Raw genomic sequence first — 57,671 nt, forward strand, 5'->3', positions numbered from 1 at the left:
CATACAAACATGACGCAATATGACGATGTGCCGATGGTCCAAGACAATGCAAGGCAAGCTCTTCTAGTCGGCAAATTGCTCGGCGACGATTTCACTAAATCTGTCGAAAAACTTGGCCGAGAGCTTCTTCGCCGTACCCGCAATCAACCGACTGCCCAGCTGTGCAATTTTTCCGCCGATTTCAACCTTCGCTGTGTAAGACAACACCGTTTCTTCCCCATCCGGAGAGAGAGAAACATCTGCACCGCCTTTGGCAAAACCCGCTGCACCTCCTTTACCTTCACCAGTCAGAGAAAACTCATCTGGCGCTTTGGAATTATCCAATGTCACTTCCCCGCTGAAGCGTGCTTTGACGGGACCGATTTTCAATACGACCTTGGCCTCAAGATGCTCGGGAGAATGCTGTATCAATTCCTCACAACCGGGGATGCACTCCCGCAACACATCCGGATCGTTCAACGCGCGATACACGACATCTCGCGGAGCAGCGATGCGGATTTCGTCATTTAGTTCCATCTGAGGGTCCTTTTCTCAACAACATCTGGGATAAACGCGAAGCGCAGCTTCGGTCGCTTCTTCCGAGGTCATTTTGGGTTGCGCAGCCATGAAGGCGCGCAACCGATCACGCCATTTTTTCATCATGCGAAGTCTCCTTGGATTTGTCTGAATTTCGCCAGAGGATAATTTCCGCAAGGATCGACAGTGCGATCTCATGCGGATCGATGGCGCGGATATCGAGACCTGCCGGTGACTTTAGCCGTTTGGTTTTTTCAAGGGCCAACCCCTGTGCGACCAGTCTATCGCACAACACCTGAGCCTTACGGCGGCTTGCAACCATAGACACCCGGCGTGCCGGAGTTTCCAAGGCAGCTTTCAACGCAGCGCCATCCCCCTGCCCCTGCGAGGCGACAACAACGAAATCGCGCGGTTCGACGCCTAATGCGGTTACGTCGTCAGGATCAAAGCTGGCAAAATCCACCGCACTTTCAGAACCCTCAGGCAAACAAACGCGCAATCCGGTCAACGCCGCATGAGACGCGAGAGCATGGGCTATCGGAGATTCACCAAAAATAATCAGGCGCGGAGCGTGTTGATATGGCTCGATCAACAAATCCACTGTGCCACCTGATGGGCACCCGCTTTTGAAAGTCTGAACACCATCGGAATCTGCCATCGCCACCACCTTGTCCGAGGGTTTCACGCGGATCATTTTCGGAGTTCCACTCGCAAATGCTTCTTGCGCGGATGCACGAACGGCGCGCTGTACGCATGCTCCGCCCAGATGACCCAAAATCCGTCCATCTCGCGTGATCGCCGCCTTACCGCCAGCTTTGGCAGAGGTTGCATCGGCTGTACGAAGGACCGTTGCCACACAAAAGGCGTCACCTTTGCTGCGTAACTCCTCAATCGTGTCGAAAATATCGAAACCTGCCATGGCCATGTCCTTTCACAGTTTTCGGAATTCGGTTTCCAACGCCGCCAACGCTGCCAGCGTGTTGGCGGGCAGGTGCGCGTCTAAATAAGGCTCAGCCGCCTGCATCGCGGCCGCGATGGGTTGATAGTCGCGCCAGCCTTTCAGCGGGTTCAGCCAAACGATCCGTCGCGCTTTTCGTCGTATCCGGTACAAAACATCTCCCAAGGCCTGCGGGTCAGAACTGCAATACCCGTCTGACAAGATCAGTACGATGGTCCGTCCGTTCAAAGCTCGCGCGCCGTATCCGTTCAGAAAGTGCTCGAGACTGCCCGAAATGTCCGTGCCGCCTCCAAACCCTTCGGCCATAAGTGACAGCCGCCCTGCCGCGCGGAACGAGTCGTGGTCGCGCAACGCATCCGTGACGCGCATCAGGCGGGTATGGAAGAGGTAAGCATCCGCCTCTGTTCCGCTGCCGATCAGACCTTTGAGGAAGGCCAGAAAAACCCGCGAATAGACCGTCATCGATCCACTGACATCGCACAATGCCACGATCCGCATCGGACGAGGCGGTCGGGCGCGACGGTACAGGTCCATGGGTTCTCCGCCCCGCGCCAGGCTGGCCCGCTGTATGCGACGCATATCCAATGCGGGTCCTCTCAGCGCCTGTTTGCGCCGGCGCGAGCGGCGATCGCGGATAGCGCGCGCGATGGCCGTTGCGGCTTGTTCGGCCTGCCGCAACGCGTCTTCATCCATCAGTTCACGCAAATCCCGGCGCGACAGGTTGGCCGTACGGGTTGCGATAAGCTTCCCGTCTCTCCCCACGGCCTCCTCATCGCCGGTATCAGGTGCGGCGGCCTGATCCGTATTGGTCTCGGTATCCTGAGCATCCTGACTCTCTTGCTGCCAAATCATCGGCCTGGCGGATTGAACCCGTACATGAGCCGTTTGGGCGGTTCCCGTGCGTTGCTTCCCTGTATTGAACCAATAAGCTTCGAACAGCTCATCGAACCGCCGCCAATCGTCGGTGTCGCCAGCCAGCAACGCGCAAAGTGCCTGCTGGGCCTGTCTGACATCCGTCGCCTCAACCGCCGCCAGCGCGGCCAATGCGTCCCCCGTTTCAGCCGGCCCGACGCGCATTCCGTTCATGCGCAGATGCGCGATGAAGCCGGACATGCGATCCGACAAACCGGACGCGCGAGAGGGGAACCGGGTGACCCGCATCATGCCACCTTTCCGATCAGGCGATCCATCACTTCGGGCGGGGCAGCGTCATAGTCAGCTGCAGTTTTTATAAGACAAACAAGGGTTGCCTGAACCTCTTCGCGGGATTGCGCCAAGTCGTTCACACCCAGCCCTGAAAGGGCGGCCGCCCAGTCCAGCATCTCGGCAACGCCGGGGGTCTTTTCCAAGTCTTCTTTGCGCAACGCCTGCACAACGCCAATAATCTGGCGCGCCAGCATGCCTTCGACTTCAGGCATGCGAGTTTTCAGGATTGCCATTTCCGTTTCGCGCGAGGGGTAGTCAAGGAAACTATACAGGCACCTACGCCGCAGCGCGTCTGACAAGTCCCGAGTCCCATTCGCGGTCAGGATCACGATGGGCCGAGAACGCGCCTTGATGGTGCCGAGTTCAGGGATCGTTATCTGAAAGTCAGACAGAATTTCCAGCAGATAGGCTTCAAACTCCTCATCTGCCCGGTCGATTTCATCGATCAGCAGTACAGGCGGTTCTTCTTCGCTGATTGCTTCCAACAATGGTCGCTTCAGCAGATAGTCATCGGTGAACAACTGCGCTTCGCTGGTGCCGCCCTGCGCTTCGCTTGCACGGATGGCCAGCAACTGGCGTTGGTAGTTCCACTCATAAATCGCGTGGCTGGCATCCAGCCCTTCGTAGCACTGCAACCGGATCAACCGCGCCGCGCGCTGTGCTGCGAGCGCCTTGGCGACCTCGGTTTTGCCGACCCCAGCCGGCCCTTCCAGCAGCAATGGACGCCCAAGCGTCTGCGCCAGATGCAACGCCATAGCCAAACGGTCGTCGGCAACATAGCCCACCTCGGCGAGGCCTTGCTGTATGTCATGCAAGCTCATGCCATTCTCCCGGATTGCCGCCGCGCTGTATTTCGGCACGGCGGCTTTTCCTGTTAGCCGTGCATTCCCAGACCGTTGGCGATCTTCCAGATGCGCCAGTGGTCATGCGGCATGTGGCTCTGAACAAGGCCAAATGGGCGGAATGCATCATGCACCGCGTTCGAAAACGCAGGCACACCGCCGACATTCGGGCTCTCGCCCACGCCCTTGGCACCGATCGGGTGGTGCGGAGACGGCGTCACCGTGTGATCAGTGGTGTAGTTGGGCGTCTCCCATGCCGTGGGCAGGAAGAAGTCCATCAGAGTGCCAGTCTTTACGTTGCCCATCTCATCATAGGCGATTTCCTGACCCATCGCGATGGCCAGCGCCTCGGTCACGCCGCCATGGACCTGCCCTTCGATGATCATCGGGTTGATCCGGGTTCCACAGTCGTCCAGCGCATAGAACTGCCGGACGTCCCATTCGCCGGTATCCACGTCGATCTCCATGACACAGATATAGGCGCCGAACGGGTAGGTCATGTTTGGCGGATCATAGTAGCTGACGGCCTCAAGACCTGGCTCAAGACCCGGAATGGCTTGATTGTAGGCGGCAAAGGCGATTTCCTTCATGGTCTTGAACCGTTCGGGCGCGCCTTTGACTGAGAACCGATCCACGTCCCACTCGACGTCGTCATCGTGGACCTCAAGCAGGTAAGCCGCGATCATCTGCGCCTTGGCGCGGATCTTGCGCGCTGCCATGGCCGTTGCCGCACCGGCCACAGGTGTGGACCGAGACCCGTAGGTGCCCAGACCGTAAGGCGCGGTGTCCGTGTCGCCTTCTTCCAGCGTGATGTCATCGGCAGGCAGGCCAATCTCACTGGCGATGATCTGGGCAAAGGTCGTGGCATGGCCCTGACCCTGGCTGATCGTCCCCAGCCGCGCGATGGCGGAGCCGGTCGGGTGGATGCGGATTTCGCAGGAGTCGAACATACCCAGACCGAGGATATCGCAGTTCTTGACCGGTCCGGCCCCGACAATTTCGGTGAAATGCGTCAAGCCGATGCCCAGCAGTTTGCGGGTCTTTCCGGCCTTGAAATCCTCGATCCGCTGCGCCTGTTCCGCCCGCAGACCTTCATAATCCACGGCCTTCAACGCCTTATCCCACGCAGTGTGATAATCACCCGAGTCATACTCCCAACCCAGCGCGGACTGGTACGGGAACTGATCGGCCTTGATGAAGTTGATACGGCGCAACTCGGCCGCGTCCATGTTCAGCTTGATGGCCAGTACCTCGATCATCCGTTCGATGAAATAGGCAGCTTCGGTTACCCGGAACGAGCAACGATAGGCCACACCGCCCGGTGCCTTGTTGGTGTAGACACCATCCACAGCAAGATAAGCAGTCGGGATGTCATAGGACCCGGTGCAGATGTTCATGAACCCGGCCGGGAATTTGGTCGGGTCGGCGCAGGCGTCAAATCCACCATGATCCGCTGTCGTATGACACCAAAGACCGGTTATCTTCCCATCTTTGGTCGCGGCGATCTTGCCCTGCATCCAGTAGTCGCGGGCAAAGGCGGTGGACATCAGGTTTTCCATCCGGTTCTCAACCCATTTCACCGGCTGGCCGGTAACAATCGAGGCGACAACCGAGCAGACATAGCCCGCATAGGCACCAACTTTGTTACCAAAGCCGCCACCGATATCAGGGCTGATGACCCGGATATTGTGCTCGGCAAGGCCAGAGATCAGCGACACAACCGTCCGGATCGCGTGGGGGGCCTGAAAAGTGCCATAGAGCGTCAGCTTGCCGGTGACCTTATCCATCGAGGCAACACAGCCGCATGTCTCCAACGGGCATGGGTGGGTGCGATGGTAATAGACCATCTCTTCGGCCACGACATCGGCCTCACCTAGAACGGCTTCGGTGGCGTCCTTGTCGCCCTGTTCCCACGTGAAGATGTGATTGTGATGCTTGCGCGGCCCATGGGCTCCTTCGGTCTGACCCGCAAGGTCTTCACGCAGGACAACGTCCGATTTCAGAGCCTCAAAAGGATCGGTTAGAACAGGCAGTTCGTCGTACTCGACCTCGACCAGTTCAGCCGCATCTGCTGCGATGTATCGATTTTCGGCGACGACATAGGCGACTTCCTGGCCCTGGAACAGAACCTTACCATCGGCCAGCACCATCTGCTTGTCACCTGCCAGCGTTGGCATCCAATGCAAACCCAGCGGAGCCAGGTCCTCGGCTGTCAACACAGCAACAACGCCGGGCACGGCCATTGCGGCGTCTTTGTTCACACTGACAACGCGGGCATGAGCATAGGGCGAACGGACAAAGGCACCAAACAGCATCCCGTCCAGCTTGATGTCATCGACGTAGTTGCCTTTGCCTTGGGTGAAGCGCACATCCTCGACGCGTTTGCGCGAGCTTCCCATCCCTTTGAGATTGGCGGCGCGTTCTTCGGGGGTCATGGTTTGATCGTTCATTCCGCGGCCTCCTTCTGAGCGTTCAGCATGTCAGCCGAGGCCGAGATCGCCTTGACGATGTTCTGATAACCGGTGCATCGGCACAGGTTTCCGGCCATACCGAAGCGGATTTCTTCCTCGGTCGGGTTCGGGTTTTCCTGCAGCAGACGATGCGCACGGGTAATCATGCCCGGCGTACAGAAGCCGCATTGCAGCCCGTGATGTTCGCGGAACATCTCTTGCAGAACACCAAGGCTGCCGTCGTCATTGGTCAACCCTTCAACAGTGGTGACATCGGCTCCGTTCACCTGCGTCACGAATGTCGTGCAGGATTTGACCGACTTGCCATCGATATCCACGGTGCAGGCCCCGCAATGGCTAGTTTCGCATCCAATATGAGGACCGGTGATTTTAAGATCTTCCCGCAGGAAGTGGATCAACAGCGTGCGCGGCTCGGCCAGACCTTCGACCTGCTTGCCGTTCACGGTGAGTTTGACGTGCATCTTCGACATAAGTGTTCCTCCCCTCAGCCCGCGCGGCTTTGCGCTCGGTCGATGGCGCGGCGCAGCATTATGACGGCCACGTGTTTTTTGAATTCGACGGGACCGCGGTTGTCGGCCACCGGGTCGATCGCGGCGAGCATCGCAGCAACGCAACCGTCCACGTTGCCCCCGGCCAGCTGTGCGCTCGCTTCGTCGGACCAGATTGGCGTGTCGGCCAGGTTAGTCATCGCTACCGAAGCCTGGCCATTGCCGACCATCACCGCAGCCGCAGCCGTCGCGTAATCGCCGATCTTGCGCTTTTGCTTTTCATAGGCTTGGCCCACACCTGCACCCGGCACGGGGATCGAAATCCTGGTCAGGATTTCCTCGTCCTCACGCGCGGTGAAATAGGCGGCCTCGTAGAAATCCCGGGCGGCGACGCTGCGGGTGCCATCCGGACCGGACAGCTCAAACGTTGCGTTCAGGCACTGCATCAGCCCCGGCATGTCATTACCCGGATCACCGTTTGCAACATTGCCTCCAACAGTGCCCACATAGCGGACCTGAGGGTCAGCGATCTGCAGAGCCGCCTCACGGAGCAATGGAATGGCCGAAGCCAGACCGTCATGGGTGATCAGTTCGTGCTGGGTCACCATCGCGCCAAGCGTCACGGTATCAGAGCCGACCTCGATGCCCTTGAGTTCCTCAATGGCCTGCAGATCAACCAGATGGCCCATCTCGGCCATGCGAAGCTTCATCATCGGGATCAGGCTGTGCCCGCCCGCGATCACGCGCGCTTCGTCTCCATGTTCCTGTAAAATGCCTATGGCCGAGGCGATGTCGCCTGGCCGGTGATACTCAAAACCGGCTGGTATCATGTTTTTCCTCCCTGGGTCCGGACGAAATGCCTTGGGGGACCTAGGGTAAGAAAAAGACGACGGGATCAGCCGTTCCAGCAGGCGGAAACGGGGCGCGTCGCTTGTTTCACGAGTTGCGAATAAGCTGCACGAGTTGCGATCAGAGACCCAGTGCCTCTCGGACATCCGTTAGACGGGATCGGCTGACCGGAACCTTTGTCAACGCATCGACTCCGTCGAAATAGCAGGTGCCATTATCCTTGTGTCGCTCGAAACTTGACACATGTTTCGGGTTTACCAGATAACTCCGATGCGCCCGCAGGAAGCCATCCGGTTTCAGGCGACTTTCGGCTTCGGTAATCGACCAAGGGCAGAACAGCTTCTCGGACCCGATGTAAAGAACGGTATAGTGCCCCTCAGCGCGGATGGCCGCGATCTTGCCGGATTCACTAAAGAAGGTTTGCCCTTCTCGCTCGAATGGGACACCCGCACGCATCTGAACTGGCGCGTTGGGTTCCGGCTGAGCAGTGTCAGGTTGTGCTGCTACCTCTGTCTCAAATCCAAGGAAGCTAACACCTGTCAGAAGAAACGCCCCGCAGATCAGGAAAACCGCAATGGTGACGCCCATGGCCAGAACCTGGTTGTTCAGCGCAGGTCCGGCCCCACTGGCGTTATCACTGGCAACAAAATCAGTCAGACCGGTCGCCACAAAATGCATAGTAAACACGGCCAAACCAAAACAGACGGTTCCAAGCAGAATATTGCGCTGTGTCCGGTTGTCATAAGCAACCCAGATTGCAAGCACGGACAGCACTACAGAGGCGAGGGTCGCAATTACCACGTCGAGCGCATTGTAGACCGGTCGACAAAGCTCCATCCCCGCCATTCCGACATAGTGCATTACCACGATGCCCAATCCGACGATAATGCCGGCCCCCACAATGGTTGGCATGGTTCTGGGACGGAAATGTAATAGCAACAGCGCCAAACCAACCATCAGAATGGCAACCAAAGCTGAAATCAGGGTAACCAACGCGTCGTAGTAGAACAGGATCGGAAGCTGCAATCCCAGCATTGCAACAAAATGCATCGACCAGATGCCCCCGCCCAGAATGACGGCTGCAAGCGCAACAACGAACTTTCGCTTTTGGTTATCAAGTTTGGACGCGCCATGTGTCAGATAGAGGCCGGTAAACCCAGCCATCAGCGCCACGGCCAATGAGGCCGCCACGAGCCACGCGTTATGCGAATAGTCCAACATTATGGTATGCACGCCCTCCCCAGCGCGTGCATGAAGTTAGCAAACTGCAATTCATGGTACAATCTACTCTGATTGGACGGGATCAGTCTGTCGCTGGCTGATGATGACTACCAATCGGGCCGTTCCGATCATTATGTGTTCGGCCTCAAACCACTCAAAACCGATTGCGTGATGGAGGCCGTGCTGGCCACCCCACCTAAGTCTGGCGGCAGCAGCCCAGCTGACAAAACGTTATCCACTGCTCGCTCTATCGCACGCGCTGCGTGAAGATGCCCAAAGCCGTGCTCAAACATCATCGCCACAGACAGGATCGCGCCGATCGGGTTAGCGATCCCCCGTCCGGAGATATCCGGCGCGCTGCCATGGGTCGGCTCGTAGAGCCCTCCCTTGACCGGATGTCCAACCCGCGCAGCGGCAGGAAGTGTCGCCGAAGGCAACATCCCCAGCGATCCGGAAACCACAGCGATAAGATCCGAGATGAGATCCCCGAACAGATTGTCGGCCAGCAGTATGTCAAAGTCCCGAGGCGCGCGCGCCACAGCAAAGAGTGCGTAGTCCATCAACAAATGGTTGAGCTCGATATCGGGATATTCGTCGTGCCCGATCCGCGCCACCGTTTCACGCCAGAGCTTGCCGCTCTCCATCACGTTGGACTTGTCCAGAGAGGTCACATACCCTCGCCGTCCGCGCGCTGCCTCAAAGGCACAGCGGGCGATGCGTTCAATCTCGGCCGTGCGGTACTCACTGATCTCAAAAGCGCGGACTTGGCCGTCATTCAGCACCTCGCGCCCGCGAGGTTCACCATAGTAGATGCCGCCTGAATTTTCCCGAACAACCAGCAGATCAGCCCCCTCCACGACCTCTGGCCGATACGGTGTCTGCGGCAAGAGCGCCGACCAGGCACGCACAGGACGCAGGGCGTTGTACACGTCCAATTCGATCCGCAGGCGGGTCAGGCCATCGGTTTCGGTAATGGGTCTGTCAATCCTGATGTCGTCCCATTCCGGCCCGCCCACTGCGCCGACCAGAATAGCGTCCGCGGCCCGCGCCTTGGCGACGACCGCATCCGTGCAGAACGTTCCATGCACGTCCCAGGACGCACCGCCAAGAAGATCTTCGCCGATGTCGACCGCGACATCGAATTGATTGGCAGCCTGGCGCAACACCTCCAGCCCGCTGGCGACGACCTCGGGGCCAATGTGATCACCGCCAAGAGCGAGCACCTTGAAAGGGCCATTCATCCCGCCATCCCCTGCTGCAGCACCATATGCATGGCATCGGGGTCCAGGTCCCGCTGAAGCAGACGCAGGCTGGAATGAAAGTCGTCCAGATCGACCGATGATGTCAGGACTGCACGCGGCGGCGTTTCAGGCGTGAACCCGGTTCGACCGTGCAACAGCCGCTGATTGTCGAACAGCAGTCCTTCGCCCGCTTTCAGATCCAGTGTCAGGCGCAGGTCATTACTATACAGCAGATCAAAGAGTCTTTTTAAAGCGCGGTAGGCTGGCACCACCTGATCTGCGGGCACGTCCAACGGAGAGATCTGCCGCTCGTTCATCCGTACACCGCAAACCTCACCCTGATCATCCCGCTGAATGATCGGCAAACGGGATTTGTACCAGCGCATGTTGCCATGGCTGTTGTCACCGGGGTCAAAGCGCTGGCACGTCACCCGCATGTTGCAGAGCAGATCAAAGTCCTCGGGCCACTTCTCCTTCAGGCGCCGGACGGCTTCGAACCCGTCAACCAGCGTCGAAGCACCTCCGTTAGAACTGGGTCGCAGAACCTGAAACACGGTGATGCCAATCGCGGCATAGCGATACGGTTCGTCCACATGCGGATCCAACGGTCCGGTAGTGTCGCCAACATTGGTCACTGTCTTTTTCTTTTTCAGCGTATAGGTGCCATAGTGTGTCTGACGCTGCGCTCCGACCAGTTGAATCATCCGCTGGCTTTCCGCCTTGTCAGTGGGCGCTTCAACGATTTTGCAGAAACCGTAGTCCCGGACCGTTTCAAGGATTTTCAATCGGGCTGCCGGATCACCCTCGGCCTCAACCAACGATCCGACCGGAATATCCGCGTTGATCGATCTGTCCCAAAGAACAGGCCGCACACGCCTGCGGCTGCGTTCGGAGTCCGAGTAACAGTGATTACGCAGCCAGCGAGCCGCATATTCGGACCGGTGTCCGTCCGGCCAGATAACGAGAATGGTATCGCCTTCCACTCTGGCACTCTCGATACGGATTCCTTCATCGATGTGATGCAAGCGGATGCCGCGCACACCGGTCTCCGGAGTGCCGCAGTCCAGGCACCAACATTGATGCCGCAACCAGATGGGATGAAACCGGCTTTCGTGGCCGTCTTCCCAGACTACAAACATATGGCCATTTTCGGTGGCGGCGGAGCGAATGCTGTGGCGGGCGGTTGGCATTGGTCTGTTCCCTGTAGGTTTCCTGTCTGCAATAAGGTCCACTTCGATTTTGTTTGACAAATTCGAATTCAACACAGGAAGGTTGAGCTAAGCTCACTTATGGAATCCAAATGCTGGCCGATCCCAAAGACCCCTCTTATCTGGGTGCCTTAGTCTATTTTCATCATGCTGCCGAAAGCCTGAGCTTTTCCCGCGCGGCTCAAATCCTGAGCGTGACACCCTCGGCTGTCAGCCACCGCATTACGGCGCTTGAAAACGCCATTGGAAAACGGTTGTTCGAGCGTCGCGTGCGAGAAGTCAGACTCACTCAGGATGGCGCCGAGCTGGCGCGTGCTACCGCAGTGATCTGGAATGAAATCAATGAAATCACTGGTAAATTGACAACCCATGAGGTGCTGCGCGTTTCGGTTGGACCTTATCTGTCATCGCAGTGGCTGCTGCCGAGGATCGGCGCGTTCGAGGCCCAGCATCCCGGATTGCGAGTGGATTTGATCCATGTGATCGGGAAGCCGGATGCGCGTCTGGCAGATGTTTCGATCATCTGGGATCAACTGGACGATCCAGCAACCGGAACAACTCTGCTTTTCAACACCAAAGCTGTCCCTGTAGCAGCACCCGGTCTGAACGTCGGTGAAAATTTTTGGGAAGGTAAGCTACCACCAATTCACTACCGTGATCGCACCGCATGGCGCCACTGGCTTTCTGCTACAGGCGCTTCAACGGAATATGCTGAGCGCGGAGAAGTACTGGAAGAACCACACATCGTTCTCGAAGCTGCAGCATTTGGGCGGGGGATTGCGATCGGATTTTTACCGTTTGTTGACAAGTTTTTCGAACAAGGGCGGCTCGTTCAAGTAGGAACACAGTCTGTCCGCTCCAGCCGGGGCTACCGGCTTGAGGTTAACTCTGATGCTCAACCAATGGCCAACTTATTCGCCGATTGGGTAAGGAGCCGAGCAAAAGAGAAATTGAGTTAGACGGCATGATAGAATTCTTTTGTGGTAGCGGATTGTCTCTATCGGTGCCCCGCCATGTCTTGATGCTCCATCAACCGCGGTTATGCGAACATATTTCATATCAAACCTCAGCTACTAGGGGATGCATAGCAGCACGAATGGGAGCAAGCGCCACGGCCTCAAGCTACACCTTGATTGGCGCAGTGGGCCTGCCTGTACTTGTGCTTCTTTCTCCCTGCAGCTTGCCAATTGCCTTTTAGATCATCGGCCAGGGCAAAGGTTGGCTGGTTGTGTTCGGAAAGAATGCGGCAACGAATTCCAACCTGCTCGCCATGGTCTTTATCATGGTGCTGATTGCTTGAGTATTGGAAATACACAAAGTGAACATTGGCGCATCTAAGAGGATACGCTCATGGAAACCAGTGTACCAAATACCTTGACTTGGATTAACGTGTTTTTCGAAGCCCGTATTCACGACTGTCTCGTATCTCCAAAGTGACAATATGAATGACCTGAATGTGACCCTAGAAAGCAAAATCACGTGTTCTGAGTGCGGCCATTCAACCGTCGAAACCATGCCTAGCGATGCGTGCCAGTGGTTCTACGAGTGCGCTGCTTGCCGCACCATTTTGAAGCCGTTGCCCGGGGATTGCTGCGTTTTCTGCTCTTATGGGACCGTCGCCTGCCCACCGATCCAAGAGGGAAAGAGCTGTTGTAGGTGATCCCCGCCATGAGATCACGCCCGACCTCAAAGCTATCACTACAGCTTACTGAAGAACCGGTTTTATCGGATGATGAACACTCAAGTGTATCCGGGTTTCGGATCACGTGCGCGATTTCAAGACCCGCCTAGGATGCCGACGCAGATGTAAAGGACTGAAACCCGAACACCAAATATCGGTTCCGCTCGATGCTCGGTTTCACCCGCGCTCAGCCATGTCCAGCCTAGCTGATCGTACTCGTTAAACGGCGATCACTAGAACAATCAGAAACAGCAGTGTCATGACACCGCCCACTTTTGAGAAGTCTGCAACAGAGTATCCACCCGGTCCCATGATCAGTGCGTTGACCTGATGGGTTGGGATCAGGAACGAATTTGAGGTCGCCAACGCCACGGTAATTGCAAATAACGCGGGATCGGCGCCCAAACCGATTGCGACATTCACTGCCAAAGGCACCAGAAGAACTGTTGCGCCGACATTGGACATCAACAGTGTGAACACGGTCGCAAGCGCAGCAATCGCGGCCTGCGACACCCAGATCGGGGCGTCGCCAAGAAGTTTTAGCACTTGCTGCGCAATCCACTCAGCCGTTCCTGTCGACTGCACGGCGACCCCGAGAGGTATTAGGCTGGCCAGCAGGAATACCGTGCTCCAACTGACGGCGCTGTAAGCGTCATCTATCGTCAGAACGCGACTGACTATCATACCCGCGGCCCCGACGAGCAGGCAGATCGACAACCGCAAATCCGAAAATAGTACCAGTCCAAGCGCGATAGCAAAGAACAACAAAGCCCAGCCTACTTTCTGAGGAACCAGTTCCTCGTGCGGGAAATCCGAGGTCACGACGACAAAATCCCGGTTCTTTTCTAACCTCACAAGCGCGTCCCACGGCGTGTGGCACACCAGCGTGTCACCAGCCAGATACGGAATTTCACCAATATCTTCTTGGTCGCTGGAAAGCGTCTCACCGCCCCGGTAAATCGCCAGCGGAGCCAAGCCATAGACTTTGCGCAGCCAGCTTGAACGCCCCGTTTCGCCGATCATACCGGACCCCGGAGGAATCACGACCTCGGCAATACCTGCTTTGCCCGGCTCCAAAGCATCTGAAAACCGATCCAGCTTTTCCAGCGCGGAAAGGCCATACCGCGCCGTGAATTGTTTCAGCGTTTCAGCATCCGCAATGACCGCCAACGCACCAGGAGCTTCGATAACCATGTCGCGCGGCGGTGTCATGATGGTGTTTGCACCCTGTTGTACAGCAATGATCTGAATATGGTTGCTGCGCTGGATTTCATCGACCGTCCGCCCCGCAAGTTCATGTTTTTCTGGCAGCGTCAATTCATGGATTGTTCCAACAATGCCGTAGGTTGCGCTGAGGTAGTCTTCGACGCTGAGACCCTCGACACCGCCAACATCCTGCCTTGCCGGCAACAGAAAGCGACCAATCACGGTAAAATAAACAAGTCCGGTCACGACCAATGCTGCACCCACTGGCGTGATATCGAACAGGCCAAAGGTCTCCATCTGTTGTTCAGCAGGCAGCGAGTTGTTGATAGTCAAGATAAGATCATTGAGCAGGATCAGGGGTGACGATCCAACCATTGTCATGGTCCCGCCCAGAATGGCGCAAAACCCCATCGGCATCAGAAGCCGCGACATTGGCAGGCCGGATCGCACCGAAATGCGCGAGACGACCGGCAGAAACAAGGCCGCGGCGCCGACGTTCTGCATGAAGGATGAGATGACGCCCACAATCGACGAAATCAGCAACATGATCCGGGTCTCTGTTGTACCGCCCACGCGCATGATCCAGCGGGCCACATGTGACAGGACACCGGTCCGATCCAGCCCCGCCCCGATGATCATGACGGCAATGATTGAAATCACTGCGTTACTTGCAAAGCCGTCAAACAGATGTCGGGGATCGGCAAGGCCCTGCAGTCCGGGTATGGCCGAAAGCACTCCCAAGGTGACCATGATCAGTATAGCTGCCACATCGACCCGAACGATCTCAGAAACGAAAAGGAAGACGGTTACGCCTAACAGGATCAATACGACGATCATTTCTGTCGTAAGGCCGAAAGTCTCCATTACATAGTCCTACCTAGGCTTGAAACTGTGAGTTGACCCTTGTGAGTGGGTTCAGCGAGGCGGCACTCCAAGAAGAAGCGCTCACCAGAAAGTCTGGCGAGGGCCAAGTCTTGGGGATTTCAGGCATTCCGTGCATGCCGCGTACGAACAGCACCATGCAGTGGCCGTGGGTTGTTACAGCGATCAATGGCTCCGTGGCGCACGAAATACCCCCGATCCACATCAACAAGGGTGTCGCAGAAAACACGCGTATTCCTGAGCTTCGCGCGGGTGTCCATCGCTTCAAGGACCCGCACAACCGTTGTGTTATCATCCATGTGCGGTACGGCCGGGTTGTCGCCGGCGACCCTCAGGTGCACCGATGCTTTCAAGCCGAGGGCCGCGACTGCGCGATCAGCCGCATCCAACTTCTTGCTGACCGGATCACTGTTGCCGAGACGAAAAACAGCGCCGATAACGCCACAAGGCTTTGGTAGCGCAGCAAGGAAGGCAAGTTGTTCGGAATCCTCTGTGTTGAACCCGTGATTGATGACGTGGAAATACGTACCTTCGGCCTTGATATCGTCCTTTGTACGCATCCGGGAGATGTAGATTGGCAGGCCAGTCGCGGCGTGAGCTTTGACCAGTGCATCAGTCGCTGGCTCCACATCGCTCCAGTTCAACGTGATTTCCCAATCGGTCAGTTTGTCCGCTTCGGAAGCGATTAGATCCAGGTGTTTCTCCGGAACACCAAATCCGAACAGAGTAATTCGGAACCCAAGATGCTTCAGCACACCAATCCGTGCTCGTCGTGCAGGATCGAGGAGGTCGTGCAGAGGGATGCGAATATCGCGCACACCCATCTCTTGCAGAGCTAGCAGGTGATAGTCGTTGCGCACAGGTTTTCGATCGAACTCATCCAGTCCACCACTGGGCAGCACTTCCGAGATTTCGGCCCAGTTCTGACGCAGGTCGAAACCGATCAGCGGGTTGGTGTTTTCCCTTGGTTCCGGCGCGAGCTTCAACATCTTGCCTACGGGTTTTTCACCCCGAGCAAGTTCCGACCCATTTGTCCGAACAAACTTGGTGACGTGTCCGTTCTCGTAGACGTTCACCACAAAGTACCCCAGCTTGGCCGCATCATTGCGGCCGAATTCGCTGCCATCGGGCGGAATGGCGCGCAGCATTTCCGAGTAATCCTGCCGGACAAAGCTGGTCGCCGGGGCAAGGTAGAAATCTGTCTCGCCGTAGCGGTCATACCAAAAGTTATGGGCATGACCCGAGAACATGGCCTCGACCCCATGCTTTTCGAGCAAACCCAACAGCCAGCTCCTGCCCGGCTGATTGGTGTTGTCATAATGGTCAAGCTCATCCGGGGAACACAGATAGGCCGGGTGGTGGAGCATCAGCATAACGCGCTGACCTTGTGCGGCCGCAAACTCGGTCTCGACCCAGTTTTTTTGATCTTCCTCTGCCTGCAGACCGGAATTTATCAACTGCGCATTCAATAGAATGAAGCGAACGCCACCCTTTTCGAAGCTTTGGTAATGTGCGCCGAACTCACCTTCCCATGCGTTGATCATCGCCGGCGTGGTCGGGCTTGCCGGCCCGCCACTGATCGGCGTGTCTCCGATATCGTGATTGCCCGGCAGCACATGGATCGGAATCGTCAGGTCAGACACGATCGCGCGGTAGGCATTGGCAGCCTGCACATACAGCGCTCCGGTTTCGGGGACCGGATGAAGCAGATCGCCGAGGTGGACGACAAAGTCCACCTCTCTGCGATTGATGTCCGCGATGACATACCGGAAGCGTCTGTTAGCACGGGCGTTAACGGGAAAAGGCGAATTGCACTTGTCTTCATCCGGATTGACATGCGTATCCGATATCACTGCAAAACTGTATGCAAAGCGCCCCAGACCAGCATTGTCTGCGTTAGCCATGGTCTTGTCCTTGTCTTTGAGATTAACCGCCAGTCGTCAGCACTGATACCTGTCCCGTGCGTGAGGCACGTATACGGGAGCGAATGAGCACAAAGATCGACAAGGCCGTGAGCAACCAGAAAAGCCAGCAAATCGCGTTCCTGACAAAGATCGACAGGCTCCCGTCAGACAACAGTAACGATTGGCGGAAGTTGTCCTCAAGAAGCGGTCCAAGAACAAAGGCGATCAAGAACGGCGCGACCGGGATATCCAACCGAAGCATCGCGAAACCAACGAGGCCCATGCACAGCATGACCAGAATATCGAACAGGTTGTTGTTCACCGCATAAGCGCCATAGACACACAGCGTGAAGACAATCGGGTACAGGATGCGGTTCGGGATCAGGGCAACACGGCTGAAGGTTTTGATGGCAACCTTGCCCACGATGAACAGATAGGCCGAGCTGAGCAGGATACCCATGAACAGTGCGTAAATCATCGGAAGGTTCTCGGCGAAGAGAATGGGTCCCGGACGCAACCCGTGGATCATGAACGCACCCAGGATCACTGCCGTGATCACGTCACCGGGAACACCCAACGCCAACAGCGGGATCATCGTCGCGCCGGCCACGCCGTTGTTCCCCGCCTCTGCTGCGGCGACGCCCTCGGGTTCGCCCTTGCCGAAATTTTCCGGATGTTTTGAGTTTCTGCGTGCTTCGCTATAGCTCAGGAAGGCAGCCGGGGCGCCGCCGATACCGGGAATGGCGCCCAGAATAACGCCAATGAAGCTGCCGCGGATAACCGATTTCAAGGTCTTGCGGAATTCGGCAAAGCTTGCACCGCGACCCAGTTCCTGGCGTTGTGCTCCCGGAGGACGGGGACGGCGTGTCGCACGGTCGAGGATTTCAGGGATCGCAAATAGGCCGATGAGCACCGGAATAAAGTTCAGCCCGGACATCAGTTCATAATTGCCAAAGATGAACCGGTTCGTGCCGTAGATCAGATCAAGTCCAACGGTGGCGAGCATCAGGCCCAGGCAGGCGGACAGGATACCTTTGGTCAGGCTGGGGCCTGCAACTCCTGCGATGATTGTCAGCGAGAAGACAATCAGGGTGAAGAACTCGGGCGGACCAAAGCGCAGCGCGAAGGTTGCCAGGAAACCGGCGAACAGGATCAGCGCGATGTTTGAGATTAGGTCAGCCACACAGGACGCATAAAGCGCGATATCCAGCGCCTTTCGCGCCTGACCTTTCTGGGCCAGTGGATAGCCGTCCAGAATGGTACAGGACGCTGCCGGGGTTCCGGGTGTCTTGATCAGGATTGCGGTCAGAGACCCGCCATACAAGCCACCTTTGTAGACGCCAAGCAACAGCAGGATACCGGTCACAGGCTGCATCGTGAACGTAAACGGCAGGGCCAGGGCCACACCCATAGGTGTGGTCATCCCCGGTATCGCACCGATGATGGTACCGATCAAAACCCCAATGCCGATAACCAGAATGTTCTCGAAGCTGAGGAATAGCTGGAAGGCTGTGGAAATATTCTCGATCATGCTCAGGGTCTCCTCAGCCTAGCGTTTCGAACATGCCAAGCGGCATCGGCACACCCGCGACGTGCAGAAAGAACAGGTACAGAAGAATAGGTAGAATGATGCTGATCGGGACGATGTAGTACCACTTGCGTTCGCCAAAAAAGAGCATCATGGCGAGCATCAGAACGATCGAGCTTGCAACCACGCCCAGGGTCGTCAAAGCAAAGTAAAACAGGAACAACGCGAAGATCAGGATGATCGTCCGCAGAGTCCCGGGAAGCGTGTCCAGCTTATAGACAGCATCAGCTTCTGCATCTTCGTCCGCATCGGGTTCAGGTACTTTCAAAAAGTAGGACTCAGCCATCAGACATAGAGCGACGACCACAACCGCAATAGCGATCACTCTTGGCCAGAATTCCGGCGACAATGCTGAAATTTCAACAGACCCCGGTGAAGCGACACCTACGGGAATAAGCACAATCAGCGTCAGAATGCCCAGGACAAGGAATAACGCCCCTGCAAACAGGTCGAGTTTCTTTGAACTATCCACTGTCAGCTTCCTCCCTTTAGCAGATTCAGATCCAGCTCTGCGTTTGCGATGTTTTCGTGAAGCGACAGCAGACGTGCCGCCCCCATGTGGGTCATCGCGCTGGATTTGATTTTAATCGGCTGCTGCAGGTCGGCTTTCAGATTGTCGATCTGCTTTCGAAATGCCTCCAGATAGTATGGCGACTGCGCCAAAGGGCCGGCGAGCAAAACCAGTTCAGGCTGCAAAACTGTCAGGCTTAGCGAAAAGCAGTTTGCCGCCCTGGCCCCGAAATCTTCTACAACAGATCTATATTCTCCATCCGCGTCATTGGCCGCTGAAACAACATCCCGGATTTTCTGGGCTCTCTCCTGATCGGACAGCGCCTCAAATATCTTTGGTGTCAGCAGCTGACGTAACAACGCCTTTCCGCCACACAGATCAGACAGAGAAACGGCTGAGTTGGATCCCACTCCTTCAGTGGTCCTGGCCTCAGTCAAAACGCCACCAACCCGACCAATCCCACTATAGGGCTGGCCGTTGACTTGCAGCCCGATTCCGAAACCCATTGCGCAGTAAATCACAGCGACATTTTCGATGTTCCGCGCAGCACCAAAAGCTACTTCGGACTGGCAGATCGCGGCACTTGGTGTTTCAAGCGCAACTGGAACACCAAGCTCTTCTCTCACGATCCCGCAAACATTGGTTTCTTCGGCCCAGCCGAGTGTGGGCGCGGAAATGACAATCCCGCGGGCTTTGTCCAGATTGCCGGCGATCGTCAGGCCAACCCCAAAAAGCCGATCCTTTTCTGGGACATGCTCTTCGATCAAGGCTTTGGCCTGCTTACAGCATGCCCTTATGAAACTGGTGCCGTCAGTTAGACCCGCCCCGCCGGCATCCCAGGATGCGATGCGATTATTCGACAGATCGGCAAGCGTGACTACCTGCTGGTACGCATTGATACCGATTCCGATCACATAACCCCCGGATCGGTCCATGGTCAGTTTTTTAGTTCTTGGCCCCCTGCGCCCTTCAGGTTGGGACACGCCAACCTCCTGAACCAGCCGCGCTTCGATCAGCTCTCGCGTAATTCTCGAAACGCTCGCGGCATTCAGCGCAAGGTTATCTGCGATCTGCGTTCGCGAAATCGTGCCTGATCCCAGTATCTCCCCAAGGACTCTCTGCCTGTTCCCGCGACCGATCTCTTCCTGTGACCAACCTGCCATTTTGCACCTCCTGAATGTATCTTTACTTAATTATTTACTTACTGCAAGTATTTTATTATGGTGAGTCCCACTCGATTCAGGGAGACGCAACAAATGACAGTCAGAAACACAGTAACCGCAGCGCTGAGCAGCCTTGCACTGCTCGCGATCCCGATGGGGGTGTCCGCGCAAGATTATCCAAGTAAACCAGTGACTTTAGTGGTGCCATATGGCCCTGGCGGCGCTGCTGATCTGGCCGCGCGAACCCTCAGCACTGAGGCGCCGGACTACCTGGGTGAGAACATTCTGGTGGTAAACAAGACCGGTGCGGGTGGTGTTGTTGGCTCGACTCAGGTCGCCAAATCACGCCCCGATGGCTACACCCTCCTAATGGCGCGCGTTGGATCTCAGGCCACCGTTCCGGCGATTAACCGGACAATTCCCTATAAGTGGGACGACTTTACCTTTCTGGGTCTGATCGAAAAGAACCCGTTTGTATTAGGCGTCAGCGCGGACTCGCCGTATCAAAGCTTTGAAGAACTAAAGACTGCGATCGCAAATGGTGAGCGCCTGTCCTATGCGTCCGCCGGTGTTGGCACCCTACTGCACATGGCGATGCTCATCATGCTGGATGATCTCGGCGTCGACTCCGAAGCGCTGATCCATGTCCCGTTCAAAGGCGGCGGTAAGGCGACCGCAGCCGTGGTGGGCGGGCATGCCGACTTGATCTTCCACAATCTCTCGGGCCTGTCCGGTGCGATCGAATCTGACCAGATCCGCCCCCTGCTGACCACCACACCCGAACGTTTTGCAGCCATTCCTGACACGCCAACCGCACAGGAACTGGGTCATCCTAACTTGGAAAACGTTGTCGGCTGGACAGGTGTCTGGGGACCCAAAGACCTGCCCGAAGATGTCGTGGCAAAATGGGTCGAGGTGCTTGGGGCAATTGCAGCTGATGAAAGCTGGGTTGAGACCACAGAAAAGCTGGGCTCAGTCCCAACAGTTCTTTCACCAGACGACACAAAAGCATTCGTTGAAGGTCAGGTTAATACCTTCAGCGACACAGCCGAAAAGTTGGGAATGGTAATCCAATAACAACCTCGGCGTCCCGGGCGGTCCTCCCCTCTTCTCGCCGCCCGGGCTTAATCTCCTTATTTCTCAGGAAACGAATATGGCGCGTCCAAACATCCTATTCATTCAGGCGGACCAACTCGCGGCGAACGCGTTGGCGGCTTATGGCAACAAGACCGTCAAAGCACCCAACATTGACCGGCTTGCGGAAAATGGAGTGGTGTTTGAAAACTGCTATTGCAACCTGCCCATGTGCGGACCGTCCCGTGCGTCTATGCACGCAGGCAAACTGCCGTTCTCGATCGGCATGTATGACAACGCCAGCGAATTCCACACCGACATTCCGACATTCGCGCATTATCTGCGCAGCATGGATTACCGGGTCGAGATGTCCGGCAAGATGCACTTTGTCGGCCCCGATCAATTGCACGGCTACGACAAACGCCACACGACCGAAATCTACCCGGCCAACTTCGCCTGGACCGTGGATTGGTCCAAGGGGCGCGAGTACAAGCCCACCAATCTGACCATGGCCCCTATTTTGGAAAGCGGCCCCGCGATCCGTACCATGCAGATGGATTACGATGATGAGGTCGAATACCACGGCGTTCAGGCGCTGTATGATCTGGCGCGAAAAGGCGACGACCGCCCCTTTATGCTGACGGTTTCCTTCACCTCCCCGCACTCGCCCTTCGTGATTGGGCAAGAGTACTGGGACCTCTACGATCATGATGAAATCGAATACCCTGCCGTCCCGCCTCTGGAACTGAACGAGATGGATCATCTCAGCCGCAACCTGCACTACTGCCAGTCGCGGCACGAGTTCACAGTCACGCCCGAAGACCGCCGCAAAGCCCGCCACGGCTATTACGGAATGATCTCGTATATAGACGAAAAAGTCGGTCGCCTTGTGGATGTTCTGGAAAAGACCGGCCAGATCGACAACACCATCGTCATCGTGACCGCCGACCACGGCGAGATGATGGGTGAGCGCGGCATGTGGTTCAAACAACACTTCTTCGAGTGGGCCTCCAGCGTGCCCTTCATCGTATACTCGCCGGATCGTTTCAAACCGGCACGAGTGAAGGAGAATATCTCACTCATAGATCTTCTGCCGACACTCACGGACCTCGCAGCTGAGGGTTCATTCGAGGACTATGCTGCTCCTATCGACGGCCAGTCTCTGGTTCCTGCCCTGAACGGTGACACGTCTGGACTGTCAGATGTTGTGATCTCAGAATTCGCCGCAGACGGGTCCACCGGCCCCAGCCGCATGGTTAGAAAGGGTCAATGGAAACTGATGTGGCTCGAAGGAGTCGATACGCTTCTATACAACGTAGAAGAAGATCCCAACGAAGTAACCAACCGCGCTACCGATCCGGATTGTGCGAATATCAGAGCCGAACTTGAAGCGATCTTGCTTGACGGTTGGAATCCGGACGAACTGCGCGACACGATCCGTGCCAGCCAGGTCCGTCGCCTTGCCATACACAAGGTAACCGAAGGCGATCCCACCTACGTATACACCGTCCGCAAAGACGACGACGAACGATATATCCGGAACGCTGGTGCTGCGGATACTAAAGCGCGCGCGCGCCTTCCCTATGTGGCTCCAGCCAAGCCTGACCGAGTATAAAAATGTCGTATGATTATGTTATAGTTGGCGCGGGCTCTGCTGGCTGCGTCATCGCAAACAGATTGTCCGCCGACCCGAAAATCCGGGTTCTGCTTCTCGAGGCCGGGGGAAAGGACACAAATCCCTGGATTCACATTCCGGTCGGGTACTTCAAAACCCTGCATAATCCAAACACCGATTGGTGCTACAAGGCCGACCCCGATCCCGGTCTGAACGGGCGCGCACTGGATTGGCCGCGCGGAAAGACCCTTGGCGGATCGTCTTCGATCAACGGCTTGCTTTATGTGCGGGGCCAGAAAGAGGACTATGATCGCTGGGCGCAATTGGGGAACACCGGTTGGTCTTGGGATGATGTGTTGCCATTGTTCAAGCGATCAGAAGTTCACGAAGATGCAGACCCCGATCTGCACGGTAAAGATGGCGAATTAGCGGTATCTCTGATCCGCGCCAAATCTCCTATATCCGAGGCTTTCATCGAGGCCGCCGTCGAAATGGGCGTGCCCCGGACCGACGATTATAACGGCGAGAAACAAGAGGGCGCAGGTTATTTTCACCAAACCGCGCGCAAAGGTTTCCGCTGCTCTTCGGCCAAGGCATTCCTAACGCCCATCAAAGGCAAGCGGAGAAACCTTGACGTTGTCACGCACGCACATACCACCAACCTCATCTTTGCCTCTGACGCACCGAAGCAGGTGACGGGAGTTTCCTACGACGTCAAAGGCGCCGCACAACAAGCGATGCTGAACCCGGGCGGTGAAGTCATCTTGTCTGCCGGCGCTATCGGGTCACCCCAGCTGCTGGAGTTATCGGGCATCGGAAACCCAGATGTCCTGACGGCCGCTGGTGTAAACGTTCGTCACGCCTTGCCCGGCGTTGGCGAGCATCTTCAGGACCACCTGCAGATCCGCCTAGTCTATGAAGTCAACGTCCCCACCTTGAATGACGCGATCAACAATATCTTCCATCGCGCGGGGATCGGCATCGAATATGCCTTGCGCCGAACAGGGCCTATGAGCCTGGGCGCCAGCCAAGTCGCAATTTTTGCCAAATCGATGGAAGGATTGGCAACGCCAGACATTCAATTCCACTTTCAGCCGCTATCCGCTGACAAACCGGGGATCGAAATGCACCCGTTCTCGGGCTTTACCTCTTCAGTTTGCCAACTGAGACCTGAAAGCCGCGGGCACATCCATATCACTTCGCCTGATGCGCATGCCTATCCCAAGATCGTGCCAAATTATCTTTCTACAACCGGCGATCAACTCTGCGCGATCCGGGCCGTGAAATTTGCCCGTGCAATGACCAGGACCAACGCCCTTTCGCCTTTCATCGTGCGTGAACATGTGCCGTCAGGCAAAATCGAAACGGATGAAGAGCACCTCGAAGCCGCCCGCAACATGGCGCAGACGATCTATCATCCCACCTCGACCTGCAAGATGGGCACAGATGACCGCGCAGTCGTTGACCCGCGACTTCGAGTCCATGGCATCCGTGGACTGCGTGTGGCGGATGCCTCGATCATGCCAGACATCGTCAGCGGCAATACAAATGCGCCGTCGATCATGATCGGCGAGAAGTGCAGCACTTTGGTTTTGGAGGACAGAAGAACGGAGTAAGCTAACGACGATGACAGGTTTGAATTAACGCGCTCGGACAGATAGCCAGAGCCATAAGAGACCAGTTTTGTACATCTACATTTAGCGCCGTGTTGCATTGTCAGGGCATCAAGCAGCAATGAAAAAGGGGAGGCTTTGCAGAACTTTGAGCACGGTGAGTGGGTATAGCGATCACATCAGAGTCAGGTAGCTAGGCCAGCGAGCCGTTTGAACGGCAGAGGCCGTAAGCGAATTTACCAATCTTGTTCTTGCGTCCAATATAGTCACACCTGTCATCGACTTCGAACCAGACATTATTTTCAACTCCGTTGCAGATACCCGCGGATCCTAGCGCTCACCTTCGACCAAGATATTCACGGGCACCCTCCGGCGGAACGTTCTGGCTAGCTGTCGAGAAGTCTCGCGCTTCAGAGCGCACAAATCCACCAAGCGCCCACGGAGCTGTCGGGCCGAAATGGGGATTGCCTGAATGGCAGGAAGATATTTGAGACTTTTGGATTCCTAGGTTAGCCGCGTTTGGGTAGCCGTTGGCGAACAAGTTCAGCCCACAAATTTGCGCCAATCGGAAGAAGCTCATCGTTGAAATCGTAATCCGCAGAATGCAAAGGGCGGCCATGAGACCCTTCTTTCCCGTTACCGATAAGCAGGAAACATCCCGGCACCGCCGCCGCGAAATTGGCAAAATCTTCTGAGAAAGTCATAGGGGGGCGATTGCCGTCAGTGTCAAGTTGAAGCGCTTCAGCGGCTGCAATAACGTGGTTTGCAGCGTCGACATTGTTAACAGCCTCGACGAACTCAGTACGAAATTCCACATTAACATCAACGTTGTGACTCAGCGCAATGCCAGCAGCAATCTGGCGCATACTGTCCTCAATCAAGCGCCGGTCCTCAGGCGAAGCTGCGCGAGCATCACCCTTCAATACCGTGCAGCCAGGCAGGACGTTGCGCTGACCATCCGTGATGAACTCGGTCACTGAAACCACCGCGCCGGACGAGGGTGGCAATCTCCTCGAAACGATAGTCTGCAACGCAAGAACGAGTTCAGAGGCAGGAGTTATGGTCTCCCGCCCGACATGTGGCATGGAAGCATGCCCACCCTGCCCCTTGATTTCGATCTCAAACAAGTTTTCGCTAAACGTAATAACGCCTGCTCGTGTTGACACGTGCCCCACCGGTTCGCCGGGTAAATTATGGGCGCCATAAACCTCTTGGATTGGGAAGCGTTCCAATACACCTTCGTCGATCATCGCCTTGGCACCTAAACCATGCTCTTCGTTGGGCTGGAACAGTAAGACAACCGTACCGTCGAAATCCGGGTCTTTGACTAGTAACTCAGCCGCGCCAAGCAACATAGTTGTATGCCCGTCATGTCCGCATGCATGCATTATCCCTTCATTTCGGGAGCGATAAGGGAAGTCGTTGATTTCGGTAATGGGGAGCGCATCGAAGTCAGCCCTCAATCCGATGGCGCGATTGCCTTTGCCCGCTCGGAGGATGCCGACTATGCCCACACCTTCGTGCACTTCTATCCCGAGATCATGCAAGTGCTTGGCAATACGGGATTTTGTCCATTCCTCCTGGAACCCCAACTCTGGGTTAGCGTGAAATTCGTGACGTAGAGCACGAAGATTCTCTGAAAAATCACCCATTCATGCAGCTCCAATTCGATGAACTCGACATCTCCTAAGAAGATGAGGGTTTTTATTTCATCTCTAGGGAAAAATCCGCTGGAAATTGCACTAGCTGACGCAATAATATTTCACATGATACAACTGGACGACTTTGACAGGGCAATCCTCCGCATCCTGCAAAAAGACAACCGCACGCCACAGCAGAAGATTGGCAATGCTGTAAATCTGTCTGCTCCATCAGTGCAGCGACGTATCAGGCGTATGGAAGCAAAAGGTGTGATCCGAACCAATACTGCCGTTGTCGACCCCGCATTGGTGGATTTAGCGCTCACGATCTTTGTCGAAGTGGAATTGGTTAGCGAGACACCTACTGAGATAGATGCCGCGAAGCTCGCATTCCGCGATGCCCCAGAGGTGCAGCAGTGTTTCTATGTGACCGGGGAAATCGATTTCATGCTCGTTGTGGTCGTACAGTGCATGTCGGCGTATGAAGATTTCACGCGGCGCATGTTCTTCGCGAACGAGAATATCAAGAAATTCAGGACATATGTCGCCATGGATGCAATCAAAACCGGCAGCACCCTTAACATCTGAATGTCAGGACCTGGGCTCAGGACAAATGGACCTGCCTGAAGATCACCGTGCCATGTGCAGCAAAAGCGAAGAACGCACTATGAGCGGCCTCCAAAACACTGAACTCAATCACTCTGACCCTTGCCTTGCACGAGAATACCAAAGACCGATTGTTACGTACGTATTTTTACTCTGGCTAAAATTAATTTTGATCTTCATGCAAATCTCCTATTGAATGGTTCAAGCCGGATAAGAAGCAGGAGAGATCGGATGCAAGCTCCGACCGCACATACCAAGACCAAAGCCAAAGGGCAGCCCACCGAACTGGGTGCGGCAATCCGGCGGCGACGTAAGGCCATGGGGCAGACCCTTGATCAAGTTGCCAAGGCAACAGATCTGACGACCGGTTTTCTTTCGCAAGTGGAACGCGGACTAAGCTCACCTTCGCTGACGTCTCTGATGGCTATAGCCGCAGCCCTGCAAACCAGCATCGAGCAATTGCTGAGTGTACCCGAAGTGTTTTCGGAATATGTCGCCAAAGATGCCAGGCAGACATATTCTCTTGGTACCCGAGGCCGGTTCTACGAAAAGCTGGGCCCTGGATTTGCCGGTGCATTGTTCCACCCGCAGATCGTGCATCGCCCTCCGGGACATGTGTCAGAAAAGATGTGTCATGGCGGCGAGGCGTTCTGTTACCTGCTTTCTGGGCAGTTGGAATACCACCTTGGGGATAAGGTGTTCATCCTGTCGCCAGGAGATGTGATTCACCATGACACCTCGGTACGCCATTATTCCGTTGTGCTTGGCGAGGTCGAAGCGGTTGAGCTTTGGGTGACCACATCACCAATGGCTGAGGCAGGCTGACCCCTCCAAGTTCTGCTTCTCAGCCGCCTCAAATCTGATGGACAGTAAGATTTTTTATCTTATTACTAAAAAAAACTTTAGTTATACTAAGAATCGCTTATTGTCCCTCCTCACAAAGCAAAGACTTTGCGGGAGGAGAAGATGATGAAGCTGAGAACGGTATTGGGAGTGACCGTTGCCGCAACACTGGCGATGCCAGTGTTTGCGCAGGAACGGGGCGGTACGCTCAATTTTGCACGATACGATGGATCGCGCCTGATCGATCCGATCTATGCGGATCGCAATCCGGACATTTGGATGGTGGGCAGTCTGTTCGACACACTGCTGCGCGGCAGCCCGGATGGAAACTCAGTAGAACCGGGACTGGCGGAAAGCCATTCGGTCTCTGATGACGGAAAGAGTGTCACGCTTACCCTGCGCGAAGGTATCAAATTCGCAGATGGTTCACCCGTGACCGGGGAGGATGTTGTCTTCTCATTGGATCGCGCGCGTAACCCTGACCTCAGCCCATGGGCGGGATTGCTGGGATCTATCAGTGGTGTAACAGCGGATGGAAACACCATCACCATTGCACTGAATGATCCTGATCCTACGATCCTCTCGATGTTGGCCACTTTCAACACCGCGATTGTTTCCAAAGCCGCGTTTGAAGCCGCATCCGGCGAAACAGATCAGGACAAATCAGCAGCGATCTTTGCGGCGGCGGCCGCCGGAGTGGGTTCCGGCCCCTTCTATCTGTGCGGCTTCGAACAGGGCGCCTCTATGGATTTCTGTGCCAACGAACACTACTGGCGCATGGGGTCGGACGGCAAACCGCTGCCATATCTCGAAGGTGTGCATTTCGAAATTGTACCGGATGATGCGACACGCATCCTGCGCCTGCAGGCGGGCGAGGTCGACGCTGCCGAATTTATCCCCTTTAGCCGTGTGGCCGAATTGGAAGCTGATCCGAATATCAGCATGCAGCTTTATCCTTCGACCCGCATAATCTACTCGCCGATCAACACGCGCGAAACACGTGCAGACGGATCGCCCAATCCGCTTGCCGATGCCCGCGTTCGGCAGGCTCTGAACTACGGGACCAATAAGGACGCTCTGATTGGCGTCGTTCTACATGGTGCCGGCCAGCCCATGAGTTCGCCCCTGATGGCGAAAGCGACACAGTATGCAGCAGATCTGAGTCCGCTCTACACCTACGACATGGACAAGGCCAAGACGCTGATCAGCGAAGCTGGCGTTGAACCCGGGACACAAGTCACCCTGACCACGTTGGCCGGTTCGGCGGATGATGCGACGATCTTTGCCGCGCTGCAACAGATGTGGGCGCCTTTGGGTATTGATCTGGTCGTCGAACAGGTGGACGGAGCAACCCGCGGGGCCAAGAACCGTTCTGGTGAATTCGACATCCACACATATGGCTGGGTCAATGACGTGAACGATCCAAGTCAGGTTGTCGGATGGCTGGGCTATACCCCCACCGCTAAGGCCGTAGGCACAGGCTGGGAGAACGCCGAGTTCAACACTTTGTTCGAAGAAGCAGCAAATGAGATGGACCCGGCCGCGCGTGAGGCCAAGTTTGCAAGGATGCAGGAGCTTTATGCCGAGGCTGCCCCGTTGCTGTTCATGTATGAAACACCCTTTGCAGTCGCGCTTGGAAATGCAGTCGAGGGCTATGTTCAGACGCCTCTGGGCAATAACATCTTCGATGAAGCTACAATCAGCCGTTAAGAGCTGACCTCTTGCCTCGCCGCCGGATGCGGCGGGGCCCTTTGCGGAGCGTAGACTTGTCCAGCCTGACTTACATTTTGAAACGGCTTTTGCTGATGATTCCGACCTTCTTTCTGGTCATGGTCATCATCTTTTTGCTCGTGCGCCTTCTGCCTGGCGACCCTGCCATCGCGATGGCCGGTGACCGGGCTTCGGACGCAGATATCGCGGCCATTCGGGAAAGGCTGGGTCTGACCGAGCCGATGCTGGTGCAGTTTTGGCTGTTTCTGAGCAACACGCTACACGGCGATCTCGGCCGATCAATTCTCATGCGAACGGATGTGATTGACGTGATCGCGGATCGATTGCCGATCACAGTGTTTCTGACCCTCTATTCGGTCGTATTGTCCCTGCTGATCGCAGGACCGCTGGCATTTGTTGCCGCGCTCAATCGAGGGCGCTGGCCGGACGCGGTCATTCGCACCGTGTTCCAAATCGGACTCTCGATGCCAGTTTTCTATATCGGTCTGGTCTTGCTGACCTTTCTCGCAGCGCAACTGCGCCTGTTTCCGGTTGGCGGATATGGCGACACGTTCGGAGAGCGTCTGTACCATCTGTTTCTGCCCTCGATCACAGTCGCGCTCTACACTTCAGCCATCATCATGCGGAACCTGCGCAGCGCAATTATCGAAGTTTTGGATGCGGAATACGTACAGTTCGCACGCGCCAAGGGACTACCTGCGCGTCTGATCCTCGGGCGACATGTTCTGCGAAACGCACTCATCTCGACAGTTACCTTGCTAGGCCTGTCTATTGGCAATCTGATGAGCGGTACGCTGGTGACTGAAACCGTTTTTGCTGTGCCGGGCATGGGTCGACTGATGCTCGAGGCTATCTTTGCCCGCGATTATCCGTTGATTCAGGGGCTGACATTGACATTCGCAGTCCTCGTTTCGCTGGTATTCCTTCTGACGGATCTTTTCCAAAGCCGCCTTGATCCAAGGATGCGCCTGCAATGAGCGATGCAACCTACAATCCCGTGGCCCAAAACCCGTCCAAATGGCGTCAGGCCTTGCGCAAGCCAGGCTTTGTGGCCGGCCTGATGATCATCGGGTTTTCGATCCTGCTCGCTGTTTTTCCCGGAGCATTTGCACCCTATGATCCAAACGCGATCGACTACCTGGCAGTGCGGCAACCTCCATCATGGGCACATCCCTTTGGCACAGACCTGTTGGGGCGAGACAGCCTGTCACGCGTGATCTGGGCCTATCAGGTGAATATGCAGATGGCCGTGTTTGCCACCGTATTTGCCCTGCTGATCGGCGTCGTGATTGGGGCGCTGGTCGGCTACTATCGCGGCATTGCCGATCTCATCTTTGGCCGGGTTGTCGATGCGGTGATTACCTTCCCCTTTCTGGTGTTGGTAATCGCCGTTGTCGCCGTACTGGGCCCCGGTCTGATAAATATGTACATCGCCATCACTGTTGTCGGCTGGGTCTACTATGCCCGCCTGATGCGGGCCGAGGTGATTGCACAGATGGGCAATGATTATGCAGCTGCCGGGATCGTCATGGGATATTCCGACCGACGCATCATCTTTCGCCATTTGCTGCCCAATGCGATTACCCCGGTCATCGTTTATTGGATGACCGATATGGCACTGGCAATCCTGCTCGGGTCATCGCTGGGCTATCTGGGCTTGGGCGCGCAACCTCCTCAGGCGGAATGGGGCGTATTGATTGCCGAAGGGCGCAATTTCATCTCAACCGCATGGTGGCTGAGTTTGATGCCCGGCATCGCCATCGTACTGACAGGTCTTGGCTTTTCCTTGCTGGGTGATGGGCTCGCTGATCTGCTTAGGCCGCGGGGATAAGGGATGGGCATGAACAACAAGACACCGATCCTCGAAATAGAAGCACTGAACACAACCTTCTATCGCAACGGACAGGCGCTGCCTGCAGTACGGGAGGTCAGCTTCTCTGTCGCGCGGGGCGAAGTACTTGGACTGGTTGGTGAAAGTGGGTCAGGCAAAAGCGTCACCTTACGATCGATCATGGGACTTGCGCGTCGCTATGGGGACGTCTCGGGGCAAGTGCGCTGGCAGGGGCGAGATCTGGTGCCAATGCCGGATCGTGAATTGCGCCTCATCCAGGGGCGTGAGATCGCGATGATTTTTCAAGAGCCCATGACCTCGCTTAATCCGCTGCTGACCATTGGCCTGCAAATAGAAGAGAACTTGCTTGCACATACCAATCTGTCTCGTGCGGCGCGGCGAGACCGGGCAATCGAGATGCTGGATTTGGTTGGTATCCCCTCGGCGGCACAACGGCTGAAAGACTATCCTCATCAATTTTCCGGTGGGATGCGGCAACGAGTGATGATTGCCATTGCACTCGCCGCAAATCCTAAACTTCTGCTGGCGGACGAACCGACTACCGCTCTGGACGTGACCATTCAGGCGCAAATCCTCGACCTGATCCTGCGTTTGGCTGAAGAAATGGAAATGGGGGTTGTTCTGGTCACCCATGATCTGGGCGTGGTGGCCCAGACCTGTGACAACGTATCGGTCATGTATGCCGGGCGTATTGTTGAACAAGGGCCAGTACGTAATGTGCTGCGCGAACCCCGCCATCCTTACACCGTTGGTCTGATGCGGTCGGTGCCTGAAAACTTGCCGCCTCGAACACCGCTTTATTCGATCCAGGGCGTTCCCCCCAGTCTGGACACATTGCCCTCGGGATGCGCTTTCGCACCTCGCTGCTCTGCCTGCGTTGAGGCTTGTGTGCAGGGCCGGCCTGATCTGTCGCGCGTTACTGACACGCGGCATGTGGCCTGCTTCAACCCGGTGATCGACGCCAAAGGAAATGCTGCATGAGTGCTGTTTTACGAATACGTGACCTGCATCTGCGTTTCCCTCTGGGGCGCAGTCTGATGGACTATGCCACCGGCCAACCGGGGCGTGTGGTCAAAGCGTTGAACGGGATTAGCCTGGATTTGATCAAGGGCGAGGCTTTGGGGGTTGTCGGCGAATCCGGCTGTGGGAAGTCCACGCTGGCACGTTGCATCGTACGTTTGCATGCGCCCAGCGAGGGAACGATCGAGTTCGAAAGTCAGGATATTTTTGGAGACGATAATCGCTCTGACCGCACTTATAACCGACGCGTCCAGATGATGTTTCAGGATCCGTATTCTTCGCTCAACCCACGCATGACAACAGGCCAGATACTGGCCGAAGCACTAAGCGTTCATAACATGCGCCCCGAGGCCGAGATTCCGGCCCGGGTAGTCGAGCTTCTGGATCTTGTGCGCCTTCCTCAGGATGCACAGCACAAGCTTCCGCATGAATTTTCCGGCGGTCAGCGTCAGCGCATCGCAATCGCACGCGCGCTGGCAGTTGAGCCCGAAGTCCTGATTGCGGATGAACTGGTTTCTGCGCTGGATGTTTCGGTGCAGGCACAGGTTGTGAACTTGCTGCTGGAGTTGCAGCAAGAACTGGATCTGACGATCCTGTTCGTTGCCCACGATTTGAGGCTGGTTCGCCATGTCTCTAATCGGGTTGCCGTGATCTATTTGGGCCGGATCGTCGAGATCGGGGACAGCGAGACCCTGTTCTCAGCGCCGGCCCACCCTTACAGTCAGGCGCTTCTTTCTGCGGCACCCACCCTGAATCCCGATGATCGAGGCAAAGTGGCCCGGCTGGAGGGAGAGTTGCCTTCGCCCCTGAACATGCCTTCAGGCTGCCCATTCCATGTCCGGTGCCACCACGCCACGGACGTCTGCAAACAATCGGTACCTGCGCTGCTGCCCTTTGAAGGTTGCGGCGAAGTTGCCTGTCATCATGTCGAAGAGATAAATGCCCATGCTTGATGCACCCGACCATAGAACCACTGTCTCAGCATTGCGTGATGAATTGGCCAAACAGGGGTTGGATGCATTTATTCTGCCCAGATATGATGCACATCAGGCAGAGTATGTCGCTCCACATGATGAGCGTCTGGCGCATGTCACGGGCTTCACCGGATCGGCGGGGATGGCGATTGTGACACCGGATACCGTCGCAATTTTTGTTGATGGTCGCTATGTGGTGCAAGCCGCAAACCAATGCGCTGATCCGATCTTTTCCCATCATCATCTGCACAATGAACCGCCAGAAAACTGGTTGGCATCGGCTGCAGGTTCAGACTGGAAAATTGGCTATGACGCAATGCATTTGCCACCAGTTTGGTATGATCGGTTTTTCTCTGCGCTAACAGATACCTGTGCCGAATTGGTTGCTACAAAAACCAACCCGGTCGATGTCGTCTGGCCTGATCAACCAGCCCCTCCGATGGGAAAGATTGAGCCATTTCCATTACAATTCGCGGGCAAGAGTGCAGCAGATAAAATTTCAGAACTGGTCTCTGAAATGCGGGCTCAAGGCGCGGCGCTGCTGGTTGAAACCCAGCCCGACAATATTGCCTGGCTGCTCAATGTGCGGGGGTCCGATGTGGCCTTCAATCCGATACCACTTTCCTTCCTGTTGGTGGATGTATCCGGGCAGGTGTATTGGTTTGTGGCTGATCGTAAGGTGAGCGCGGACATTACCGACCATTTGCCTAAACACGTTCGCCTGCTACCCATGGAAGCACTCCTCCCGACGCTCACTGATAAGGCGCAAGCTGGTCAGGGAGTTCTGTTCGATCCCGACTTTTCGCCTGAAGCTGTGCGGTCTGTGTTACGAGAGATAGGTGCAAAAGAGCAGCCTCAACGCGGCCTCATAACGCTGACGAAGGCCAGAAAGAACCAAATAGAAGTCGAAGGCCTAAGAGCTTGTCATATAGCAGACGGGGTCGCCTGGACCGAGTTCTGCGCGTGGCTGGCACACGAGGTTCCGGCACGCGCCACGTTCGGTCATCCGGTGACTGAGCGGGAGGCAGAGCACAAGATACTGTCCTTCCGTCGCCAGCAGCCGGGTTTTATCTACGAAAGCTTCAACACGATTTCTGCAGCCGCGGGAAACGCCGCCATGTGCCACTACGCGACAGGCCCGGACAATCAGGTGCCGATCTCGTCGGACGGCACATATCTGCTGGATTCAGGTGGGCAATATGAGACGGGAACCACGGATGCAACGCGCAGTTTCGCATTTTGGACACACAGGCCCGAGGGTTACGACCGTGCTTATACAGCCGTCTTCAAAGCATTTCATGCAATAGCGACCCTGCGATTCCCTGCCGGTACTCAGGGCCACCATATTGATGCAATCTGTCGGCGACCGCTGTGGGATCTGGGGTTGGACTATGACCACGGTACAGGTCACGGGATCGGCCATAGGCTATCGGTTCACGAACACCCTCAACGTATAGGAAAACCTCACAACCCCGTCGATCTGGCTCCGGGCATGATCCTGTCGATTGAGCCGGGATACTATGAGACAGACCGATTTGGCATTCGCATCGAGAACTTGTTCGAGATTGTCCAAGCAGAAGATGGTTTCATGGAATTCTCGAACCTCACGTGGATACCAATCCAGACCGACATGCTGCTGCTCGACAAACTGAGCGATGCCGAACGGTCTTGGCTCAACAGCTATCATGCCGAGTTAGTGCAACGAATTGGCTCACATTTATCTGCCAAGGCCCTGTCTTGGGTCAGTTCCAACTGCGGCCAGATCATGTGACCGGATTAGTACCACAGAATTGGCCGCAGCTGGCCACGAATTCGAATCTTCAGCGATACACTGTCAGCCGACAGTCGTTGGGCTGGTTCATCAACCAAGTGGGCACTTAGATGGTTAAGGCACTAATCGCCTTCACCACTTCCTTGGCCTGCCCCAAGTCGATGGAGCCAAAGGTACCGGCGTCATTGTCCCAATAGCGGCCTGAGGCAGTGGCAAAATCATCATCCAAGGCGAGGCGGCACAGGATATCAGCACCGATTTGCATATCATTCCCTGTGACCCCGAAACCCTCTTTCACCATCTTGGACGCCAGCAGTGAACCGGGATTGACTGCGATGAATTTGGGGCCTGTTGGGTGCGCCGCTGCCATCTCAGCAGACCAAAGAGCAATTGCGCGTTTGCTCTGTGCGTATGCCCCCATGTCATCCAGATGTCTTTCGCCTGATAGGGCCGCGACATCGACAGGAGCTTGCGCGGCGGAAGACAGGTTGATGACGCGAGCATCGCTTGGAAGAAGAGGAAGCAACGCAGTGGTCAGGACATGCGGTGCCAAGGTGTTGACGACAAAGCGAACGTCCTGCCTGTTTGGCAGGATCGGATTGGGTGTTTTGTAAACGCCTGCATTGTTGACCAAAACGTCGATCCTATTGTGATTGGCCGCAATGGCCTTGGCCAACTCCCGAGTTGCTTCAAGAGACGCCAAGTCTGCTTCGTAGGCAGCGACGTCACCTCCGACGTCTTTGGCAGCAGCCTCCAGTTTGCTGGAATTGCGACCATGAAGAATGACCCGGTGACCTCTGGCGGCAAGGGTCTTTGCCGTCAGCAAGCCGATGCCATCGGTTGATCCGGTGATGAGAATGGTTTTGCTCATTGCATGTTTCCTTGAGTTGGAAATTCCGGAAGTACCTCGTCGGCGAGGCGCTTCATCGTGTTTTCAATATCTGCCTGATTAAACCGCAGGTTCAGGGCGACGTGGTTGATCCCGTGCTCACGCAACTCGCACAGATAGGATTTTAGGAAGGCAACCCCAGAACGGAACCCCAGATGTATGGGCCGTGGCTCTGCCTTGTCATCTGAGACAAGATCAACGTAGAGCGACTGCATTACCGGCTTGGCCTGCGCGCCTGCCTCCGCACCGCGCGCGCGATAATCCCGGACAATCTGCGCCTGTGATGCGATATCGCGCGGATAGGTCATCCAGCCGTCACCATGTGCAGCGACCCAATCAGGGGATTGTTGTGAACCACCTGTGATGAGGATGGGCATCCGTGCGCCTGTTGGTTTGGGCAACATATCCATCGAACCATTCAGGGAACCATGATCGCCGTTATAACTCGGATAGTCAGTGCCCAATGCACGGATATAGGCAAGGCTTTGGCGGAACCGTACACCCCTGTTGGGGAAGTTCATGCCCAAGGCGGGGTATTCTTCCAGTCGATCACCAGAGGCAACACCCAGCAAAAGTCGCCCACCAGACAGTTGGTCGACAGATGCCGCAGCCTTAGCCACATGGGCAGGATGGCGCAGGGGCAGGATAATACTGGCAACTCCAAGAGCAATGTCACGGGTCAGACCCGACAAATGACCAAGATATACAAACGGGTCAAACGTCTGCCCCGCATCCCCAAAACTCGGTACATTGAACGGCACGTCCCGCAGCCACAGCGCGGCAAAGCCAAGCTCATCAGCCAGCTTCGCCCGCTCGAGATGCCGCGTCATATCGGGCACAGGGTTGGCGTGGTGCGCGTCCAGCGGGACAACCAACCCAACGCTCAATGCACCCGGCTGGAATACAGTGTTGTAGGCACGATTCAACTTCGGGAACGTGGCAGGTTCGTCTGCGACAAACGTGGTTTGAAGGTCTGTCATTATTTCCCCCCGTAATGCACCAAGGCGCGGCTTTCGATGCTTTTACGCGGGGTGGTGATCTTTGGATCCTCCACCATGTCGAGCGCAGAATGGGCAATCGAGGGCTTGCCCCGATTGTCATAGATATTGAACACAGCTAATTCGTCGGGCGTCATACGTGATTGATAAATCCATTCGTGGTCCGGATTCGCTACAAGCCCCATGATCTGCCCACGCCGATCCGGATAGATCAGATCAAGCAAAAGCCAGTCTTCCTCCGACACACTTGAAGGCCGTACAAAGCCCAAGGGGGCTGAGTTGATCGGGTTTTCGATCGGGCGCCAGACATTGATGAAACCATAATGACCATCTGACCATTCCCTGGCTTTTTCTACGCCGAGAATGTCGGTCAATCGTTGCTGCGCACCTTCGGGGCTATAGTCACTGTGGACATTACGCGCTGGTTTCCGGATGGCATTGGGATCATCCACACGGACGGTATGGTCGAAAACAATGACTTCTTTCGCGCCAATCTCGCGGGTCAGAAGATCTGTCAACTCCTGATCATAAGCCGGCTGCCAAGCGCGGTCTTTGCCAAAGATGCTCACTTCAGAGCGAGAGTTGAAAAACCCAACACTATCACCTGCGAAGTTCACACTGGCACCAGCACGGACATCACTCAATTCAACTTCGGTCACAACCTGTTCGGGCGAGATCAGCTCTCCAACAACACCTCCGGCATCAATGTGGTAAGCTTGGCGCGTAGGTGCGTGAACGTGGTAGTTGACGGTCGCCTTTGGGATCATCTTTAGCTTCCTCGAAAATTAGGGCCTGTGCAACACATCAGGCCAGGTCGTCCTTACCTTCGATCACAAAATGATAGCTTTCCGAGCCCTTGGTGCGAGCGTCGAGATGAGGCCTGTATTCCGGGTCATTCATAAAGCTCATGGCAGCTTCCTTAGACGGCCATTCTAGAATGATGCGTAACGCGGCAGCTTGCTCGCTGCCTTCTACCTGCTCGTGTGATGCCGTGCGTGCCAGATACCTGCCACCGTGCTTGGCAACCAACTTGTTCGCCGTTGGTAGATAGTCGGGAATCCAGTCCTCGCTGGACGGTGTGACTGCCAGTACAGAATAATAGGCCATGGGGTGCCTCCTTGAGGTTCGTGTCGTTCGATGGAGATATGCCCTATTGCAAAACCAGAAAAAACTAAGGCTAATTTGAAAGCAGAATTCTGGTTTTGGATATAAAATGGAAACGGACACCCTTCGACTTTTTGTTCTTGCCGCCGACAAGCTGAATATCAGTGCAGCCGGCCGCGAGCTTGGTCTTGCACCCTCGGTGGCCAGCGCGTGGATGACAAAACTGGAGAAAAGCATCGGCGCTGACCTCCTCCACCGCTCCACTCGGAAAGTCGCCCTGTCGACCGAAGGGTTGGAGTTTCTGCCCTACGCCAGAGATATCATTGCGCGCGAAGACGCAGCCAGGGCGGCCCTTGGACAAGGTCGCGCAGAGGTATCAGGCACCCTGCGCTTCACCGCTCCCAGTACATTCGCGCAGCTCTATATCGCGCCCATCTTGCCGGACTTCATGGAGAAGCAACCCAAGCTTCGCCTGGATATGCGTTTGTCGGATAAGCAATTTGATCTGATCGAAGGAAGTTTTGACCTGGCAATTCGCAATGCCGTCCTGGAAGACTCTACGCTACGTGGTCGCAAACTTGCAGACGACACCCGCGTTCTCTGTGCTTCGCCGGACTACCTGCAAAAACATGGCTATCCAGATACGCCTGAAGATCTTCAGCACCACCACCTCGTTGCATTCGGAAACGATGCGCCGCAACGCATGGTCAGAGATGATGGCACATTTTCCGAGTTCGATCCAAATGCCGGAGGCTGCAAACTTATCATTGATGACGGACATAGCCACAAGGTCGCGACACTCTCAGGAGCAGGTATCGCACCACATTCTTTGTGGAGCGTCCATAGTGAGCTTTCTTCCGGAAGCCTCGTTCGTGTACTTCCAGACTACACCTGTTTCGCAAATACTGCGCTTTGGCTAATCTATCCACAGACAAATGTGCTCTCGGCCAAAGTGCGCGTTTTCATGGATTTCTTACTCGAACGCATCGGTCGAAATCCGGAATGGCTCAAGCCTAACCGTTGAAGGGGCAATCCAGTCATGTGAACGAAGTCAGACGCATGATCGAATGCGGATTGGGTATTGGCTTCCTTCCAGTTCATTTAGCTGACCCTTACGCAGCAAGAGGCGACCTGTTCCACCTTCCGCCCTATGAGAACGAGCCAAGCGCAACTGTTTTTCTGATCACAAATCAGGCGGTCTCTCTGTCGGAAGCGGAACAGGTGCTACTCGAAGAGATGCAACGGAACTCGAATACATAAGGATGAATTCCCAGTATGCGAACGGTATTGCCCGAGTTCTCTACCAAGTGCACCGCTGAACATACCTGCTCGACAAACGATCTGTTTCCAGAAGCCACATGTTCAAAACACCCCCTCCATCCGAGGGATAAACCGAATGTACCTACCCAGCACGCCTTCGCATCCATTCGCCTGGCAGACTTCAGATCAAAGCATCCGGCCCACCCAAAAGGCAGGCCGGACCGCTCAATCAACTAAAATTTCTTAGTCGTACAAAACGGCTGCGATCTTCGGGTCATCAATGTTCGAGGCGTCGTAATAGTAGAAGCCCGTGTCGATCAGGCCTGGAACCTCTTCCCCGTTCAGAGCCGCAACCGCTGCCTTCACCGTCTCATAGCCGATGCCCACAGGGTTTTGCGTGATAGCGCCCGCCATTAAACCGCTCTTGATTGCGTCTTTCTGGGCCTTGCCGCTGTCATAGCCGATGATGACCAGACCTTCGGTGCCCAGTTCCTGAACACCATTTACCACGCCGATAGCAGAGCCTTCGTTGGTGCCGAAGATGCCATTCAGATCGGGGTTCGCCGTCAGGATCGCCTTGGTGACTTCGGTCGATTTCAGGTGGTCACCCTGGCCATACTGAACCGTGACAACTTCGATATCCGGGTACTTCTCGGCCATGCGATTGACGAAGCCATCGCGGCGATCAATACCGGTGCGGCTGGTCTGATCATGCGCGACAACAGCGACTTTGCCTTTGCCACCAATTTTCTCTGCCATCTTGTCGGCTGCGAGCCCGGCTGCCGCCAGGTTATCCGTTGTCGCGGTTGAAAGCGGAATGTCACTGTCAACGCCGCTGTCGAAAGCGATGATCGGAATGCCCTTTTCGTTGGCCTGCTTCAAAAGCGGGATTGCGGCTTGGCTATCCAAAGCGGCAAAACCAATGGCTTTGGGGTTGTTGGCCAAAGCGGCAGCCAGCATGTCGATCTGGCGGTCAACCATGGTCTCATTGTCTGGGCCTTCGAAGGTGATTGTGACATCAAATTCGTCAGCCGCCTGTTCCGCACCCGACTTTACCGCCTGCCAAAACTGGTGCTGGAAACCTTTCGAAACCAATGGGATGTAAACTTCTTCGGCTGCCGCCATCGAGGCGGGTCCTGCCAGGGTGACTGCACTCAGCGCCCCCAGAATGAAACGACGTGAAAACATGTTTTTCTCCTCCAGTTGGTCGTTTTGATTATTGATTTAGTTGCTTGGTCATCCCGATTTCTTGCGCCGTGCCATATCGGCATAGACTGCCAGGATGATGATTGCTCCGGTCACAACGGTCTGCCATTCCTGCGCGACGGACAGCACGCGCAAACCGTTGGTCAGCACGGCCATAATCAAGGCACCAATGAGCGTACCCAGAATCGTCCCGCGCCCGCCGGACAGAGAAGTCCCTCCGATCACCACGGCGGCGATCGCCTCCAGTTCGTATCCAAGTCCCAATGCCGGTTGCGCGGAATTCAGACGCGAGGCGATCAAGATGCCGGCGATGCCGCAGATCGCGCCGGCTAGCGCGTAAATGCGCATCTTCCACATGTCGGTGTTTACGCCGGACAGACGCACTGCTTCCTCATTGGAACCAAGCGCAAAGGTGTACCGGCCCAGAACCGTGCGCCCCAGAATGTATGAGGCTGCGATAGCCACAAGGAACAGGATCAGCACACCATTGGGGATGGGCAGAGACGGAAAAACCTCGCCGATCAGTGACCCGCGCGAAATTTGGTCAAAGCCCGGCGTGTCATTGAAATAGATCGGCCTTGTGCCCGAGATTACCAGCGACATACCCTTGAGGATTAGCATCATGCCCAAAGTCGCAATGAAGGGCGGGATCTTCATCTTGGCCACAAACGTACCCGAGCACAGACCGCAAAGCGCCCCCGCCGCGATGGCCGCTGCGACACCCAACAGCAAGGGCATCCCCAGATAGGTCAGAACAACGCCCGCGATCACCGCACAGAAGGTCATCAATGTGCCCAGCGATAGGTCGATCCCGCCGGTGATGATGATCAGCGTCGCAGCCACCGCCAGCACCCCGTTGACCGAGGTCGCCTGCAAAATCGCGATCATGTTCGAGGTCTGCATGAAATTCGGCGACGCGATCGAGAAGCCGATCAGCAGGGCGATCAAACTCGCGAACGCCAGCAGTTTTTGGTAGGCACCACTTTCCGACAGACCCGCGAGGGGTTTCTTCTTGTCGATATCCGTAGCTGTGGTCATTGGACTGTCCCTGTTACCTGCATCGCCGCCGCGCGCTGCGTGGCCAGATGCATAATGTCTTCTTGAGTGGTGTCTTTTCCGCCGGGTAGAATGCCGGTCAGTCGGCCTTCGCACATCACGGCGATGCGATGGCTGAGGCGCATGATTTCGGGTAGTTCCGATGAGATCACGATGATCGTCTTGCCTTGCCCCGCCAGGTCTTCCAGCAGTTTGTAAATCTCGGATTTAGCGCCGACGTCGATACCCCGCGTGGGTTCGTCAAAAATCAGGATATCGCAGTCGCGGAGCAGCCATTTGGCGATGACCACCTTCTGCTGATTACCCCCCGACAGCAGTCGAACCTCCTGAACGTCAGATGGCGTTCTAATGCCCAACTGCTTAATATAGCTTTTGGCGGTGTCGCTGATTTCACTATCGTGCAGAACCCCGCCTGCGCCGGTGAATAGGTCCATCGAGGCAAGCGCGATGTTGTCGCGTACATTCATACCAGTGGCGAGACCGAAATGCTTTCGGTCCTCGGACAGGTATCCAATCCCCGCTTTGACAGCGTCAGTTGGTGATTTGATCGACACCACCTGCCCATGTACCCGGATTTCGCCGCTATCCTTGGGGTCGGCCCCGAAAATAGCGCGCGCGACCTCGGTACGACCTGCGCCCATCAGACCGGCAAAGCCCAGAATTTCACCCTTTTTGACCGAAAAGGTGACGTCTTGAATTTCTTTGTCCCGGTTCAGTCCGGTGACCTGCAGAGACAACTCAGCGTCGCCCAGATCAGGTACGTCCAGCGGCTCTTCATTGACCTGACGTCCAACCATCATAGCGATGATCTGGCTGATCGGGGTTTCGGCAGCCCCTACCGTTCCGACATATTCCCCATCGCGCATGACCGTCACGCGATCTGAAATCTGCTTCAGCTCATCCATCTTGTGACTGATATAAACGATACCCACGCCCTCGGCCTTGAGGCGGCGGATGATCACGAACAGCTCCGCAATCTCGGCGTCATTCAAGGCCGCCGTGGGCTCGTCCATGATCAGCACTTTGGATCGGAACGACAGCGCCTTGGCGATCTCGACCATTTGCTGTTTTGCGATGGTCAGGCTACCCACCAACGCCTTGGGATCAAGGCTGAGGTTCATCGAGGCAAAGATTTCGGCGGTCTGCGTATTCAGTGCCGCCTCGTCCAAACGGCCAAAACTTTTGCGAGGTTCGCGTCCGATAAAGATATTCTGAGCAACGGTCAGGTCGTTCATCAGGCTCAGTTCCTGATGAATGATCCCAATGCCCAGATCCTGTGCCTCACGCGGAGTTGTCGGGCTAACCTCGCGCCCTTCGATCATCAAGGTCCCGCCATCGCGCTGATAGATACCCGACAGGATCTTCATCAGCGTGCTTTTCCCGGCCCCGTTTTCACCCATAAGCGCGTGAACTTCGCCTGGTTCCAGATCGAACTGCACGGATTTCAGTGCGTGCACGCCGGGGAAGAATTTATTAATCCCCGTCATTTCGACCAGTTTAGTCATGCTTCCTCCCATGTGCCCTTCTCCCTTGGGCCAAACGCGGATTACATCACCGCGCCGATTTGCCAGGGAACGAATTCAACGCCCCCAAAGCCAAGTTCCTCGCTTTTTGTTTTGTTGCCCGAGGCGACGCGGATCAGCATCTCGAACAGTTCTTCGCCCTTAGTCTCGATGCTGATTCCATCGGTGACGATGTCGCCGCAATTCAGGTCCATGTCGTCAGCCATGCGTGCATACATTTCGGAATTGGTGGCCAGCTTGATACAGGGCGTCGGCTGGTACCCCGACACTGATCCTCGCCCGGTGGTGAACACGATCAGGTTCGCGCCTGAGGCCACTTGTCCGGTCACCGAACATGGATCAAACCCGGGACTGTCCATGAAGACAAAACCTTGCTTGTCGATCATCTCGCCGAACTTGTAGACATCTCGTAGCGGCGCGGTGCCTCCTTTAGCGACAGCGCCCAGCGATTTTTCGAGAATTGTCGTGAGCCCGCCGCGCTTGTTGCCGGGGCTGGGATTGTTGTCCATCTCACCGCCGTTGCGGGAAGTGTAATCTTCCCACCAATGGATACGGTCGATCAGCTTTTCGCCGACCTCTACCGTCTCGGCGCGCCGGGTCAGCAGGTGTTCCGCCCCGTAGATTTCCGAGGTCTCCGATAGGATCGTCGTGCCGCCGTGGCGCACCAGCAGATCCGAGGCATATCCCAATGCCGGATTCGCGGTGATCCCCGAGTATCCATCTGATCCCCCACATTGCATGCCAACCGTGATGGCACTAATCGGTGCTGGTTTCCGCTGGGCCTGATTGGCCAGTTCCGCGATGCCGCGCAACTCTTCCAGCCCTCGCTCGATAGTGCGGCGCGTCCCACCCTCGTTTTGAATGGTCATATAGCGAAGCGCCCCGTCAGCGCGGATTGGACGCCCTCCGACAAGATCGGCCACTTGCATGACCTCACATCCCAGACCGATCAGCAGGATACCTCCGAAATTCGGATGTTGCGCATAACCGGCCAGCGTCCGGAACAAGGTGGCATAGCCTTCATCCTTACCGGACATTCCACAGCCAGTCCCATGCACGATTGGGACAACACCGTCGACATTGGGAAAACTGTCCAGCAACCCAGACTTTTCAGAAGCTTCGGCAATGAAACGTGCAACAGAGCCCGAGCAGTTCACTGTGGTCAAAATGCCGATGTAATTGCGTGTGCCCACTCTGCCGTCGGCTCGATGGTAACCGTCGAACGTTCGACCTTCGTTCAAAGCAGACAGCGGCGTGTTCGCGCTTGCATGCGCATAGTCCTGCTGGTGCGCCCCCATACCAAGATTGTGCACATGGATATGTTCACCCGGCGCGATGTCGCACTTGGCCTGCCCGATGATCTGGCCATAACGGATAATGTTCGCGCCAGCCTGAATTGGAGCCACAGCAATCTTGTGACCGCGGGGGACTGAAGAGACTAGCGGCACTGGAGCAGAAGCGGGCTGCTCACCCGCCTCCAAGTCCCGCAGAGCTATGACGATATTGTCTTGTGGATTGAGCTTCACGACGTCGCGCGCCGCCTCCTCCAATACACTTATGCCGCTATGTGCTTGCATGTCTTCCCCGCTTGCATGGCCAATGTTGCTAAGCTCAAAATCGTTACTTGTCAACTAACATGTTAGAATGCTAAATTGCTAAGCATGAACAAACAACAAGACATAGACGCCGCTTTGCTGCCTGAGATCACGACAACCGAAGGGTCGCTGACTCAACGGGTCCACCACTCACTGAAGCAGGCGATTCTGTCGCTGGACTTTCCACCCGGCGCAAATCTGCGAAAGGCACCTGTGTGTGAGCGACTGGGTGTTTCTCGCGCCCCTGTTGCCGATGCGATTGCACGACTGGCCTCTGAAGGATTGGTGGATGTGGTGCCGCAATCTGGAACCCGCGTGTCCTACTTTTCGATGGCCGAAATCCGCGAAGGTGTTTTCCTGCGCGAGGCACTTGAGCTCGCAACCGTCGCCAAGGTTGCACGCGATCTGACCGACGATCAGCGCAAACGGTTAAGCCGCAATATGCGCCTGCAAGAACTGTTGATCGAGGATGAGGACATCCCCGGCTTTTATCAGGCCGATGAAGAGTTCCATGCTCTGCTGATGGAATTCACCGGCTTCCGACGCCTCGCGGACGTGGCACAGACCGTTTCCCTGCAGGTCAGCCGCGCCCGTATGCTGCTGTTGCCTACACCGGGCCGGATCGCCGAAACACTGGCCGAACATCGGGCAATTTTCGAGGCGATCAGCAATCGCGATGAACAAGCCGCGCAGGACGCCATGCGCATTCACCTTGGGCAGTTGATGCCACGTATCGAGCAACTGGAGCGGCAAAAGCCTCATTTGTTCAACCTCACGCCACAGCCGGATAGCGAGGCAGGATGACCGTTTCTCAGACAGAGCCATTGAACAATCGTACTGCGCGGCCTGTTCCACTGACCCGGATGGGTTTTGGCGGAGCGCCGTTGGGAAACCTTTACCGCAAAGTATCCGATGTTGACGCACAAGCGGCGTTACAGGCGGCATATGACGCTGGCATCCGCTTTTTCGACACTGCGCCGCAATACGGACTTGGCCGGTCCGAAAACCGGTTTGGCGAAGCGATTGCCCGGTTCGGTCGCGAGAACATACAGCTTTCGACCAAGATCGGTCGCCTTCTGCTGGATTGCGAACCGCATGAGGTGACACCCGAAGCCTTCGTCGACGTGCCCCAAAAGAGGATCGTGTTTGACTATACCTATGACGGGGTAATGCGGTCTTACGAGGCCAGCCGCGACAGGATCGGTGTCGCCAATTCTGATATCCTTTTGGTCCATGATGTTTGTGTCTTCAGCCAAGGCAGTCAGGAATTGTCTGATGCCAAAGTGCGCGAGCTTTTTGATGGCGGGGGATACAAGGCGCTGACGGAATTGCGCGATGCAGGCGAAATCGCCGCAATCGGCGCAGGCGTAAACGAATGGCAGGTTTGCGAAAAGCTTCTTGGGCTAGGTGACTTTGACGGGTTCTTATTGGCAGGGCGGTATACGCTGTTGGAACAGGAAGCCCTCGACAGTTTCCTGCCGCTCTGCGAGCAGCGCGATGTCGGGATCATCCTGGGCGGGCCATACAACTCGGGCATTCTCGCAACTGGGGCAGTGCCCGGTGCCAAGTACAATTACGCGGACGCGCCCGAGGACATTCTGGATAGGGTCCGCAAGATCGAAATCGTTTGCGCAGCCCACGGAACTCCGCTGATCGCTGCAGCGCTGCAATTTGTTCTGGGTCATCCTTGTGTGAAAACAGTGGTACCCGGAGCCGTCAACGCATCCGAGGTGCAGTCCAATGTTGCGCTGATGGAGCGCGACATTCCTCCGGGTCTGTGGTCGGATCTGAAATCCGAAGGCCTGATCCGCCCGGACGCACCTATACCGAGTGAGGCTGCAGATGCTGCGTAACATCAACCCGATACTTTCGCCGGATCTTCTCTATACCCTGAGGGCCATGGGCCACGGGGATGAGATCGTAATAGCAGATGCGAATTTCCCGGGGTCTAGCAGTGGGCCGGAATGCATCCGGGCGGATGGGTCTTCGGCCAGCGAAATATTACAGGCCGTGTTGTCCGTGATGCCCTTGGACACGTTCGTTCCTGATCCGGCTTTGACCATGCAGGTTGTCGGAGACCCGGACGCAATTCCTGACGCTGTTGCGGACTTTCAGCGCATCATCGACGCGACCGCAGACACTCCGTCAAAGATCCAAGGGCTGGAACGGTTTGCTTTCTACGAGCGTGCCACCAACGCTTTTGCCATCGTTCAGACAGGCGAGCGCAGACTCTATGGCAACATCATTCTGAAAAAAGGTGTGATCGGATGAGGATCGACGCGCATCAGCATTTCTGGGTTCTGGCGCGCGGCGACTATGGTTGGTTGACGCCCGAACTGGGCGCGATCTACAGGGATTTTACTCCAGAAGATATAGCGCCTCTGCTCTGTGCTGCTGAGATTGATGGCACAGTCCTTGTGCAAGCGGCACCGACTTTGGCCGAGACCGAATACATGCTCTCTCTGGCAGATCAGAACGCGTTCATAAAAGGTGTTGTGGGTTGGGTTGACTTTGAAGCCGTTGATGCGTCGGCACAGATCGCCGCTTTGGCCACACACCCAGCACTGGTCGGCCTTCGCCCGATGATACAGGACATCGCTGATCCTCTGTGGATGCTGGGCGGCACGCTGACACCGGCTTTCGAAGCAATTCAGCGACATGACCTGACATTCGATGCCCTAACCTTGCCCCAGCACCTGGGCCCGCTCAGGCAATTTCTTGAACTCCGGCCCGATATGCGCGTGATCATCGACCATGGATCGAAGCCACTGATCAAAGACGCGATCATGGGTGATTGGTCCGAGAACATGGCAGCATTAGCCCGAGAAACAAGCGCCTGGTGTAAACTGTCGGGCCTGGTAACCGAGGCTGTCGCAGATTGGACGATAAAAGACCTGCGACCGTACGTAGATCATTTGCTGAACACCTTCGGTCCGTCGCGCCTGATCTGGGGCAGTGACTGGCCAGTTTGCACCTTGGCCTGCAGTTACCAGCGCTGGCTTGAAACCACCGATATGCTGCTAAGCCAACTGAGCAACGCAGAACGCCAAGCAATAATGGGTGGGAATGCCGCCCGGGCCTATAACCTCAGGGACTGAAATGAATATACCCACACTGGATTCAAACGGGCTGTGGCTCGGGCGTGTTGAACGCGCCGGGATCGGCCCCAGCGTGGTAACACTGCGCCATGGGCGAGTTGTAGATATCACGTCGAAAACGGCACCAACCGTCCGGGATATCATGGAACGCGACGATACAGCGGACTATGTACAAAAAGCTCAAGGTCAAGATATCGGCCCGCTGGACACTGACCACCGATGGCTCGCCCCGTGTGACTTGCAGGCCATAAAGGCCTGCGGTGTCACATTTGCCGGGTCTATGGTCGAACGCGTGATCGAGGAACAGGCTGCGGGTGATCCTGCCAAGGCAGATGCGATCAGAGCGCGCATCGGGGACCGGATCGGGGACAGCCTCTCGAACATCGTACCGGGATCGAGCGATGCCGCTGAGGTCAAAGAGGCCCTGATCGCCGAAGATCTCTGGAGCCAATACCTGGAAGTCGGGATTGGCCCCGATGCCGAAGTGTTTTCCAAAGCACAGGTTTTGTCCTCAGTCGGGTTTGGTGCAAGTATCGGGCTTCACCCCATTTCAACCTGGAACAACCCCGAGCCCGAAATTGTTCTGACCGTGACTTCGCAAGGTGAAATTAAGGGGGCAACACTTGGGAATGACGTAAACCTGCGTGATGTCGAAGGCCGTTCAGCCCTTTTGCTGAGCAAGGCAAAAGATAACAATGCCTCTTGCGCAATCGGGCCGATGATAAGGCTGTTTGACGAGACATTTTCGTTGGACGATATACGTCAGGCCGAACTAACGCTTACCGTCACAGGACCAGATGGGTTTGTGTTAGACGGTAGCTCATCGATGTCCCAGATTAGCCGTGATCCAGTAGATCTTGTGAAGCAGACCATCGGACGCCATCATCAATATCCTGACGGGCTGATGCTATTTCTCGGAACTCTATTCGCCCCAACCCAGGACCGCGATACTCCCGGTGGTGGATTTACTCATAAGCTTGGCGATGTCGTCACCATTGCCAACGCACAACTTGGGGCGCTGACAAACACGGTGCGCCTGTCGACGGAATGCCCCGAATGGACCTTCGGGGCGTCTCACCTGATGCGAAACCTCGCCCATCGCGGCCTGCTGTAAGAGAGAACTAACATGTTGACTGGAAAACACCTGATCGCTGGCGAATGGGTCGGCGCAGAAGCAACCTTTGCGTCGGAACCCGCGCATGGTCCCAGCCATGACTTTGCCCTGGGAACCCCCGTGCTTGTCGACCGAGCCGTGAAAGCCGCTGAGGATGCCTTTGCCAGTTTTGGTTGGTCCACGCGCGCCGAGCGCGCTGCGCTGCTGCGAAAAATCGCGGATGAAATTGATGCGCGAGGAGATGCGATCACCGAAATCGGAACACAGGAAACCGGACTGCCCGAGGCACGCTTGCAGGGTGAACGTGGTCGCACCGTGGGCCAGTTGCGACTGTTCGCAGATCATATCGAGGCCGGAGACTACCTTGATCACCGCCACGACACTGCCCTGCCGGATCGTGCACCCCTACCCCGCCCCGACCTTCGGATGATCCAGCGGCCGCTGGGCCCTGTTGCTGTATTTGGTGCGTCTAACTTTCCTTTGGCATTTTCTGTCGCGGGCGGCGACACAGCCGCAGCGCTGGCTGCGGGGTGCCCGGTCGTCGTCAAAGGTCACTCGGCCCATCCTGGTACTGGCGAGATCGTGGCCCAAGCAATCGACGCCGCCATCAAGGCGACCGGTGTTCATCCCGGAGTGTTTTCGTTGGTTCAGGGCGGCAAACGCGATATTGGCACCCGTTTGGTACAACATCCGCTGATCCGGGCGGTGGGCTTTACCGGCAGCCTGGGTGGAGGGCGCGCCCTGTTTGATCTGTGCGCGCAACGCGATGAGCCCATTCCGTTTTTTGGAGAGCTGGGTTCCGTCAACCCAATGTTCATACTGCCACGAGCCGCAGCCGCGCGCGGAGTTGAGATCGGTGCGGGCTGGGCGACTTCGCTGACGATGGGCGCAGGTCAGTTCTGCACCAATCCCGCTATCGCTGTGATCATTGACGGTCCGGATGCCGATGCATTTCAGTCCGCAGCCGAGGCCGGCCTGTCTTCGGTGGATGACCAGACCATGCTGACCGATGGAATTGCGGCGGCGTATCGGGACGGAGTTTCACGTGTCGCCGCTGGAACAGGTGTTTTGAAGGTCATGGGCACCGGATGCGACGGGCGCGTCTCTGCTCCATATCTTTTCACCGTTTCCGGTGATGACTGGCTCGCCGATCACAAATTGCAGGAAGAGGTCTTTGGACCCTTAGGCATTATAGTGCGCGTGAAAGACATTGAGCAGATGCAACAAATCGCCAGGGCCATAGAAGGCCAGCTGACATGCACGCTGCACCTCGATGAAGACGACAAACCCGCAGCTCAGGCATTGCTGCCGCTGCTTGAGCGAAAGGCAGGGCGCCTGCTTGCCAACAGCTTTCCCACAGGGGTCGAAGTTTGCGACAGCATGGTCCACGGCGGCCCTTACCCTGCCTCGACCAATTTTGGTGCAACATCCGTCGGGACATTATCGATCCGGCGTTTTCTGCGACCGGTTTGTTATCAGGACATCCCATCTGACCTTCTGCCCGAGAAACTGTGAGGTTGCCCATGTCGACATTCAAACCATCCAACCGGCTTGCGGATAAGACCGCTTTGATCACGGCGGCCGGTCAAGGCATTGGACGCGCAACCGCAGAACTGTTTGCGGCCGAAGGTGCCCGTGTGATCGCGAGCGACATCAACGATGCTTCGCTTGCCGAATTGGGCAGTATCCCCGGGATTGAACCGCTCAATCTGGACGTAACGAACAATGAGGCCGTGACCGCTGCAATAGCCAACCTGCCAAATCTGGACGTTTTGTTTAACTGTGCGGGTTATGTTGCCGGCGGCTCAATCCTTGAGTGCAGCGAAAAAGACTGGGATTTCAGTTTTGATCTCAACGTCAAAGCGATGTTCAGACTGATCCAGCTGACCCTTCCCGGTATGCTGGAAGCAGGCGGCGGGTCGATCATCAACATGTCCTCGGTGGCATCATCCATGAAGGGTGTACCCAACCGATTTGCCTATTGCGCCTCAAAAGCGGCCGTAATTGGCTTGACCAAATCTGTGGCTGCCGATTTCGTGACCCAGGGCATCCGCTGCAACGCAATATGTCCGGGCACCGTCGACAGCCCGAGCCTGCATGAAAGACTGCAGGCCACCGGAGACTATGAACAGGCAATGACCGATTTCATCGCCCGTCAACCGATGGGTCGAATTGGCACAGCGGAAGAGATCGCAGAACTGGCACTGTATTTAGCCAGTGACGCAAGCAAATACACTTCGGGTCAGCCCTTTGCCATCGACGGCGGCTGGACGATCTGAGCAGGAAGGACCTTATAATGAAATTGCTACGTTATGGCCCCCGAGGCGCTGAGAAACCCGGCATATTGATCTCGGACGGCACTGTTCGAGACCTTTCCGATTTGGTCGATGACATATCAGGTGAAACTCTTGGTGATGCCATTCTTGAAAAACTTCGCACTGCCGATGTGACCAGCCTGCCTGTCGTAGACGGCGATCCACGCATTGGCCCCTGCGTCAGCAATGTCGGCAAATTCATTTGCATTGGTCTGAATTATGCCGACCACGCCGCGGAAAGCGGCATGGAGTTGCCTGCTGAGCCAGTGATTTTCTTCAAGGCAACCTCTGCCATCGTTGGCCCCAACGATACGGTCGAAATTCCCCGCGGGTCTGTCAAAACCGACTGGGAAGTGGAACTGGGCGTGGTCATCGGCAAAGAGACCAAATACATCTCAGAGGAAGAAGCCTTGGACCACGTAGCCGGATACTGCGTTATCAATGACCTGTCTGAGCGTGACTTTCAGCTTCACCGCTCGGGCCAATGGGTAAAAGGAAAATCCGCCGACACGTTCGGCCCGATTGGCCCCTGGCTGGTGACCCGGGACGAAGTGCCAGACCCGCAAAACCTGCCGATGTATCTTGAGGTAAATGGGCACCGGTATCAGAACGGTTCAACCAAAACGATGCATTTTGGCGTGGCAACCGTCATATCTCACCTGTCGCAGTTTATGTCGCTGCAACCCGGGGACGTGATTTCAACAGGAACACCGCCCGGCGTCGGTATGGGGCAAGATCCGCAGATCTACCTGCAACCCGGCGACAAAATGGAGCTTAGCATAGAAGGATTAGGCGTGCAGCGGCAGGACGTTGTGGCCGGATAACCTTAAAAGGTTCAAATAATCCTCAAAACACTTGTTTAGCCAAACCCCGGATCAAGCGTTCGGGGTGTGGCCTTAAAGAGATGCGCAAACCCAAACAACACAGGCGTTGACGTGCGTATTTCACTTGGAATTCCGGTTCGGCTTACCGATTTGGCAATGCCGCTCAATATCATTGCGGCAATACGGTTCCAATTAAAGCTGTCGCCCTGGCTCTGAGTGCGTGAAGTGCCCTGCATGCCGGAGTTACTCGGTTGGACAAGGTGGGCAGAAAACGGTTCCCTGAAGGTGCCATTGTTGTCGTCGCATTAGGACCCCGTCGTCGGCGAAGTTATCACCTCGATCCTCCGGTCAGCCGCTGACAAACCAGCTTGCTTTCGCCCTTCAAAGACGATTGGATCAAAGGGCAATCATGCACTAACAATCAAGTTTGGCTACCTGGGTGAAGCTGATCACTGGCACAGTGTTGTTTGTTGCGGACCTTCGCCCTTCATGAGGGTAATCAAGGAACATCTTGAGACAAGCAGATGAAGAACAAAGTATGCGGCTGCGCACCCATCACACCTTCGCGCACTACTCATCGAACGCCACTGCCGCAGGTTGGTGTTTCACGTTCTCTGCGTGACACAATCAATGCGTTAATGGTTCCTATTCCCGGTGGTATTTTTGAGATGGGGACGAGAAAATCACGCTACGCGGATGATCTTGACAGCCCGCCGCGACGGGTAAAACTGTCGGGCTTCAATATTGGGCGCACTACCGTCACAAATGAGGTTTTTGCAGCATTCGTGGCCGAGACCAGTTATCGAACAACCGCTGAAATTGAAGGCTGGTCTTATGTCTTTTACCAATTTGTACCTGAAACCAGTCTTACCAGAGGATTTGCCCAACATACCCCTTGGTGGTGTGGGGTAGAGGGCGCCTGCTGGAGTAGTCCAGAAGGACCGGGAAGCGATATTACTGCCCGCGGGCGACATCCGGTAACTCACATCAGTTGGCATGATGCCGTGGCATTTTGCGAATATACCGGTACGCGTTTACCGACTGAGGCGGAATGGGAGTACGCAGCACGCGGTGGATTAAAGAGGAAGCGTCTGCCTTGGGGCAATGCTCTCGTTCCCGGGTCAGGCCATGCACAGAACGTTTGGCAAGGCAATTTCCCTGATGAAAATTTGGCAGAAGACGGTTACGTCGGCACGGCACCGGCCGACAGTTATGATCCAAATAACTTTGGCCTATACGCAATGACCGGTAACGTCTGGGAATGGTGTGCGGACGCGTTTGGGCCACTGCCACATGGCACCCAAGGATCTCCGGCTGTAAACCCGCTATCACAGGTGGATGGCCCGGGTAAAATCATACGGGGTGGGTCATATCTATGCCATGCCTCTTATTGTGAGCGCTACTTTGTTCACTCCAGAACCTGGAATATGCCAGACAGTTCAACTGGGCATACCGGCTTCAGGATAGCTTCATGAAACAAAGTCGAAACTCGCACACGTATCGACTTAAACCCCTTAGTTTGCACTGGAGATCCACGCAAATCCGGTTGGCAGAAATACTCTTTTAAGGTTTCAGAAACCGGACTTCAGGCATGTTTGCGATTTGTGCCAAATCTTGTTCGTACAGTTCTGAAAATGCGCTGAGAATATCATCTGACCAACCGGGTAGCTCAATCTCTTCCTCGATTTTGTCGGGTTCTGCAAAGTCTTTCAGGATGCGTGACAAGTCCTTTCGCAAATCTTCTTTCTCTGGCGTTGGATCTTGTCGGATTAAGGACAAAACCTCGCGCTGCCCGGTCGGACGTAGCAATGAACTTAGCAACCCATATTCATCGTCGAAAGCTACGTCATCCTGAAAGCCCCCCATCAAACGGAGAATATCACCCCAAATCAATGGCGTGTCCTCATTGCTCCACAAAGTCATTTTCACATTGGGGGCCAGATCTCTGATATCCTCAATCATACTGAGCCAGCTCAGGCAGCTCAGGTCGGTGTTTTCGAAAACGGCTCTTCGCTGATCTTCAGTTAATGACATCAGCACTTTGGGAATAAAAACACCGGGATTCCGTACCGCCAGAAACAACTCAATCTGAGTATCTTGCAGTACTTCATCAATATAAGCCAATCGCTGACCTGCCAAGGGATAAAACTGGCCTTCATGGATGGCTTCGGTGATACCGCCCAGGATTTCATCGCTGGACAACATCGTCCGTTTGACGTCCGGATTGTTCGGTAAAGCTCGTCGCAATTGTTCGTGTAGGGCCGAACTTGGTGGTTCCGTCCACAATGATTGAAGGACAGGCCAAACCGAATGCTTAAATCTGCGAGGCCTGGGAATGTCCACGCCATTTTTTGAGAATACACGCCCGTTGGCTTGAAGAGACTGCAATAGTCGACCTTCATCGGTAAAAGCGACACCAGCATGGATGACCAACTGCATTCTAATTTTGTCCTTGCATCCTGTAACTCCTGCCCCCGCATCAAGTCTAAGTATCGATTGTCGCAAAGCACCCGACAGAAGGACATAATTCTTCCAGTGACATGTTGAAAGATATTACTTTCGATCTTGTTCTGAAACCTGAATTTCCTGCTGAAAGTAGTTAGATTTTTCGTGATGAACTCCTGACTGGAACATGCAGCGAAAACGATGAAAGACCGCACATCAACACCGCGAATATCCCTTCGACAATGCCAAAAACTCACGTGACGACACCAGGTCGTCATGCTTAGCAAGTTCTATTTATGCACGGCAGAAGGTGAGGTTGGGGAGCACTTGCAATTGCATCAATCTAAAATCAAAGTTTGTGGCACCCAATCTTTGTGCCTAAGCTGGCACAAATCTCCGGGCAAAAACACCGAACCGTATCGACATTGACACCTAGGTGAACACGAGCAAAAACGCGTTCTTCGCACCAATCCAACTCTGATCAATAAGCACAATACAGGTACCCAGATGGCACGTCTCCTAATTTCGGCGATGAAAAATGAAGCGCCGTATATTCTGGAGTGGGTAGCGTATCACCGACTGATCGGTTTTGATGACATCCTCATTTACTCAAACGACTGCACAGATGGCACTGATGATCTGCTGGATGCGCTTGCGGCTCGGGGTTGGGTAACCCATGAACGCAATCAAGACCATGCAAAGAAGGGGGTGCAGTGGACCGCGTTAGAACTGGCCGGCAAACATGAGCTTACCAAGGCTGCCGAGTGGATATTGTTTTCAGACGTCGATGAGTTCGTAAACATCAAGACAGGTACAGGACATCTTGATGATCTGTTTGCGTCCGCTCCTGATGCTGATGCGTACGCGCTGACATGGCGACTCTTTGGCAACAGCGGAAAGGTGGACCTTTCAGCGGCGCCTGTTTTGGAGGAGTTCACACATGCAGCCCCGTTTCCCTGCCACTCGCCTTGGGAGGCAAGCCACTTCAAAACCTTATTCCGCAATGACGGGACCTATCAAAAGCTTGGCGTGCATCGCCCCAAAAAACCTGAGAGAGATCGCGTGCACAGTTTTCGGTGGGTTAACGGCTCAGGTCGACCACTACCAGGTTTTTACCAACAGCGTGGCTTAATAACGTTCGGGCCTTTGGCGGGGATGGATCTGGTTTGTCTCAATCACTATTCGGTCAAATCTGCCCTTGCCTATCTGGTGAAGTCCTCTCGTGGCCTGCCAAACCGATCGCACAAAGAAATCGACCTGGGATATTGGGCTGACCGGAATTTCAACTCGATTGAAGAAAGGTCGATCCAGCGACATTTGCCGGCGTTGAAGGAAATGCTCGACGAACTAAACGCGGACAAAGAACTCAGCAGATTGTCACAACAAGGTTTACGGTGGCACATAAAGCACGCGAACGAGGTTATGGATACGCTGGATGGGCTGCAGCTTTTGACTCGAATAATTGGAACGGAACGGCACGATGTGGATCCGCAACTTGCAAGAAAGTTGCACGCAAAGGGAACGGAACTACGCAATCGTGCGGAAGCAGAAGAAAACAGCAAGACCAGATAACCTTTGATCAAGATAGCTCAAACCCGCTGTGGATGTGCGCTTAAGCTGGGAAAACTGCTTTTATTGAGAATCCAAGGATGGAGCGCTGGCGAGATACATTGACTGTTCATGGTTGTCCCCGAACACAAAAAAGGCACGCTTTGACGCAACTGATTGCAAATGATGGGTCTGAAACTTGAATTGGAAAAGTCAGACTGGTGTAATCCCGTTGAAGGAACGAAGCGCAGTGTTCTGTCTGTGCGAACACTGTTGTGGAAGAGGCTATCCTTATGGTCGCGTTTAATCGAAGCCGCCTGAAGAGCCGTGATTTTGGGGCGTTCGTTCTTCTTGATGCAGTTGAAACGGTCCGAGACGACGGGCGGCTTCTAACTCTGTTCTTTGACCGACAAGTCCTGCCCGAACAAATCTGCCCACGCCAAGGTGCCGAGCTATATACACATGGCACACTCGGCGGCCAAACGGTGATGCGCTTTCATTTGCACGACGCAGTATCCCCGGTGTTCATGATAGACGGCCAAGAATGTTCGATTGAGGTCGCAACACCCAACTTTGCCGCCTTCGAAGGGCGAAATGCACTTGCTGCAGTGCGCAACGGTGAAGACGCTGAAGTTGTGCTGGATTGGTTGGCCTATCACGTGGATCAACACCAGATGGATGCGGCTATGATCCTAGACCGCGCAAAGCCCGGAGAGGATGAGGCTTTCGCCCGAGATTTACAGGCCGGTCTGCGGCAACGTGGTCTGACCTGCAACGTAGAATTACTCAGCAGTGACATGCCTCTTGGCCGAGCTGACCTACCGCCCGAATGGCACCCGTTTTGTGCCCCAGATGCCCCGGGCAAAGACCGAATGGACGTGCCGTCTCCTGACTGTTGGCATAGCCCTCTGGGCACGGTGGCAGTTTATGAAATGATGCGTTTGCGTGGGCTATCGCACGCTCGGGCTGTCGCAAATATTGATGTATGCGACCTCATCACGCGTGGTGAGGAATCCATTTTCGATCTCGCCGTGAATACATCCAGTGGATTGATTTCTCTGGTTGGCCGGCGCTGTTACCCTTGGCGATTGCGTGATCAGGCCAATCCGCACTTTAGTGACCATATCTGTGTTCAGTTTGACAATCCCGGCGCGAGCAATCGTTGGTGCATAGCACCAAAACAGGTGTCCGATCGCGCCGTCTGGCGGCTTGTTCGGATCGGCAATGTCAATCCGAGTGGATCTGTCATCGGGGCGTTTTACCGTTTCACAGCTCTACGTCATCCTGCGCCGTCAGTTTCGCAAATCGTGCCTAAAACCTCTTTGGTTGAAGATTCATATCTGATCAACCAATCTGAAACTCTTTGGGATGGAAGCCCCGAGCGTGTTCCACAAATTGCCCTCACGCCAGCGGCCAACCAAACTGGCGGACGTGTCATTGTGACTGCCATGAAAAACGAAGGCCCTTTCATACTTGAATGGCTGGCATATCATCGTGCAATCGGTTTCGACGATGTGATCGTATACACAAACGACTGTACCGATGGTACGGACACAATGCTGAAGCTCTTACAGCGCAAGGGATACGTACAACACCGAGAAAACCCGTTTCGCGAGATGGGGTTAAAACCGCAGCACGCTGCACTCCGCTCAGCGCAAGAAGAAGAGATCGTTGCCAACGCCGCATGGGTGACCTGTATCGACGTGGATGAGTTTGTGAATATCAAATGCGGCGATGGCACGCTTGATGCGTTGTTCGAACACGTTCCGGATGCCAACATGATTGCAATGACCTGGCGTTTGTTCGGCAACGGCAATGTGCATCTTTTTGACGAAAGCCCGGTTATCGAACAATTCATCCGTTGCGCACGTGAATTTACACCCAAGCCACATCAGGCATGGGGATTCAAAACGCTTTTCCGGAATGTTGGTCTGTTCAAGAAGCTGGGCGTTCATCGGCCAAAAGGGCTCAATCCACAACTGTGGGAAAGTGTTCATTGGGTGAACGGATCAGGGCAACCTT

Annotated in this window: 51 protein-coding genes (1 of these 51 running past the window's edge); 26 read left to right on the top strand and 25 right to left on the bottom strand. The window is 55.5% G+C overall.

Annotated features, from left to right (window positions below):
• Positions 1-63: 63 nt before the first annotated feature.
• From GOX61_RS13360 to GOX61_RS13405, 10 genes are all read right to left on the bottom strand, one after another.
• Positions 64-516, bottom strand: a complete 453-nt coding sequence (locus tag GOX61_RS13360; protein WP_170334412.1) for a CoxG family protein — start codon at positions 514-516, stop codon at positions 64-66.
• A gap of 106 nt (positions 517-622) precedes the next feature.
• Positions 623-1,435, bottom strand: a complete 813-nt coding sequence (locus tag GOX61_RS13365; RefSeq protein WP_170334414.1) for an XdhC family protein — start codon at positions 1,433-1,435, stop codon at positions 623-625.
• Between the two features lie 12 nt (positions 1,436-1,447).
• Complete coding sequence (locus GOX61_RS13370) at positions 1,448-2,638, bottom strand: vWA domain-containing protein (protein WP_254436862.1); 1,191 nt, start codon at positions 2,636-2,638, stop codon at positions 1,448-1,450.
• Positions 2,635-3,501 carry an AAA family ATPase gene (locus GOX61_RS13375; RefSeq protein ID WP_170334416.1) on the bottom strand — a complete coding sequence of 289 codons (867 nt, stop codon included), beginning with the start codon at positions 3,499-3,501 and terminating at the stop codon, positions 2,635-2,637. The genes GOX61_RS13370 and GOX61_RS13375 overlap by 4 nt, the downstream gene beginning before the upstream one ends.
• A gap of 53 nt (positions 3,502-3,554) precedes the next feature.
• Positions 3,555-5,972 (bottom strand): aerobic carbon-monoxide dehydrogenase large subunit, encoded by a 2,418-nt coding sequence (locus GOX61_RS13380; protein ID WP_170334418.1) that lies wholly within the window; start codon positions 5,970-5,972, stop codon positions 3,555-3,557.
• Positions 5,969-6,463 (bottom strand): (2Fe-2S)-binding protein, encoded by a 495-nt coding sequence (locus tag GOX61_RS13385; protein ID WP_170334420.1) that lies wholly within the window; start codon positions 6,461-6,463, stop codon positions 5,969-5,971. Before GOX61_RS13385 ends, GOX61_RS13380 begins: the two co-directional genes overlap by 4 nt.
• Before the next feature lie 14 nt (positions 6,464-6,477).
• Positions 6,478-7,311, bottom strand: coding sequence for an FAD binding domain-containing protein (locus GOX61_RS13390; protein WP_170334422.1), 834 nt, complete (start codon positions 7,309-7,311; stop codon positions 6,478-6,480).
• A gap of 139 nt (positions 7,312-7,450) precedes the next feature.
• Complete coding sequence (locus tag GOX61_RS13395; RefSeq protein ID WP_170334424.1) at positions 7,451-8,551, bottom strand: MHYT domain-containing protein; 1,101 nt, start codon at positions 8,549-8,551, stop codon at positions 7,451-7,453.
• A 131-nt stretch (positions 8,552-8,682) separates the two neighbouring features.
• A complete protein-coding gene (gene leuB, locus GOX61_RS13400) occupies positions 8,683-9,792 on the bottom strand; it encodes a 3-isopropylmalate dehydrogenase (protein WP_170334426.1) in 1,110 nt (369 codons plus the stop codon).
• The gene (locus GOX61_RS13405) at positions 9,789-10,982 is read right to left on the bottom strand and encodes a TauD/TfdA family dioxygenase (RefSeq protein ID WP_170334429.1); all 1,194 of its coding nucleotides are present in this window, start codon (positions 10,980-10,982) and stop codon (positions 9,789-9,791) included. Before GOX61_RS13405 ends, leuB begins: the two co-directional genes overlap by 4 nt.
• A 110-nt stretch (positions 10,983-11,092) precedes the next feature.
• Here GOX61_RS13405 and GOX61_RS13410 point away from each other — a divergent pair, with 110 nt between their 5' ends.
• Both GOX61_RS13410 and GOX61_RS22435 read left to right on the top strand, forming a co-directional pair.
• On the top strand, positions 11,093-11,959 hold the full coding sequence (locus tag GOX61_RS13410) for a LysR family transcriptional regulator (protein ID WP_170334431.1): 867 nt from the start codon (positions 11,093-11,095) through the stop codon (positions 11,957-11,959).
• 482 nt (positions 11,960-12,441) lie between these two features.
• Entirely contained in the window at positions 12,442-12,660 is a 219-nt protein-coding gene (locus GOX61_RS22435; protein WP_254436863.1) for a GDCCVxC domain-containing (seleno)protein, read from the top strand.
• Positions 12,661-12,900: 240 nt separating this feature from the next.
• On the opposite strand, the gene GOX61_RS13415 is transcribed toward GOX61_RS22435, so the two are convergent.
• The 5 genes from GOX61_RS13415 to GOX61_RS13435 all read right to left on the bottom strand — a co-directional run bounded on the left by GOX61_RS13415 (position 12,901) and on the right by GOX61_RS13435 (position 19,935).
• Positions 12,901-14,751, bottom strand: coding sequence for an SLC13 family permease (locus GOX61_RS13415; RefSeq protein WP_170334433.1), 1,851 nt, complete (start codon positions 14,749-14,751; stop codon positions 12,901-12,903).
• 119 nt (positions 14,752-14,870) lie between these two features.
• Positions 14,871-16,673 (bottom strand): metallophosphoesterase family protein, encoded by a 1,803-nt coding sequence (locus GOX61_RS13420; protein ID WP_170334435.1) that lies wholly within the window; start codon positions 16,671-16,673, stop codon positions 14,871-14,873.
• A 22-nt stretch (positions 16,674-16,695) separates the two neighbouring features.
• A complete protein-coding gene (locus GOX61_RS13425; RefSeq protein WP_170334437.1) occupies positions 16,696-18,204 on the bottom strand; it encodes a tripartite tricarboxylate transporter permease in 1,509 nt (502 codons plus the stop codon).
• Positions 18,205-18,217: 13 nt separating this feature from the next.
• Positions 18,218-18,733, bottom strand: coding sequence for a tripartite tricarboxylate transporter TctB family protein (locus tag GOX61_RS13430; RefSeq protein ID WP_170334439.1), 516 nt, complete (start codon positions 18,731-18,733; stop codon positions 18,218-18,220).
• A 2-nt stretch (positions 18,734-18,735) separates the two neighbouring features.
• A complete protein-coding gene (locus GOX61_RS13435) occupies positions 18,736-19,935 on the bottom strand; it encodes an ROK family transcriptional regulator (protein ID WP_170334441.1) in 1,200 nt (399 codons plus the stop codon).
• Positions 19,936-20,028: 93 nt separating this feature from the next.
• Between GOX61_RS13435 and GOX61_RS13440 the strand changes: the two genes are divergently transcribed.
• From GOX61_RS13440 to GOX61_RS13450, 3 genes are all read left to right on the top strand, one after another.
• Positions 20,029-21,012 carry a Bug family tripartite tricarboxylate transporter substrate binding protein gene (locus GOX61_RS13440; protein WP_170334442.1) on the top strand — a complete coding sequence of 328 codons (984 nt, stop codon included), beginning with the start codon at positions 20,029-20,031 and terminating at the stop codon, positions 21,010-21,012.
• Positions 21,013-21,088: 76 nt separating this feature from the next.
• Positions 21,089-22,624 (top strand): choline-sulfatase, encoded by a 1,536-nt coding sequence (gene betC, locus GOX61_RS13445; RefSeq protein ID WP_170334444.1) that lies wholly within the window; start codon positions 21,089-21,091, stop codon positions 22,622-22,624.
• 2 nt (positions 22,625-22,626) lie between these two features.
• The gene (locus GOX61_RS13450) at positions 22,627-24,240 is read left to right on the top strand and encodes a GMC family oxidoreductase (RefSeq protein ID WP_170334446.1); all 1,614 of its coding nucleotides are present in this window, start codon (positions 22,627-22,629) and stop codon (positions 24,238-24,240) included.
• 506 nt (positions 24,241-24,746) lie between these two features.
• Here the strand turns inward: GOX61_RS13450 and GOX61_RS13455 are convergent.
• On the bottom strand, positions 24,747-25,889 hold the full coding sequence (locus GOX61_RS13455) for an amidohydrolase (protein WP_170334448.1): 1,143 nt from the start codon (positions 25,887-25,889) through the stop codon (positions 24,747-24,749).
• 18 nt (positions 25,890-25,907) lie between these two features.
• Here GOX61_RS13455 and GOX61_RS13460 point away from each other — a divergent pair, with 18 nt between their 5' ends.
• From GOX61_RS13460 to GOX61_RS13495, 8 genes are all read left to right on the top strand, one after another.
• Positions 25,908-26,465, top strand: a complete 558-nt coding sequence (locus GOX61_RS13460; RefSeq protein WP_217353860.1) for an Lrp/AsnC family transcriptional regulator — start codon at positions 25,908-25,910, stop codon at positions 26,463-26,465.
• 249 nt (positions 26,466-26,714) lie between these two features.
• On the top strand, positions 26,715-27,308 hold the full coding sequence (locus GOX61_RS13465; protein WP_170334449.1) for a helix-turn-helix domain-containing protein: 594 nt from the start codon (positions 26,715-26,717) through the stop codon (positions 27,306-27,308).
• 144 nt (positions 27,309-27,452) lie between these two features.
• Positions 27,453-29,036: an ABC transporter substrate-binding protein gene (locus tag GOX61_RS13470; protein ID WP_254436864.1), complete on the top strand. Its 1,584-nt coding sequence runs from the start codon at positions 27,453-27,455 to the stop codon at positions 29,034-29,036.
• A 56-nt stretch (positions 29,037-29,092) separates the two neighbouring features.
• On the top strand, positions 29,093-30,034 hold the full coding sequence (locus GOX61_RS13475) for an ABC transporter permease (RefSeq protein WP_170334453.1): 942 nt from the start codon (positions 29,093-29,095) through the stop codon (positions 30,032-30,034).
• Positions 30,031-30,888 carry an ABC transporter permease gene (locus GOX61_RS13480; protein WP_170334454.1) on the top strand — a complete coding sequence of 286 codons (858 nt, stop codon included), beginning with the start codon at positions 30,031-30,033 and terminating at the stop codon, positions 30,886-30,888. Before GOX61_RS13475 ends, GOX61_RS13480 begins: the two co-directional genes overlap by 4 nt.
• 9 nt (positions 30,889-30,897) lie before the next feature.
• Complete coding sequence (locus GOX61_RS13485) at positions 30,898-31,890, top strand: ABC transporter ATP-binding protein (protein WP_170334456.1); 993 nt, start codon at positions 30,898-30,900, stop codon at positions 31,888-31,890.
• Complete coding sequence (locus GOX61_RS13490; protein ID WP_170334458.1) at positions 31,887-32,882, top strand: ABC transporter ATP-binding protein; 996 nt, start codon at positions 31,887-31,889, stop codon at positions 32,880-32,882. The genes GOX61_RS13485 and GOX61_RS13490 overlap by 4 nt, the downstream gene beginning before the upstream one ends.
• Positions 32,875-34,674: an aminopeptidase P family protein gene (locus tag GOX61_RS13495; protein WP_254436865.1), complete on the top strand. Its 1,800-nt coding sequence runs from the start codon at positions 32,875-32,877 to the stop codon at positions 34,672-34,674. Before GOX61_RS13490 ends, GOX61_RS13495 begins: the two co-directional genes overlap by 8 nt.
• A gap of 106 nt (positions 34,675-34,780) precedes the next feature.
• Here the strand turns inward: GOX61_RS13495 and GOX61_RS13500 are convergent, their stop codons facing one another.
• From GOX61_RS13500 to GOX61_RS13515, 4 genes are read right to left on the bottom strand one after another with little or no spacing between them, the layout of a single operon-like run.
• Complete coding sequence (locus tag GOX61_RS13500) at positions 34,781-35,545, bottom strand: SDR family NAD(P)-dependent oxidoreductase (protein WP_170334462.1); 765 nt, start codon at positions 35,543-35,545, stop codon at positions 34,781-34,783.
• On the bottom strand, positions 35,542-36,543 hold the full coding sequence (locus GOX61_RS13505) for an LLM class oxidoreductase (protein ID WP_170334465.1): 1,002 nt from the start codon (positions 36,541-36,543) through the stop codon (positions 35,542-35,544). The genes GOX61_RS13500 and GOX61_RS13505 overlap by 4 nt, the downstream gene beginning before the upstream one ends.
• Entirely contained in the window at positions 36,543-37,328 is a 786-nt protein-coding gene (locus GOX61_RS13510) for a CmcJ/NvfI family oxidoreductase (protein WP_170334467.1), read from the bottom strand. The genes GOX61_RS13505 and GOX61_RS13510 overlap by 1 nt, the downstream gene beginning before the upstream one ends.
• A 37-nt stretch (positions 37,329-37,365) precedes the next feature.
• Positions 37,366-37,668 carry a DUF1330 domain-containing protein gene (locus GOX61_RS13515; protein ID WP_170334469.1) on the bottom strand — a complete coding sequence of 101 codons (303 nt, stop codon included), beginning with the start codon at positions 37,666-37,668 and terminating at the stop codon, positions 37,366-37,368.
• Between the two features lie 106 nt (positions 37,669-37,774).
• Here GOX61_RS13515 and GOX61_RS13520 point away from each other — a divergent pair, with 106 nt between their 5' ends.
• Together GOX61_RS13520 and GOX61_RS22615 are read left to right on the top strand one after the other, a co-directional pair.
• The gene (locus GOX61_RS13520; RefSeq protein ID WP_170334471.1) at positions 37,775-38,689 is read left to right on the top strand and encodes a LysR family transcriptional regulator; all 915 of its coding nucleotides are present in this window, start codon (positions 37,775-37,777) and stop codon (positions 38,687-38,689) included.
• A gap of 17 nt (positions 38,690-38,706) precedes the next feature.
• The gene (locus GOX61_RS22615) at positions 38,707-38,925 is read left to right on the top strand and encodes a LysR substrate-binding domain-containing protein (RefSeq protein WP_170334473.1); all 219 of its coding nucleotides are present in this window, start codon (positions 38,707-38,709) and stop codon (positions 38,923-38,925) included.
• 243 nt (positions 38,926-39,168) lie between these two features.
• Here GOX61_RS22615 and GOX61_RS13530 read toward each other — a convergent pair whose 3' ends face one another.
• The 4 genes from GOX61_RS13530 to GOX61_RS13545 are packed head-to-tail and all read right to left on the bottom strand — an operon-like array spanning position 39,169 to position 44,287.
• Positions 39,169-40,113, bottom strand: coding sequence for an ABC transporter substrate-binding protein (locus GOX61_RS13530; RefSeq protein WP_170334475.1), 945 nt, complete (start codon positions 40,111-40,113; stop codon positions 39,169-39,171).
• Between the two features lie 48 nt (positions 40,114-40,161).
• Complete coding sequence (locus GOX61_RS13535) at positions 40,162-41,169, bottom strand: ABC transporter permease (RefSeq protein WP_170334476.1); 1,008 nt, start codon at positions 41,167-41,169, stop codon at positions 40,162-40,164.
• Positions 41,166-42,692 carry a sugar ABC transporter ATP-binding protein gene (locus GOX61_RS13540; protein WP_170334478.1) on the bottom strand — a complete coding sequence of 509 codons (1,527 nt, stop codon included), beginning with the start codon at positions 42,690-42,692 and terminating at the stop codon, positions 41,166-41,168. Before GOX61_RS13540 ends, GOX61_RS13535 begins: the two co-directional genes overlap by 4 nt.
• A gap of 41 nt (positions 42,693-42,733) precedes the next feature.
• On the bottom strand, positions 42,734-44,287 hold the full coding sequence (locus GOX61_RS13545) for a UxaA family hydrolase (protein WP_170334480.1): 1,554 nt from the start codon (positions 44,285-44,287) through the stop codon (positions 42,734-42,736).
• 84 nt (positions 44,288-44,371) lie between these two features.
• Here GOX61_RS13545 and GOX61_RS13550 point away from each other — a divergent pair, with 84 nt between their 5' ends.
• The 9 genes from GOX61_RS13550 to GOX61_RS13590 all read left to right on the top strand — a co-directional run bounded on the left by GOX61_RS13550 (position 44,372) and on the right by GOX61_RS13590 (position 53,131).
• Complete coding sequence (locus GOX61_RS13550) at positions 44,372-45,109, top strand: GntR family transcriptional regulator (RefSeq protein WP_209016337.1); 738 nt, start codon at positions 44,372-44,374, stop codon at positions 45,107-45,109.
• Positions 45,106-46,158 carry an aldo/keto reductase gene (locus tag GOX61_RS13555; protein WP_170334482.1) on the top strand — a complete coding sequence of 351 codons (1,053 nt, stop codon included), beginning with the start codon at positions 45,106-45,108 and terminating at the stop codon, positions 46,156-46,158. The genes GOX61_RS13550 and GOX61_RS13555 overlap by 4 nt, the downstream gene beginning before the upstream one ends.
• Complete coding sequence (locus GOX61_RS13560; RefSeq protein ID WP_170334484.1) at positions 46,148-46,576, top strand: RbsD/FucU family protein; 429 nt, start codon at positions 46,148-46,150, stop codon at positions 46,574-46,576. Before GOX61_RS13555 ends, GOX61_RS13560 begins: the two co-directional genes overlap by 11 nt.
• Positions 46,573-47,403, top strand: a complete 831-nt coding sequence (locus tag GOX61_RS13565) for an amidohydrolase family protein (RefSeq protein WP_170334486.1) — start codon at positions 46,573-46,575, stop codon at positions 47,401-47,403. The genes GOX61_RS13560 and GOX61_RS13565 overlap by 4 nt, the downstream gene beginning before the upstream one ends.
• Position 47,404: 1 nt before the next feature.
• Positions 47,405-48,517 carry a fumarylacetoacetate hydrolase family protein gene (locus GOX61_RS13570; RefSeq protein WP_170334487.1) on the top strand — a complete coding sequence of 371 codons (1,113 nt, stop codon included), beginning with the start codon at positions 47,405-47,407 and terminating at the stop codon, positions 48,515-48,517.
• Positions 48,518-48,529: 12 nt separating this feature from the next.
• Positions 48,530-50,032: an aldehyde dehydrogenase (NADP(+)) gene (locus GOX61_RS13575; RefSeq protein WP_170334489.1), complete on the top strand. Its 1,503-nt coding sequence runs from the start codon at positions 48,530-48,532 to the stop codon at positions 50,030-50,032.
• Between the two features lie 8 nt (positions 50,033-50,040).
• Positions 50,041-50,796 (top strand): SDR family oxidoreductase, encoded by a 756-nt coding sequence (locus GOX61_RS13580; protein WP_170334491.1) that lies wholly within the window; start codon positions 50,041-50,043, stop codon positions 50,794-50,796.
• Positions 50,797-50,813: 17 nt separating this feature from the next.
• Positions 50,814-51,656, top strand: coding sequence for a fumarylacetoacetate hydrolase family protein (locus GOX61_RS13585; protein WP_170334493.1), 843 nt, complete (start codon positions 50,814-50,816; stop codon positions 51,654-51,656).
• 524 nt (positions 51,657-52,180) lie between these two features.
• Positions 52,181-53,131, top strand: coding sequence for a formylglycine-generating enzyme family protein (locus GOX61_RS13590; protein ID WP_170334496.1), 951 nt, complete (start codon positions 52,181-52,183; stop codon positions 53,129-53,131).
• Between the two features lie 88 nt (positions 53,132-53,219).
• Here the strand turns inward: GOX61_RS13590 and GOX61_RS13595 are convergent, their stop codons facing one another.
• Positions 53,220-54,095, bottom strand: a complete 876-nt coding sequence (locus GOX61_RS13595; protein ID WP_170334498.1) for a hypothetical protein — start codon at positions 54,093-54,095, stop codon at positions 53,220-53,222.
• A 537-nt stretch (positions 54,096-54,632) separates the two neighbouring features.
• Between GOX61_RS13595 and GOX61_RS13600 the strand changes: the two genes are divergently transcribed.
• Together GOX61_RS13600 and GOX61_RS22440 are read left to right on the top strand one after the other, a co-directional pair.
• On the top strand, positions 54,633-55,673 hold the full coding sequence (locus tag GOX61_RS13600; protein ID WP_170334499.1) for a glycosyltransferase family 2 protein: 1,041 nt from the start codon (positions 54,633-54,635) through the stop codon (positions 55,671-55,673).
• Between the two features lie 893 nt (positions 55,674-56,566).
• Positions 56,567-57,671, top strand: the 5' portion of a protein-coding gene (locus tag GOX61_RS22440) for a glycosyltransferase family 2 protein (RefSeq protein WP_367646966.1). 518 nt of this gene lie beyond the right edge of the window; 1,105 of the gene's 1,623 nt are visible here — the first part of the coding sequence; it begins with the start codon at positions 56,567-56,569; its stop codon lies off the right edge, out of view.

Origin of the sequence: Ruegeria arenilitoris, from assembly GCF_013030265.1 — a bacterium.
GTDB lineage: Bacteria > Pseudomonadota > Alphaproteobacteria > Rhodobacterales > Rhodobacteraceae > Ruegeria > Ruegeria arenilitoris_E.

Excerpts from the sequence above, each read along its gene's own strand:
- leuB (WP_170334426.1), bottom strand. The coding sequence starts at position 9,792 with ATGAATGGCCCTTTCAAGGTGCTCGCTCTTGGCGGTGATCACATTGGC.
- GOX61_RS13390 (WP_170334422.1), bottom strand. The coding sequence starts at position 7,311 with ATGATACCAGCCGGTTTTGAGTATCACCGGCCAGGCGACATCGCCTCG.
- GOX61_RS13545 (WP_170334480.1), bottom strand. The coding sequence starts at position 44,287 with ATGCAAGCACATAGCGGCATAAGTGTATTGGAGGAGGCGGCGCGCGAC.
- GOX61_RS13500 (WP_170334462.1), bottom strand. The coding sequence starts at position 35,545 with ATGAGCAAAACCATTCTCATCACCGGATCAACCGATGGCATCGGCTTG.
- betC (WP_170334444.1), top strand. The coding sequence starts at position 21,089 with ATGGCGCGTCCAAACATCCTATTCATTCAGGCGGACCAACTCGCGGCG.
- GOX61_RS13530 (WP_170334475.1), bottom strand. The coding sequence starts at position 40,113 with ATGTTTTCACGTCGTTTCATTCTGGGGGCGCTGAGTGCAGTCACCCTG.
- GOX61_RS13540 (WP_170334478.1), bottom strand. The coding sequence starts at position 42,692 with ATGACTAAACTGGTCGAAATGACGGGGATTAATAAATTCTTCCCCGGC.
- GOX61_RS13380 (WP_170334418.1), bottom strand. The coding sequence starts at position 5,972 with ATGAACGATCAAACCATGACCCCCGAAGAACGCGCCGCCAATCTCAAA.
- GOX61_RS13490 (WP_170334458.1), top strand. The coding sequence starts at position 31,887 with ATGAGTGCTGTTTTACGAATACGTGACCTGCATCTGCGTTTCCCTCTG.
- GOX61_RS13555 (WP_170334482.1), top strand. The coding sequence starts at position 45,106 with ATGACCGTTTCTCAGACAGAGCCATTGAACAATCGTACTGCGCGGCCT.
- GOX61_RS13550 (WP_209016337.1), top strand. The coding sequence starts at position 44,372 with ATGAACAAACAACAAGACATAGACGCCGCTTTGCTGCCTGAGATCACG.
- GOX61_RS13425 (WP_170334437.1), bottom strand. The coding sequence starts at position 18,204 with ATGATCGAGAATATTTCCACAGCCTTCCAGCTATTCCTCAGCTTCGAG.
- GOX61_RS13565 (WP_170334486.1), top strand. The coding sequence starts at position 46,573 with ATGAGGATCGACGCGCATCAGCATTTCTGGGTTCTGGCGCGCGGCGAC.
- GOX61_RS13395 (WP_170334424.1), bottom strand. The coding sequence starts at position 8,551 with ATGTTGGACTATTCGCATAACGCGTGGCTCGTGGCGGCCTCATTGGCC.
- GOX61_RS13580 (WP_170334491.1), top strand. The coding sequence starts at position 50,041 with ATGTCGACATTCAAACCATCCAACCGGCTTGCGGATAAGACCGCTTTG.
- GOX61_RS13495 (WP_254436865.1), top strand. The coding sequence starts at position 32,875 with ATGCTTGATGCACCCGACCATAGAACCACTGTCTCAGCATTGCGTGAT.
- GOX61_RS13375 (WP_170334416.1), bottom strand. The coding sequence starts at position 3,501 with ATGAGCTTGCATGACATACAGCAAGGCCTCGCCGAGGTGGGCTATGTT.
- GOX61_RS13575 (WP_170334489.1), top strand. The coding sequence starts at position 48,530 with ATGTTGACTGGAAAACACCTGATCGCTGGCGAATGGGTCGGCGCAGAA.
- GOX61_RS13585 (WP_170334493.1), top strand. The coding sequence starts at position 50,814 with ATGAAATTGCTACGTTATGGCCCCCGAGGCGCTGAGAAACCCGGCATA.
- GOX61_RS13440 (WP_170334442.1), top strand. The coding sequence starts at position 20,029 with ATGACAGTCAGAAACACAGTAACCGCAGCGCTGAGCAGCCTTGCACTG.
- GOX61_RS13480 (WP_170334454.1), top strand. The coding sequence starts at position 30,031 with ATGAGCGATGCAACCTACAATCCCGTGGCCCAAAACCCGTCCAAATGG.
- GOX61_RS13370 (WP_254436862.1), bottom strand. The coding sequence starts at position 2,638 with ATGATGCGGGTCACCCGGTTCCCCTCTCGCGCGTCCGGTTTGTCGGAT.
- GOX61_RS13455 (WP_170334448.1), bottom strand. The coding sequence starts at position 25,889 with ATGGGTGATTTTTCAGAGAATCTTCGTGCTCTACGTCACGAATTTCAC.
- GOX61_RS13560 (WP_170334484.1), top strand. The coding sequence starts at position 46,148 with ATGCTGCGTAACATCAACCCGATACTTTCGCCGGATCTTCTCTATACC.
- GOX61_RS13365 (WP_170334414.1), bottom strand. The coding sequence starts at position 1,435 with ATGGCAGGTTTCGATATTTTCGACACGATTGAGGAGTTACGCAGCAAA.
- GOX61_RS13505 (WP_170334465.1), bottom strand. The coding sequence starts at position 36,543 with ATGACAGACCTTCAAACCACGTTTGTCGCAGACGAACCTGCCACGTTC.
- GOX61_RS13460 (WP_217353860.1), top strand. The coding sequence starts at position 25,908 with ATGAACTCGACATCTCCTAAGAAGATGAGGGTTTTTATTTCATCTCTA.
- GOX61_RS13420 (WP_170334435.1), bottom strand. The coding sequence starts at position 16,673 with ATGGCTAACGCAGACAATGCTGGTCTGGGGCGCTTTGCATACAGTTTT.
- GOX61_RS13590 (WP_170334496.1), top strand. The coding sequence starts at position 52,181 with ATGAAGAACAAAGTATGCGGCTGCGCACCCATCACACCTTCGCGCACT.
- GOX61_RS13570 (WP_170334487.1), top strand. The coding sequence starts at position 47,405 with ATGAATATACCCACACTGGATTCAAACGGGCTGTGGCTCGGGCGTGTT.
- GOX61_RS13450 (WP_170334446.1), top strand. The coding sequence starts at position 22,627 with ATGTCGTATGATTATGTTATAGTTGGCGCGGGCTCTGCTGGCTGCGTC.
- GOX61_RS13600 (WP_170334499.1), top strand. The coding sequence starts at position 54,633 with ATGAAAAATGAAGCGCCGTATATTCTGGAGTGGGTAGCGTATCACCGA.
- GOX61_RS13515 (WP_170334469.1), bottom strand. The coding sequence starts at position 37,668 with ATGGCCTATTATTCTGTACTGGCAGTCACACCGTCCAGCGAGGACTGG.
- GOX61_RS22435 (WP_254436863.1), top strand. The coding sequence starts at position 12,442 with ATGAATGACCTGAATGTGACCCTAGAAAGCAAAATCACGTGTTCTGAG.
- GOX61_RS13405 (WP_170334429.1), bottom strand. The coding sequence starts at position 10,982 with ATGCCAACCGCCCGCCACAGCATTCGCTCCGCCGCCACCGAAAATGGC.
- GOX61_RS13435 (WP_170334441.1), bottom strand. The coding sequence starts at position 19,935 with ATGGCAGGTTGGTCACAGGAAGAGATCGGTCGCGGGAACAGGCAGAGA.
- GOX61_RS13520 (WP_170334471.1), top strand. The coding sequence starts at position 37,775 with ATGGAAACGGACACCCTTCGACTTTTTGTTCTTGCCGCCGACAAGCTG.
- GOX61_RS13360 (WP_170334412.1), bottom strand. The coding sequence starts at position 516 with ATGGAACTAAATGACGAAATCCGCATCGCTGCTCCGCGAGATGTCGTG.
- GOX61_RS13415 (WP_170334433.1), bottom strand. The coding sequence starts at position 14,751 with ATGGAGACTTTCGGCCTTACGACAGAAATGATCGTCGTATTGATCCTG.
- GOX61_RS13470 (WP_254436864.1), top strand. The coding sequence starts at position 27,453 with ATGAAGCTGAGAACGGTATTGGGAGTGACCGTTGCCGCAACACTGGCG.
- GOX61_RS13485 (WP_170334456.1), top strand. The coding sequence starts at position 30,898 with ATGAACAACAAGACACCGATCCTCGAAATAGAAGCACTGAACACAACC.
- GOX61_RS13465 (WP_170334449.1), top strand. The coding sequence starts at position 26,715 with ATGCAAGCTCCGACCGCACATACCAAGACCAAAGCCAAAGGGCAGCCC.
- GOX61_RS13535 (WP_170334476.1), bottom strand. The coding sequence starts at position 41,169 with ATGACCACAGCTACGGATATCGACAAGAAGAAACCCCTCGCGGGTCTG.
- GOX61_RS13595 (WP_170334498.1), bottom strand. The coding sequence starts at position 54,095 with ATGCAGTTGGTCATCCATGCTGGTGTCGCTTTTACCGATGAAGGTCGA.
- GOX61_RS13410 (WP_170334431.1), top strand. The coding sequence starts at position 11,093 with ATGCTGGCCGATCCCAAAGACCCCTCTTATCTGGGTGCCTTAGTCTAT.
- GOX61_RS13510 (WP_170334467.1), bottom strand. The coding sequence starts at position 37,328 with ATGATCCCAAAGGCGACCGTCAACTACCACGTTCACGCACCTACGCGC.
- GOX61_RS13385 (WP_170334420.1), bottom strand. The coding sequence starts at position 6,463 with ATGTCGAAGATGCACGTCAAACTCACCGTGAACGGCAAGCAGGTCGAA.